Annotated in this window: 47 protein-coding genes, 2 tRNA genes, 1 pseudogene and 1 other annotated feature (1 of these 51 running past the window's edge); of the genes and pseudogenes, 31 read left to right on the forward strand and 19 right to left on the reverse strand. The window is 41.2% G+C overall.

Translation table 11 applies throughout. The features are described 5' to 3' along the window. Positions 1–197, forward strand: a pseudogene (locus tag G610_RS0107745) (transposase); the annotation flags it as partial. A gap of 566 nt (positions 198–763) precedes the next feature. Here the strand turns inward: G610_RS0107745 and G610_RS0107750 are convergent. Further along, positions 764–836: transfer RNA gene (locus G610_RS0107750), tRNA-Gly, on the reverse strand. Positions 837–1,281: 445 nt separating this feature from the next. Here G610_RS0107750 and G610_RS23470 point away from each other — a divergent pair. After that, the gene (locus G610_RS23470; RefSeq protein WP_051197837.1) at positions 1,282–2,598 is read left to right on the forward strand and encodes a tyrosine-protein phosphatase; all 1,317 of its coding nucleotides are present in this window, start codon (positions 1,282–1,284) and stop codon (positions 2,596–2,598) included. Positions 2,599–2,660: 62 nt separating this feature from the next. Continuing rightward, complete coding sequence (locus G610_RS0107765; protein WP_026524343.1) at positions 2,661–3,407, forward strand: aminoglycoside adenylyltransferase domain-containing protein; 747 nt, start codon at positions 2,661–2,663, stop codon at positions 3,405–3,407. An 11-nt stretch (positions 3,408–3,418) separates the two neighbouring features. On the opposite strand, the gene G610_RS0107770 is transcribed toward G610_RS0107765, so the two are convergent. Together G610_RS0107770 and G610_RS20190 are read right to left on the reverse strand one after the other, a co-directional pair. Next, a complete protein-coding gene (locus G610_RS0107770; protein ID WP_026496355.1) occupies positions 3,419–3,982 on the reverse strand; it encodes a histidine phosphatase family protein in 564 nt (187 codons plus the stop codon). Position 3,983: 1 nt separating this feature from the next. Beyond that, a complete protein-coding gene (locus tag G610_RS20190) occupies positions 3,984–4,709 on the reverse strand; it encodes a class I SAM-dependent methyltransferase (RefSeq protein ID WP_051197838.1) in 726 nt (241 codons plus the stop codon). 400 nt (positions 4,710–5,109) lie between these two features. On the opposite strand from G610_RS20190, the gene cls reads away from it, so the two are divergent. The 3 genes from cls (at position 5,110) to G610_RS22100 (ending at position 8,425) form a co-directional block, all read left to right on the forward strand. After that, a complete protein-coding gene (gene cls / locus G610_RS0107785) occupies positions 5,110–6,645 on the forward strand; it encodes a cardiolipin synthase (RefSeq protein WP_026524344.1) in 1,536 nt (511 codons plus the stop codon). Between the two features lie 513 nt (positions 6,646–7,158). Then, the gene (locus G610_RS0107790) at positions 7,159–7,404 is read left to right on the forward strand and encodes a hypothetical protein (protein ID WP_026524345.1); all 246 of its coding nucleotides are present in this window, start codon (positions 7,159–7,161) and stop codon (positions 7,402–7,404) included. Positions 7,405–7,525: 121 nt separating this feature from the next. Then, a complete protein-coding gene (locus tag G610_RS22100; protein WP_026524346.1) occupies positions 7,526–8,425 on the forward strand; it encodes a leucine-rich repeat domain-containing protein in 900 nt (299 codons plus the stop codon). A 325-nt stretch (positions 8,426–8,750) separates the two neighbouring features. On the opposite strand, the gene G610_RS0107810 is transcribed toward G610_RS22100, so the two are convergent. Beyond that, positions 8,751–9,590: a hypothetical protein gene (locus G610_RS0107810; protein ID WP_026524347.1), complete on the reverse strand. Its 840-nt coding sequence runs from the start codon at positions 9,588–9,590 to the stop codon at positions 8,751–8,753. A 607-nt stretch (positions 9,591–10,197) separates the two neighbouring features. Here G610_RS0107810 and G610_RS0107815 point away from each other — a divergent pair. The 6 genes from G610_RS0107815 to G610_RS22105 all read left to right on the forward strand — a co-directional run bounded on the left by G610_RS0107815 (position 10,198) and on the right by G610_RS22105 (position 14,800). Further along, complete coding sequence (locus G610_RS0107815) at positions 10,198–10,611, forward strand: hypothetical protein (protein WP_026524348.1); 414 nt, start codon at positions 10,198–10,200, stop codon at positions 10,609–10,611. A 109-nt stretch (positions 10,612–10,720) separates the two neighbouring features. Next, a complete protein-coding gene (locus G610_RS0107820) occupies positions 10,721–11,143 on the forward strand; it encodes a hypothetical protein (RefSeq protein WP_155830988.1) in 423 nt (140 codons plus the stop codon). A 42-nt stretch (positions 11,144–11,185) separates the two neighbouring features. Beyond that, positions 11,186–11,587, forward strand: a complete 402-nt coding sequence (locus tag G610_RS0107825; protein WP_155830989.1) for a hypothetical protein — start codon at positions 11,186–11,188, stop codon at positions 11,585–11,587. 2 nt (positions 11,588–11,589) lie between these two features. Further along, the gene (locus tag G610_RS0107830) at positions 11,590–12,069 is read left to right on the forward strand and encodes a hypothetical protein (protein WP_026524351.1); all 480 of its coding nucleotides are present in this window, start codon (positions 11,590–11,592) and stop codon (positions 12,067–12,069) included. A 199-nt stretch (positions 12,070–12,268) separates the two neighbouring features. After that, a complete protein-coding gene (locus tag G610_RS0107835) occupies positions 12,269–13,417 on the forward strand; it encodes a hypothetical protein (protein WP_026524352.1) in 1,149 nt (382 codons plus the stop codon). A 207-nt stretch (positions 13,418–13,624) separates the two neighbouring features. Next, complete coding sequence (locus tag G610_RS22105; protein WP_196809823.1) at positions 13,625–14,800, forward strand: site-specific integrase; 1,176 nt, start codon at positions 13,625–13,627, stop codon at positions 14,798–14,800. A gap of 108 nt (positions 14,801–14,908) precedes the next feature. On the opposite strand, the gene G610_RS0107845 is transcribed toward G610_RS22105, so the two are convergent. After that, positions 14,909–14,981, reverse strand: a tRNA-Gly gene (locus G610_RS0107845). 116 nt (positions 14,982–15,097) lie between these two features. Here G610_RS0107845 and G610_RS0107850 point away from each other — a divergent pair. Then, complete coding sequence (locus tag G610_RS0107850; RefSeq protein WP_026524353.1) at positions 15,098–15,994, forward strand: TIGR01212 family radical SAM protein; 897 nt, start codon at positions 15,098–15,100, stop codon at positions 15,992–15,994. A gap of 11 nt (positions 15,995–16,005) precedes the next feature. On the opposite strand, the gene G610_RS0107855 is transcribed toward G610_RS0107850, so the two are convergent. After that, positions 16,006–16,833 carry a TrmH family RNA methyltransferase gene (locus G610_RS0107855; RefSeq protein ID WP_026524354.1) on the reverse strand — a complete coding sequence of 276 codons (828 nt, stop codon included), beginning with the start codon at positions 16,831–16,833 and terminating at the stop codon, positions 16,006–16,008. A gap of 88 nt (positions 16,834–16,921) precedes the next feature. Here G610_RS0107855 and G610_RS0107860 point away from each other — a divergent pair, with 88 nt between their 5' ends. From G610_RS0107860 to surE, 8 genes are all read left to right on the forward strand, one after another. Further along, positions 16,922–17,848: a phosphatase PAP2 family protein gene (locus G610_RS0107860; protein WP_026524355.1), complete on the forward strand. Its 927-nt coding sequence runs from the start codon at positions 16,922–16,924 to the stop codon at positions 17,846–17,848. Further along, a complete protein-coding gene (locus tag G610_RS0107865) occupies positions 17,841–19,364 on the forward strand; it encodes a hypothetical protein (protein WP_026524356.1) in 1,524 nt (507 codons plus the stop codon). The genes G610_RS0107860 and G610_RS0107865 overlap by 8 nt, the downstream gene beginning before the upstream one ends. A 91-nt stretch (positions 19,365–19,455) precedes the next feature. Beyond that, entirely contained in the window at positions 19,456–20,754 is a 1,299-nt protein-coding gene (locus G610_RS20205; protein WP_196809824.1) for an MBOAT family O-acyltransferase, read from the forward strand. Positions 20,755–20,812: 58 nt separating this feature from the next. After that, positions 20,813–21,835 carry a hypothetical protein gene (locus tag G610_RS0107875; RefSeq protein ID WP_026524357.1) on the forward strand — a complete coding sequence of 341 codons (1,023 nt, stop codon included), beginning with the start codon at positions 20,813–20,815 and terminating at the stop codon, positions 21,833–21,835. Positions 21,836–21,865: 30 nt separating this feature from the next. Further along, complete coding sequence (locus tag G610_RS0107880; RefSeq protein ID WP_026524358.1) at positions 21,866–23,356, forward strand: glucosyltransferase domain-containing protein; 1,491 nt, start codon at positions 21,866–21,868, stop codon at positions 23,354–23,356. Between the two features lie 99 nt (positions 23,357–23,455). Then, positions 23,456–23,687: a binding site (T-box leader), on the forward strand. Positions 23,688–23,725: 38 nt separating this feature from the next. Continuing rightward, entirely contained in the window at positions 23,726–26,917 is a 3,192-nt protein-coding gene (gene ileS / locus G610_RS0107885) for an isoleucine--tRNA ligase (RefSeq protein WP_026524359.1), read from the forward strand. Between the two features lie 189 nt (positions 26,918–27,106). Further along, complete coding sequence (locus tag G610_RS0107890; protein WP_026524360.1) at positions 27,107–29,095, forward strand: hypothetical protein; 1,989 nt, start codon at positions 27,107–27,109, stop codon at positions 29,093–29,095. A gap of 26 nt (positions 29,096–29,121) precedes the next feature. Next, complete coding sequence (gene surE / locus G610_RS0107895; protein ID WP_026524361.1) at positions 29,122–29,841, forward strand: 5'/3'-nucleotidase SurE; 720 nt, start codon at positions 29,122–29,124, stop codon at positions 29,839–29,841. 82 nt (positions 29,842–29,923) lie between these two features. Here the strand turns inward: surE and deoC are convergent, their stop codons facing one another. The 9 genes from deoC to G610_RS0107940 form a co-directional block, all read right to left on the reverse strand. After that, entirely contained in the window at positions 29,924–30,583 is a 660-nt protein-coding gene (deoC, locus tag G610_RS0107900) for a deoxyribose-phosphate aldolase (protein ID WP_026496346.1), read from the reverse strand. A 58-nt stretch (positions 30,584–30,641) separates the two neighbouring features. After that, on the reverse strand, positions 30,642–31,628 hold the full coding sequence (gene add / locus G610_RS0107905; protein ID WP_026524362.1) for an adenosine deaminase: 987 nt from the start codon (positions 31,626–31,628) through the stop codon (positions 30,642–30,644). A 24-nt stretch (positions 31,629–31,652) separates the two neighbouring features. After that, on the reverse strand, positions 31,653–32,084 hold the full coding sequence (locus G610_RS0107910) for a cytidine deaminase (protein ID WP_026524363.1): 432 nt from the start codon (positions 32,082–32,084) through the stop codon (positions 31,653–31,655). Between the two features lie 85 nt (positions 32,085–32,169). Then, positions 32,170–33,102: an ABC transporter permease gene (locus G610_RS0107915; protein WP_026524364.1), complete on the reverse strand. Its 933-nt coding sequence runs from the start codon at positions 33,100–33,102 to the stop codon at positions 32,170–32,172. Beyond that, positions 33,102–34,172, reverse strand: a complete 1,071-nt coding sequence (locus tag G610_RS0107920; RefSeq protein ID WP_026524365.1) for an ABC transporter permease — start codon at positions 34,170–34,172, stop codon at positions 33,102–33,104. The genes G610_RS0107915 and G610_RS0107920 overlap by 1 nt, the downstream gene beginning before the upstream one ends. Then, entirely contained in the window at positions 34,165–35,691 is a 1,527-nt protein-coding gene (locus tag G610_RS0107925) for an ABC transporter ATP-binding protein (protein WP_035797249.1), read from the reverse strand. The genes G610_RS0107920 and G610_RS0107925 overlap by 8 nt, the downstream gene beginning before the upstream one ends. Before the next feature lie 34 nt (positions 35,692–35,725). Further along, positions 35,726–36,565 carry a YjjW family glycine radical enzyme activase gene (locus tag G610_RS0107930; protein ID WP_026524367.1) on the reverse strand — a complete coding sequence of 280 codons (840 nt, stop codon included), beginning with the start codon at positions 36,563–36,565 and terminating at the stop codon, positions 35,726–35,728. Positions 36,566–36,567: 2 nt separating this feature from the next. Beyond that, positions 36,568–38,112 (reverse strand): YjjI family glycine radical enzyme, encoded by a 1,545-nt coding sequence (locus tag G610_RS0107935; protein WP_035797230.1) that lies wholly within the window; start codon positions 38,110–38,112, stop codon positions 36,568–36,570. A 192-nt stretch (positions 38,113–38,304) separates the two neighbouring features. Then, the gene (locus G610_RS0107940) at positions 38,305–39,480 is read right to left on the reverse strand and encodes a BMP family lipoprotein (protein ID WP_330368106.1); all 1,176 of its coding nucleotides are present in this window, start codon (positions 39,478–39,480) and stop codon (positions 38,305–38,307) included. Positions 39,481–39,669: 189 nt separating this feature from the next. Here G610_RS0107940 and G610_RS0107945 point away from each other — a divergent pair, with 189 nt between their 5' ends. The 7 genes from G610_RS0107945 to G610_RS0107975 all read left to right on the forward strand — a co-directional run bounded on the left by G610_RS0107945 (position 39,670) and on the right by G610_RS0107975 (position 51,478). Beyond that, positions 39,670–42,150: a glycogen/starch/alpha-glucan phosphorylase gene (locus G610_RS0107945; protein WP_026524370.1), complete on the forward strand. Its 2,481-nt coding sequence runs from the start codon at positions 39,670–39,672 to the stop codon at positions 42,148–42,150. A gap of 146 nt (positions 42,151–42,296) precedes the next feature. After that, complete coding sequence (locus tag G610_RS0107950) at positions 42,297–44,609, forward strand: hydratase (RefSeq protein ID WP_026524371.1); 2,313 nt, start codon at positions 42,297–42,299, stop codon at positions 44,607–44,609. Positions 44,610–44,615: 6 nt separating this feature from the next. After that, positions 44,616–46,154, forward strand: a complete 1,539-nt coding sequence (locus G610_RS0107955; protein ID WP_026524372.1) for a glycoside hydrolase family 9 protein — start codon at positions 44,616–44,618, stop codon at positions 46,152–46,154. A gap of 5 nt (positions 46,155–46,159) precedes the next feature. Further along, a complete protein-coding gene (locus G610_RS0107960) occupies positions 46,160–46,948 on the forward strand; it encodes an alpha/beta fold hydrolase (protein ID WP_026524373.1) in 789 nt (262 codons plus the stop codon). A 12-nt stretch (positions 46,949–46,960) separates the two neighbouring features. After that, complete coding sequence (locus tag G610_RS0107965; protein ID WP_026524374.1) at positions 46,961–48,544, forward strand: UDP-N-acetylmuramoyl-tripeptide--D-alanyl-D-alanine ligase; 1,584 nt, start codon at positions 46,961–46,963, stop codon at positions 48,542–48,544. Positions 48,545–48,561: 17 nt separating this feature from the next. Next, positions 48,562–50,199, forward strand: coding sequence for a DUF6020 family protein (locus tag G610_RS0107970; RefSeq protein ID WP_026524375.1), 1,638 nt, complete (start codon positions 48,562–48,564; stop codon positions 50,197–50,199). A gap of 70 nt (positions 50,200–50,269) precedes the next feature. After that, the gene (locus G610_RS0107975) at positions 50,270–51,478 is read left to right on the forward strand and encodes a D-alanine--D-alanine ligase family protein (protein ID WP_026524376.1); all 1,209 of its coding nucleotides are present in this window, start codon (positions 50,270–50,272) and stop codon (positions 51,476–51,478) included. 19 nt (positions 51,479–51,497) lie between these two features. On the opposite strand, the gene G610_RS0107980 is transcribed toward G610_RS0107975, so the two are convergent. Beyond that, positions 51,498–52,169 (reverse strand): lysophospholipid acyltransferase family protein, encoded by a 672-nt coding sequence (locus tag G610_RS0107980; protein WP_330368107.1) that lies wholly within the window; start codon positions 52,167–52,169, stop codon positions 51,498–51,500. Between the two features lie 150 nt (positions 52,170–52,319). Here G610_RS0107980 and G610_RS0107985 point away from each other — a divergent pair, with 150 nt between their 5' ends. The 3 genes from G610_RS0107985 (at position 52,320) to G610_RS0107995 (ending at position 55,523) form a co-directional block, all read left to right on the forward strand. Further along, the gene (locus tag G610_RS0107985) at positions 52,320–53,672 is read left to right on the forward strand and encodes a dihydroorotase (RefSeq protein WP_026524378.1); all 1,353 of its coding nucleotides are present in this window, start codon (positions 52,320–52,322) and stop codon (positions 53,670–53,672) included. Positions 53,673–53,702: 30 nt separating this feature from the next. Continuing rightward, a complete protein-coding gene (locus G610_RS0107990; protein WP_026524379.1) occupies positions 53,703–54,500 on the forward strand; it encodes a dihydroorotate dehydrogenase electron transfer subunit in 798 nt (265 codons plus the stop codon). A gap of 117 nt (positions 54,501–54,617) precedes the next feature. Continuing rightward, a complete protein-coding gene (locus tag G610_RS0107995) occupies positions 54,618–55,523 on the forward strand; it encodes a dihydroorotate dehydrogenase (protein WP_026524380.1) in 906 nt (301 codons plus the stop codon). A 22-nt stretch (positions 55,524–55,545) separates the two neighbouring features. On the opposite strand, the gene G610_RS0108000 is transcribed toward G610_RS0107995, so the two are convergent. The 3 genes from G610_RS0108000 to G610_RS0108010 all read right to left on the reverse strand — a co-directional run. Further along, entirely contained in the window at positions 55,546–55,971 is a 426-nt protein-coding gene (locus G610_RS0108000) for a DUF1934 domain-containing protein (RefSeq protein ID WP_026524381.1), read from the reverse strand. An 11-nt stretch (positions 55,972–55,982) separates the two neighbouring features. Next, positions 55,983–56,843 carry a 4-(cytidine 5'-diphospho)-2-C-methyl-D-erythritol kinase gene (gene ispE, locus G610_RS0108005; RefSeq protein ID WP_035792343.1) on the reverse strand — a complete coding sequence of 287 codons (861 nt, stop codon included), beginning with the start codon at positions 56,841–56,843 and terminating at the stop codon, positions 55,983–55,985. Between the two features lie 382 nt (positions 56,844–57,225). Further along, positions 57,226–57,671, reverse strand: partial view of a hypothetical protein gene (locus tag G610_RS0108010; protein WP_026524383.1) — the 3' portion only. The gene runs 25 nt beyond the window's last position; only the last 446 of its 471 coding nucleotides appear in the window; its start codon lies off the right edge, out of view; it ends in the stop codon at positions 57,226–57,228.

Here is a 57,671-nt window from a genome sequence, read left to right on the forward strand (position 1 = left end):
AGAGCGTAATGACAGTAATGGCACTCCCTGAGCGTATGAGACGTTTCTATAGAACTACAAACTATCTGGAACGGCTCAACAAGGAAATAAAACGCAGGTCAAATGTGATCGGTGTATTTCCAAATGTACAATCCATTATCAGAATCATGGGAAGTGTCTTACTTGAGCAAAATGACATGTATATGGCTCAGAATAAGATATCACTCACCAGAAAAGACTTTGATGAGCTGAACAACTCGTCAGCGAAACTGATAGAGATTGCAAAGGAACAGCAACGACTTTTAGCGGCCTGACAATTGGATACCTAAAGGTAATTTACACACAATAAAGGACTTGACCTTTATTTCCTGTAGCATTCACTCACATGTACTTATTAAGCACAGAAAAAGTATATAATAGACCATAATATTTCTATCTTATATACCTGTCTCACTCAGTGGTTAAAAAAAAGGTATATAAATTCTATGTATTTTTACATCTTATATACCTGTCTCACAAAGCACGTATAAAAACATGAATCATACGTGTCCTTTGTATAGGTAGTAGTTCAAAGTTCGAGATTTCTTTTTACAACAACACAAATGTAAAATGGGAAAGAAATGAAGGTAAATTAAACCATTCGCTATGCAAGCGATAGACGGATCGGTGCACATCCGGGGACCTCGGCTTTGCGACGATCGGAGCGAAGCGGAGATGCGAACACGCGGAGCGGGTTCGAGTTATATGCGCGAAAAAAGGAAGATCTTTCGATCTTCCTTCTTAGAGCGATAGACGGGGCTCGAACCCGCGGTCTCCACCTTGGCAAGGTGGCGCTTTACCAACTAAGCTACTATCGCATATATGTAAAGTCGCTTTCGCGACAGCAAAATAAATGATACAGTAAGAAACTTTTTCTGTCAATACTTTTTTGTGATTTTTTATCAAAACGAAAAAACAATAAAAAATATTCTATAACTCAATTTTTTTGGTTGCAATTATTTCGGTCTATACTATAGTATTCTAAAGAATATCTGCATTTTTCCCTGATGAAAACGGAACGATGTATTCAGGATGCGGACTAAGAAATGATAGAAAAGCCCTTGGCCTTCCATCTGACGCGCTCCTTTTCCCTTATACTGCAGCGAAATTTAGTGATGGTTTTGACAATCCATGTTTTACAATCAGACTCGCATATAGCACAGACGGTGGTAATACCCTGATCAGCTTTTTCAAAAAAGTTTAGTGTAAGAATTATTGCACATTATCCGCTTTTACTATACTAACCCGGAAGGAATTACAAAAATGGCATCTAGTATTATGCACCTTGCAGTTACATACGAACTGATAAAGCGTTTTGATTTTTCAGATACAGACAGGCTTAAATTCGGCGCCATCCTGCCTGATGCAGGCCAGGGAAAAGCAGGACATTTAAACAAATTCATTTGGGGACGAAATAAGAAGTCTTACGATTTTGAATTTTTCAGAAGTAAGTTTGGAGAATTGATGAAAACCGATGACCTGTACCTTGGATATTATCTTCACCTGGTACAGGATATCTGTTACAGACATTTTGTTTACGATAAGTACAAATGGAATCCCATGATTCCGGGCAATGTTGAGAGGCTTCATAAGGACTACTCCATAATAAATCACTATGTCGCAGAAAAATACAACATAAAAAACGACATCGAAGCTCCTACCGGTTTTGAGAGTGAGGATATAAACAGTATCTGCACCTTTGATGCGGACTGGCTTGTTAAGTCCATGGCGGGGTATTTTGAGAAGGTAGAGGACGAGGACATTTTCTTTTTTACAAAAGAAATGGCTGACGAGTTCATTAGCGAGGCAGTGGAAGTTTGTGCAAAGGAGCTGGACGCCCTTAAAAACGGCGGTAAGCTGATCGAGAGCTACGATAATGCCTGGGATAATAGGGTATATTCTCTTTTGGAGACCACATTAAATACAAGAGATCTTGGGGGCTACCGGATAGACGGAACAGATAACTATACAAAGTACGGCCGCCTTATTAGGAGCGACGTAGCAAATTATCCATCAGAAAAAGATATCGAATTTTTAAAAAGTAAAGGCATAACTACGATAATTGACACCAGGTCTTCAGGCGAGAAGGAAAAGAAGCCCCATGGCCTTGCGGATTTAGATGGCTTTGATTATTATGACATTCCCATTCCTGAGGGCAGCGGAATACCGGAGAGTGTAGAATCAGTGCCTGACAGCTATTACAAGATAGCTCACTCTGCAAAAATCGCAGAGGTATTCAAAACAATGGCTTCAGCAAAGTATGGAGTTATGTTTAACTGCACCGCAGGAAAAGACAGAACGGGAGTGGTATCGGCGATGATATTGTGGCTTTGCGGAATCAGAAAAAGCGATATTATTTATGATTACATGAGGACAAAGGAAAACAATATACCGCGTTTTGAGCTGATCCATCAGAATTTCCCCGAGCTTGATATGAACATTGTTATTCCTAATGGAAACAATATGATCAGACTTTTTGAAATGCTTGAAGACAGGTACGGCACGCCGGAGAAATACTTTGAAGCCATAGGCGTCAGTGCTGATATACAGAATAGAATAAAAGAAAAGCTTTGTATTTGATATGCATAATGGGAGAACGGTCCATGCATCGAAAAATACATCATGCTATGGAATAGGTTGTTATGGAAAAAGTTTTAAATGAATTTGTTGAACAGACTAAAGAGATTTTAGGGGATAATCTTGTAGGTATATACCTGCATGGCTCCTACGTTATGGGATGCTTTAATCTCCAAAAGAGTGACCTCGATCTGATTATTGTTGTTAATGAAAAAATGGATGATGCTTCAAAGCGTGAAGTCATGGATATGGTAGTTTCTCTAAATGAAAAAGGACCTGCCAAAGGTATAGAAATGAGCGTAGTGACTAAAGCTGTATGTAAGCCATTTGTATATCCTACGCCCTTTGAACTTCATTTTTCTGTAATGCATCTTGGATGGTACAGAGACAATCCGGAAGATTATATTCAGAAAATGAATGGTACAGACGTAGACCTGGCCGCGCATTTCACCATCATTGGAAAAAGAGGAAAATGCTTATGCGGACAGCCCATTGCAGAAGTATTTGGAGAAGTTCCCCAAAAGGATTATGTGGATGCCATATGGGATGACATCGCTGAAGCCCCTGAGGATATTGGGACCAATACCATGTACATCACATTGAATCTGGCAAGGGTACTGGCGTATAAGAAAGAGCAGCTTGTTTTGTCCAAAAAGGAAGGCGGAGAGTGGGCAATAAAGAACCTTCCTCAGGACTATCAGCCGCTGATAAGAGATGCTCTTCGCGAGTACTCAGATGGCTCAGATGTCACTTATGACTTGAGCGCCGCAAAAGTGTACGCAAAATACATGATTGATCAGATTTCAAATTGAAGGTTGATCGATCACATCAGATTGTATTTGTTTATGGTGATACACTTTTTATCATTAAATACAAATTCCACAATCCAGGGCATGACTAATCTTATCTTTTCAAAATCCTCATGTCCAAATGAATTGTCGTAATAGTTGATGATCGTACTGAGGGCAGTTCCGTGGCTGCCCACCACGATATTTTTACCTTTATATTTCTCAAGCACGGTATCTAAAGCAGCAATATTTCTATCCTGTACTTCCCTAAGGCATTCCCCGTCTGAGAGTTTATAATCAAAATCACTCCATTGCCTTTTGGTAAATTCTGCAAAATCCTCAATCCAACAGCTATCAACCCTTCTTTCCCTGAAAGCATCTATCGTCTCGATGGAAAGGCCTTTTTTCTCTGCAAAATCAGCAACTGTATCTACTGCACGTTTAAAGGGGCTGGACAGTACAACATCTATATTTTTATCGGACAAAAATGTAGTAACAAGCTTCCTGTCTTCCATTCCTTTTGGTGTTAATTCTCTATTGTAGTCATCGTGATTATCATAGTTTGGCTCAGCGTGTCGTACAAAATATACTCTTGTCATTTTAAAATCTCCTTGCTTTTACAATGAACATCAGCTCTGTGATGTCTTCTCTCTGACACTCCATATATCCGTCGATTATAAATCCGCTTTTTATAAGGCCGCCAAGATATTCTTCCATGGTGTGACCATATTCAATCCAATCGGAATCATCAAAATCCTTTGAGCACCAGGGCATCTTGTGGACAGCCTTGTAGTATCCGCCATTTTCGTCATCAACCCAGTCGCAGACGTAGTTGATAGGGTTTGGAGCCATAATGATAAACTCGCCGCTTTTCTTTATGACTCTGCGAACTTCGTCAAAGACAACCTTAAGGTTTGGAATATACATAAGAGAGGGCGGATTTATCACAAGATCAAAGGTATCATCAGAGAAACAGGAAAGATCACACATATTTCCTTTAACTATCTCGATTGACAAATCTTCTGATTTTGCTATCTCTCGGTCTTTGTCCAGCATCTTATCGGAAATGTCGATGACCGTTACATTGGCCCTGGCACAGGCAAGGAGCGGAGCCTGCAAACCGCCTGCACCTGCAAGGCAAAGAACATTCTTGCCTTTAATGTTCGCCAGCCACTCCTTAGGAACTTCTTTTTCCCAGAAATGAAGCACCAGATCACCAGTCCTTGCAGCGTCCAATTCTTCTCTGGTTGCACTTGCTGTCCAGTCCGCGTTGTTTGTTACCAGATTATCTATGTTCTTCTCAATTTGTTCAAATATTGTTTCCATTTTCTATTTTATTCTCCATCAATAGGGGTAATAAAAAGGCTTTTGCATATCACTTAACCATATATTTTTCTTCATTAACTATCTCAAAAGGTTCTCTGTTGAAATTGAAGCAACTTACACAATTATCCGCAGCCAACATGTTTTCAAGTCTCTTTTTGGTCAATGGAAATGTCACCATATCCAATGCCTCGGACTTATTGACCCATTTAACATGCAAGCTTTCGTCACTCCCAACATTTTTAGGTTTTCAAACTCATGTAAGTCCCCTTCTTTTCAGCATGTTTATATTATACTTGATGGAAACTGCAGGAAAAAGGCGCAATCTTCAAGAAAAACAAAAAACGTAAAATAGTAAATTATGATGATATAATATAGACAACTTTGCAGAAAGGAGAATCAGATGAAAAAAATTTTAGGACGACTTCTTCTTGTTGTTCCTGCCATAGCACTGCAGGTATTTTGGTATGTACTTCTTTTTGGAGGACTGGATACAGTTGTAGGTGGGCATCTTGGCAATGTCATACAGATCCTGTTTACTGTTTTGGCAGTCATATTTGTGCTGGTTCTGATTTCGAGGCGGGATGAGAGTTCATATAAGATACTCTGGATTGTGGTCATACTGGGCTTCCCCATTCTTGGAGCCATATTATATGCCTTCCTTGGAAACAAGAGCACAGGGAGAAGCCTTAAGAGAAAAATGGAGAAGGCTCCAAATAAAGTGACGGTACAGGAATTTGTTGATGAAAAAGATTTATCGGATGAGCTGAAGAAAGAAGACCTGAGGCTTGGGCAGTCCGTTAAGAGAATCTATGAGACAACAGGTTTTCCGCTTCTGACAAATGATACATCCAAGTATTATCCCTTCGGCGAGGATATGTTCGCTGATATGTGCGAGGATCTTAAAAAGGCAGAAAAATATATCTTCATTGAGTATTTCATCATACAGCGCGGAGTTTTCTGGGATACACTTACTGACATTCTTGCTGACAGAGCGGCAGCAGGAGTCGATGTCAGAGTCATGTATGACGACCTTGGAAGTATTGCGACCTATTCTTTAGTAGACATACGTGATTTACAGCAAAAGGGAATCAAGTGCATACCCTTCAATCCGCTTTTCTTTGTAACAACACAGCTAAATAACCGTGATCACAGAAAAATCATGGTAATTGATGGCAGGGTCGCATACAGTGGTGGCGTCAATCTGGCAGATGAGTATGTTAACGAGAAGGAATTGTTTGGAAAATGGAAGGATATCGGTTTTAGAATCACCGGTGCCGGGGTAAAGAGCTATACCTTCATGTTTGTGGAATTCTGGAATTCATTCTCAAAAGACCTGATAAATAAAGAGGAAATCGGATCTTTTGACGCTTCAGATTCTGTGAAAGACGATAATGGATTCATTCTTCCTTATTATGATTCGCCTATGAGAGAAGAGCATACAAGTAACGTCTTTTATACAGAGGTATTATCCCTGGCTACGGAATATGTATGGTTCTACACGCCATATCTGATGCTGGGCGATGCGCTTTTTGATGCATTCATTAGAGCTGCTGAAAGAGGCATCGACGTCAGGATCATCATGCCGGGAATTCCTGATAAGAAGGCGGTTTATCGCTTGTCCAGAAGTTATTACAGAGACCTGTTAAAGGCTGGGGTTAAGATATACGAATACACACCGGGCTTCGTCCATGCAAAGGCTATGATAGCTGATGGCAAGGTTGCAACCATCGGCACGGTAAATCTTGATTATCGCAGCCTGTTCCTGCATTTTGAGTGTAATTCATTGTTCTACAAAGCAGATATAATTGAATCGCTGAAAAAGGACTATGAGACAAGTCTTGAAAGCTGCACTCAGAGAACTCTTGAGAACATAAATAATGGAATTTTTTACAGATTTATCGATTGTTGTCTGCGTGTGCTTGCTCCTTTGTTGTGATTATAGAAGAGAGAAGTTGGTGGTCCTTTCAATATATGCGATAGACGGGTCGCACGAGTCCGGGGTCGCTGCACATCCGGGGGATGTGCGCTCAGCGACGACCGAAGTGGAAAGTAGACGCGGAGCGGAGACACGAATCCCGCACCGCGGATAAGTGAACCATTTCAATGCAAGCGATAGACGGGTCGCACGAGGTCCGGGGGACCTCGGCTTTGCGACGACCGGAGCGAAGCGGAGATACGAATCCCGCACCGCGGGTGAGCGGCCCCTCTGCCGCTCACTAAAACAAAAAGCACATCCTTTACGGATGTGCTTTTCGTTTTACTAGAGCGATAGACGGGGCTCGAACCCATTCCAAATAATCGCTCAATCACGCGAAGAAAGGAGACTCCGCGCATCCTCGCATCCACAGGGTAATCATATAGGTAATCAATCTATACTAAATTAGCCGATAAGCTAAAGGGTTTTAAAATTCTCAGCAACCAATAATCTTTGTTCAGAAAAGAGGTAACCATGAATAACTATAAGATAACTGCATTAGATATACTTGTCAAAAATTCCTTAAGCGATGTAAAGGATACCTTCACAGAAGATGAAATAGCCAAGGCAATAAAAGCGCTGGTAATCGTAAGAATAATTGGAATCGTAATCTTCACTGTTTTTTCCATTCTAATTCTGTGCGCACTCTACTCTGTATCAGACGAGCTTTCACATTTCATCTACCATTACTATGGTGGCTTCTGTGAGTATTACAGATGATTTATTAAAAGACTATAAAATGAACAATTGCGATTTGATTTGATGTAATATCTATGTAGTGATTATTAAATAAACGTATAATCATAATAAATTTGATTTTTCAATAAAAGGAGTAAAGGTTATGATTAAATCAATGATTAAGAGAGTAGCAACAATCGCCCTTGCAGGTGCAATGCTAATAGGCAGTTTATCAGTGAATAATCTTCAGGTCGAGGCTAAAGAACATAATACAGGTAAATTATGGTACTCAAGCAGAGAAGATTACTGGAATATTTGGGATGCTACAGGATATACAGAAGGTAGACCTGCAGAGTTCTGGGTTGGAGACTTTGGATATAAGAAGCTTAGCAATAACACTGCAGCAGTCACATTGTTTATGGGATATGAGAATACAGCTCTTAACATTCCAGCTACAGTAACTTATGAAGGTGTTACATATACAGTTACAAGAATTGGTCGTGAAGATGAAAGTATATATCTAGGTGATACTACATTTCCCAATTACCACAACTCATTCACAGGCTTAGTGATTCCAAGCACTGTAACAGAAATAGGCGAGGGGGCATTTAGTGGAATGAACATCAGTGGAAAAATCACAATCCCTGATACAGTTACAAAGCTTGGTAAAGGAGCATTCGCAGCTAATGAGACAGTAAATGAAATTGTAATAGGCTCAGGCATAACAAAAATACCTAAGATGTGTTTTTCAGGAAACACTAATGTTACTAAAGTAACAATTGGTAAAAATGTAAAGACAATAAGTGAAGAAGCATTTGCAGGTTGTAAGCTTAAGAATGTAGTAATAAAGTCAAAGAAGCTTAAGAAAATTGGTAATAATGCATTTAGTTGTCATAAATGGGTTAAGAAAAATGAATTCACCGTTAGTGTTGGCATAAGCCGAAAAATCACAGTTAAAGTACCTAAGTCAAAGCTTAATGAGTACAAGAAGCTTGTTACAAAGTCTTGGAAGAAAACTGATGCATTTACAAAAGACAATAAGTACACATTCAAAAAGATGTAACATTAAGATAACAGCCCTATCCAATAAGGATAGGGCTTATTTTTCTGCTTAGAAATATTTTTAATAAATTCTAAGGAGATAATTTTATGAGACTTGCACTACAATCACCAAACACAAAAATATTGCCCCACGCGCGGATAGGCGTAGGCGTTCTTGTCGCAGGCGGTGGAGCGAACGCGGAGACGCCGAGCACAGGACGCCGTTAAGCGCCGAGCGCAATGGGCAATTTTACGCAAATAGGAGGCTGAGGTTTACTATTACCCTCAGCCTCTTCCCATTGTCCCATCATTATCCCAAGCCACTATTTACAAAGCTTCTGTTGGGATTATTCCAAATCCCTTTTCCCATCTCTGTGCTTTTTCTGATACTTACTAATATCAATCACAGGAACAGAGTTATTGGGATGTGTCCTATTCCATTCGAGCTGTAATTTATGAAATGCTCTCAGCTTGCTTTCAGACACCGTTGCTGGAACTTTCCCAATCAGCCTAGCTATCTCTTTCTGATCATACCCTTCCAACATCAGCTTAATAACACTCTTCTGAGCATCAGACAGATTTTTGATTTCAGAAAAGAAAAATCTGCGTATTTCTTGTTTTGTAGATTTTGCTTCCTGCTGGTCAGCTTGCTCAATTCTGTAAGTGAGATAATCTTTGTGATATCCTGCTTCGAATTCTTCTTTGACTATACCATTGTCACGTCTGAAGAATTCATAGTTGTTGTTGACGACCTCCTTTGATTTCTGTTGACTGGAGATATTGTTCTCTACCCTATTCTCTAAGAGCATAAGAACAACATCATACGAATTCATGTGACCATAGTCGGATAACAGCGATTTCATCGATATTTCTTTTTGCGTTGACAAATTCGGAAATGTCATTTTTCCGTTAAACAGATCAATGACTGCACTGTTTCGTCTTTTGGTTTTTTGATTGACGAATCTATACGTGATGTACCCTTCGTCATATACAGTGACTGTACCTGAATAGTCAAGTACAGATAGCTGGTCTGACAGGACCTTAGTACAAGATGCTTGTAGCTGATTGCACCCAATATGCTTTAATTTCACAGGGTGCAATGATTTGGCAAACTCAGCCAAAGTAATCTGGCACTGCTCCAAGTCAGTAAGCTGGTTAATTGTGACTCCTTTAACATTGATGCTCATATGTATACCTCCTTTTTTTACGCATCAGGAGGAAACACAGAGGATGCTATGAGATATGGAATGCCTATAGGGCTATTGATAACGCCATTAAGTCACTTTTAATGTCATGATCTGTTTGGCATATATTGCGATAACTGTTATGAATGCCATGCGTACAAATGTAACGTCTATCCCACTTATTTCTCTGTATTTCCTTTTTGTTTTTAATTACAAAAGGAGATAAAAAAGAGTCCTTGGAACACGTATCTGAGGTACAAATAAAGAACTCATCGTTAATAGATGAGTAGGTATTTAAAAATGACGTCTAGGCAGTCATTTGTGCACTATTTCTAAAATGGAGTGGGAATTCACGAAAAACTTTGTGAAAAGAACACAAAAGGCATTTGCTCCCGAATTGGAACGTAGAAAATGTAATTCTTTATATGAATAAAATATTTGAGATCCTTTTGTTGATTGATGAAAATATCCCGAATTTATCTGTTGTAAATATGAACTATTAGAGGGAGACAGATTATCTTGTTTCAAAAAATGAAATAGTCCCGAATTTGTTTCCCTCAAATCTATAAAAGTAGGAACACAGAAATATATATGGAAGGGAGATGATATTATGTCAACTGTGAATCCTAGAAATGTAAAGCTGTCACAGACAGCAGCCCTTGGCTCAAAGTCAAGAAACGTAACTGCAAACGGAGTAGCAACACGTTTTAAACGTGACCCTGCAACAAACCAGCCTACTCAAGAGATTGAGGGCTATGCGGTCAACGTCCTCTCCGCCCGTGGAGAGGTACAAACAGTGAAGCTACCCAAGACTACCGAAGATCAGATAGAGCAGATAAAAACTGCGCTATCCGAAGATAAGGTGGTTCAAGTCACTCTGGATGGCTTTGTAGGCAAGTTCTACGCAATGCTTGATCGTCAAACTGGACGCCTGATTCAAGGAATCAGCGCTACGGCTACAGATATCAAAATAGTATCTGTAGAAGATCTCGTTGAAGATTTTGACGATGAAGTCATCATGTAACTGTAAACAAACGGGCGGTCAATCAGACCGCCCACCTATGAAAGGAAAAGTTATGGAACATTGTTTTAGATACTCATATGGAAAAGAATGTAAAGAAGACCGTGACTTGATGGCAGAATTAGCATATTTTGATGGGCTAAGTCCCTCAAATGCTGATTCAAAGAATATAAATACGACACTTCCCTGTGTATCGTTAGAAACTCAGGCAAATGTGCTCTCAAAGGATGGCACAGAATGGCTCCATGCAGTAGAAGCTGATCGGGATGGTGAGAATATCAAAATCCGTATTATCACCAAAGATAACCGAGGTGTTAATGTTGTTATTCCTAATGCAAGGGACAGGATTCTCTATAACAAATATAGGGACCTTAGATTCCTCATACGGAACAATGATTTTATATATGTCACCTTCCCAGAACTGATGGTTATGGCGATTAAAAACGTGAGAGGGTTATATTTACTCGCCCATGACTTTAAGGTTAAAAATCCAGATGATGAACCTGATAGGCCTCAGCCAACAATATTTATTTAAAATGAGGGGCTATTATGCCCCTCAAAAATGAAAGGAATCATTATGGAAGAACATAAACTAAAATGGGAAATCATAGATTTCTCTCCTTATAATCCTACTCATAATACATGGTTAGCAATATCTTCATTTAGTGTTGTTGTCGATGAAGTTACTGGATTACCAAAGGACTTTGTCTTAGTCACTGCAATTGACAAATATCTTGCTAACTGTGATATATGTGAATTTCCTCTATTTATTGAAGCAGACAAAGTGTTTCACACTCCTGCTCATACAAAACTGTTGGAGGAATTCCGCAAAGGGCAACCTTTTGTATTGGTAAATCCAATACAGCTTCGTGTATGTCGCCAATTTGTTTACGACAAAGGCTGTTATAACTACATAGGTACAGCAGAAGGATTTACAGTTATCGAGACCCAATGGCTTGGGCATGGAAAGGAGCATTAACAATGGAAAAAAACAAATATCTACACAGTGTAATAACAAAGATTTCTCAGGCGTATCAGTATGTTAAGCAAGAGATATCAGAATCTGCGCAAATGAAACAGCAAGCTGTGTTAAACCAAGTCGCAGCTAATAATATTTTAGCGATTCGATATGATCTTTATGAAGGATTAAGGAACAGTTATTATCCGAACCTTAAACCCATAGAGACTTTCAACTCCATTCGCTGTAACGGGTGGGGGTTGAAGCAGAATACAGTAGTCTATATGTATACCTTGGCAAAAATAAACACCGAGGTACTACCGAGCCCGGTATTGCAACTGATCATGTCTAATATGAATAAAGACATAGCAGCTGCATTAGTTACACTTAATAGTCTATATGGATATGAGTATGTTCGTGCATTTTATCCATATTTATTCCAAGGACTATATATCGTATCTATCAGAGACTTGGGTATCGATGTTGAAATCAGTGTTGTCTAGCAAATAAGCCTTGCATCTAATGGTGCAGGGCTTGTTCTTGTTATCTTACTTTTTAATTCAGAATTTATATTTTTTTACTTTATTCCCTAATTACCCCCGTGAAAACACATTCTTATATAGAGAAGCCGATTAGATCGGCATAGCTGATAATTATGCAGTTCTGCCAATTGTAGAACTGTAGTATGGAGGATAACAAATAATGGTCGATCTCACAAAACACAGATCTGATGAACTGGCTCAAAACTCTTCATTAGAAAAGAACAAATCATCTTCATATGATAAACAAAGCAAGGTTTTCTTTCTGACCTTGAATAATCCACAAAAGCATGGTTACACCCATGATTTTATTATTGACACAATACACACCAAATTTCGTCATTTTACTTATTGGTGCATGTGCGATGAAATCGGAGAAAGTGGCGGAAATTACCATACACATATCTATATACTGCTGGGAAAGAAAAAGCGCTGGTCTTCTGTGCAGAGGGCTTTTCTACACTCTCATATAGAAGAAAAAGTTATGGGATCGCCGCAAGAATGTCGTGCTTATATTCGTAAAGAAGGTGAACGTCACAAGGAAAAGAAGGAAACGAATCTTTCTGAAACGTTTTATGAGGAAGGTACTATACCAACCTTTAAACTATCGAACGATAGAGTAGAAATGCTCATACAGATTGAGGATATGATAAATCAAGGTATGCGTCCTGAACAAATAATGCAACAAAGTGTAGTATTCCGCCAGTTTGAAACTATCATCCGTAAAAGTTTCTTTGCGAAGCGTTTAAAAGAGACACCACCATTGCGTCAGATAAAGATAGTATGGCATCTTGGCGCGAGTGGGAGCGGCAAATCTTTTTCATATACGCAGCTATGCGAACAGTATGGCGAAGACGAAGTGTTTTTTGCATCTGATTATAGCAACAATTGTACAGCTTTGTTTGATGGATATGAGGCACAAAAAGTTGTCTTCTTGGATGAGGTTAAGACCGATAGTTTCAAGTATGGCTATTTATTACAGATTCTACAGGGATATAAAACACAAATCCATGCACGTTACTGCAACATCCAGAGCTTATGGACAGAAATACACGCTACCAGTATTTATGCACCTGATGAAATCTACGATGAAATGGTTGCTGTTCCTAATCGGACTATTGACAGTAAAACCCAACTTCTTCGCAGGATTACGGATTATTGCTATCACTGGAAAGATGAAGAAGGTTACCATTCATTTCAAATACCTTCATCAGAATATAAGTCTTATAAAGATTTAAAGGAACGTGCTGAAGGAAAAGCTGATGATTTTAAAGATGCAGATGAATCAGATGACGTACCATTTAAAGATTAAAACTACAACTATTATTTCAAAATAAAAAGGAGATGCGAGCATTTTAGACAGAGGACACCAAGCCTAGATATGCGCTGAATGTTGGTCGCAAAAATTACGCTTATGTCCTATCGAATAAACAATCATGAAACAAATTCATCAATATTCAGCTCAGAGTTCGCAAGTGGTATACTATCTCTTGAGGATGCGCGGAATTTGTATGAATCTATGGAAAAAGAAATTATTCTTAGGAATTACAAATTCCCATACAAACCGTCGACGGACGGATATTACCATATTAATATTGCTGGGCGAACAGAAGGGAGGGGACAGTTTAAAGCCAAGAGTTTGGAACGCTTAAAAGAAAAAGTTTATGCTTATGAAAAAGGCATTAACGGCCATGCACGTAAACGATTTAAGGAAGTATTTGAAATGGTCCAGGAAAGAAAGTTATCAATGACGAAGGATAATGAAAAACGTCTTTCAGTATCAAATACTGTAAATAAAAATAAGCAGGATTATAAAAGATTTTTTCAAGGCACTGATTTTGAACAACTATTTGTTGATACCATTAGACCGAAGGATATTGAGGAAATATACCAATATAATTTGTCTAGGTATAACCTTAGAAAAAAAGCCGCGTTAGCAATGAGAGGAATTATTAAGAATGTAATGCTGTTGGCGCTTAGACAAGAATGGATTGAGAAAAATCCTTATCTTTCCGCTGATTTCGGACAGTTTAAGGACATGATAGAGCCTGACAGTATTACAGAAGAACGTGGTTATACTGAACAGGAACTGGAAAAAATACATGCATTCATTGCAGAAAAGCAGAAAAAGAAACCAGATTATTTTCCTGCTTATGCATTGGAGTTACAGATTATGTGTGGATTAAGGCGTGGAGAGGTACCACCACTTATGTGGGAAGACTTTCATGATGGATATATGGATATTCACCGTGAACAGATAACTGTACAAAAGACAGCTAAAGAACCTGAACATGATGCTATTGTCTCACATACAAAAACATGGAAAGATCGCCATTATCCTATTACGACAGATGTATCCGAATTTCTTAAAAGGCTACGCATGATTCATAAAGCATATGGAATCAAGAGTGAATATTTGTTTCCTGCTCCTACTGAAACAAAAGTCATTTCAAACAATACTGTATATAACTTCTATCGAAGAATGTGTGAAAAGTTAGGGATTGTTGTTCGTTCAGATATTGTCCGTGGAACTCATGCTTTCAGGAGAAATGCGATTACCCAGGTAATCAATCAAAGCAATGGAAATATTCTAATGGCATCCAAATTATTTGGTAATACGCCAGCGGTCATTAATCAAAACTACTATACAGGTCTTGATCTAGAAAAAGCAAAAGAAGTCTTAGAGGCATTTTAGTCAAATGATATTCCCTTGAATATAGTTATCAATAGGGTAATCAAAAAAGCCTTGTGGGTAATCAATAGAAAAAAGAAAAACCCCAGATAAAATCTGAGGTTTAACTAGAGCGATAGACGGGGCTCGAACCCGCGGTCTCCACCTTGGCAAGGTGGCGCTTTACCAACTAAGCTACTATCGCAAACGATTTATTTAATTAACAACGCAAGACATATATTACACGAAGCATATATATATTGTCAACAGGAAATTTGATATTATTATGAAGTGAATTTTTATTGAAAAGGACCTACCAACATGCCCCAGAGACTTTCTGATTATCTGAAAAAAGAATATGGAGAAAAGATATATAGGCTCTCCCTTTCCTCCGGCTGTACCTGCCCTAACAGGGATGGCAGTATTATTCTTCCTGATGGGACGCCTCTTACAGGTGGCTGTACATTTTGTTCTGAAGGAGGATCAGGGGAATTTGCAGCAGAGGTTGCATCTGTTGATGTTCAGATTGAGGAAGCCAAAAAGCGTATCAGAAGTAAGACAGATGCCAAAAGATTTATCGCATATTTTCAGTCCTATACCAACACCTATGGGGACCTTAAAAGACTAAAGGCTTTATATAAAGAAACCATAGAAAGAGATGACGTGGTGATCCTAGCAATAGGCACAAGGCCTGACTGCATCGGCGAGGATGTCCTCTCGATGCTTAAAGAACTTAGAGCAATTAAGCCTGTATGGATAGAGCTTGGACTTCAGACGATTCATGAAGACAGCGCAAGACATTTTCACAGGGGCTATGATTTATCAGTATTTGAAGAAGCCTACGGAAATCTGAAGGGCATCGGAATAGAGGTCATTGTTCATGTGATTTTCGGCCTCCCAGGGGAATCAAAGGAGGATATGCTTGAAACTGTCCGCTATCTCTCTAACCTTTCTCCTGAGCTTGACGGGATAAAGCTTCAGAATCTCCAGATTCTTAAAGGAACTCAGATGTATGAGGAATATAAAAAAGAGCCCTTCCATATTTTATCTTTGGAAGAGCACGTGGAGCTTTTAGCAGAGAGCATAAATATGCTCCCCGAGAAAACCGTTATCCACAGAATGACAGGAGATGGGCCAAGAGCACTCCTTGTTGAACCGCTGTGGAGCCTTGATAAGAAAAATGTATTAAATACAATAAACAGGATTGTGAAATTCTAAACTCTAAAACATCAGTGAGATATAGCCCAGAAAGCCACCGCGCTGGCTGCTGCAACGTTTAATGAATCCACATCATGGGACATGGGAATCTTTACGCAAAAGTCGCAGGCATCAATTGTCTCCTGCATCAGACCATCACCCTCAGCGCCAAGGTAAATTGCCAGTTTCTCATTGGATCTGATCTTCGGATCATCGATAGAATAGGAATTATCCCTGAGTGCCATGGCAACTGTGGAAAAGCCAAGGGATTTAAGAAGTCCCACAGTATCGCCCTCAGGTAAAAAGGTCCAGGGCATAAGGAAAATATTGCCCATACTTACCCGGATTGCACGTCTGTATAGCGGATCTGTGCACCCATGCGAAAAAAGTACTGCATCGATATTGAGTGCAGCGGCGCTTCGTATGATTGCCCCTGCATTTGTGGGATTTGTCACATTTTCAAGAACAGCAATTTTCTTTGCGTCATTGCAGATGCTCTCTACTGAAGGGAGCTCTTTTCTTTTCATGGCACAAAGGACACCTCTTGTCAGGTGGAAGCCTGTGATACCTGTCAGTACCTCATCAGATGCGGTGTAAACAGGAACTTCAAAGGAAAGAGCAGATATCTTATCCAATAGTAAAGATGCTTCGCCCTTTTCCTGACGGAGCTGCTTATCTTCTATAAGAAGCGATATGGGCTCATAGCCTGCCGCCAGAGCTCTTTCAATAACCTTTGGGCTCTCTGCTATGAAAATACCGGGCTCCGGTTCGTTTATGTGATACAGCTGAACTTCAGATTGTTCTTTATAAACATAAAGTTCAGGTGCTTCATAATTGTCTATGGTGATGAGTGTTTTCATAAAATATCTCCATGTAGGAATAGTACACGAAAAGTATAACATGAGTATGATACAATAGGTTTATAGGATTTTCTAAGGGGGTATTTTTATGGGTAATACATTCTATTTTGCTTTTGAGCCCGCTCTAATGACATGGCTTCAGGGGGTTCTGGGAGAGACAGGAGCAAAAATAGTATCGCAGTTTTCAGCACTTGGCGAAGAATATGCCCTTATACTTATACTTGGCTTTTTGTATTGGTGCTATGACAAAAAGTTTGGAATTTATATTGGAACAAACGTAGCGGTGGGCATTACCCTTAATCCGCTGATTAAAAATATCTTTTTAAGAATAAGACCTTATATGGCGCATCCTGAGATTAAGTGTTTCAGGCCCGTGGAGCCGGATGCAGATCTGTATGATGTGGTGGCCCAGGGGTACTCTTTTCCAAGTGGTCATTCCATGAATTCAGCTATTGCCTACGGTACTCTCGGAAGATATACAAAGAAGAGAGTTTTTGAAGTCCTTGCCTTTGTGCTTCCGCTTCTTGTTGGTATTTCAAGAGTCTCTGTTGGTGTACACTATCCCACAGACGTGCTTACAGGCTGGTTATGCGGAGCTTTGGTTGTTTTCGCTGTTCCTTTTATAATGGATAAATTCGGCGAAGAGAACAGATGGAAGGTCAACCTGGTTTTCTTTCTTATAGCCAGTATTGGAATATTCTATTGTAAAACAGAGGATTATTTCTCCGGGCTTGGAATCATGGGCGGCTTCTTCCTTGGAATAGAGATTGAAAAAAGATTTGTGGATTTCAAAAGTACCACAAAGCCTGTTCATTGCATTGCCAGATTGCTTGGCGGCGGGGCACTTTATTTTGTACTTAACAGGCTTTTGAAAATGCCATTTTCCACAGAATTTTTGACATCAGGCACAACAGCGGCTTACCTTGTCAGATCAGCTCGTTATTTCATTGTGCTTACATTTTTGATTGGTATTTATCCGTATGTTTTTCGTTTTGGGGCAGGCAAAAATGAATAATACTTTTTCGAAAGTACTCGATGTTTTATTAAAAATAATGTTCGTGACAGGCTTCCTGATATTTTTTTGTGCGAACGTCTTTCATTATACAGCCAGGATGGATGGCGATGTCGCAGGAGAAGCGATACTTGCAAAAGAAATATCGGACAATAATTTGAGAACGCCGGATAGCTGGTTTATCAGCACGGAGGAGAGGGTAATATATCCGGCTAACCTTGGGGCGATAATATATCATTTTTCGGGGAATCTTAACGTTTCTATGGGGCTTGCATGTTCAGTGTGTGGGCTTCTCATCATCATTTCAATGATTGCGTTATACAGGAAGGTCGGAATGAGTAGTATTGCTGCGTGGTGTGCTGCTTTTATTCCTTTTGTCCTAACGCTCAATGTCCATGACGCATTAGAAATGTATATTTTATATGCCGGATATTATTTTCCGGTTCTTTTCGCATTTTACATTTATGGAATCTTTCATGCTGATTTTATTGAGGGAAGAATCCCTGTGTTTAATCTGATTATTTCCGTGGTACTGTCCATTGTGCAGGGAATGCAGGGAATGCGCGGACTTCTGATGGTCTTTTTACCATATACCTGTGTAGAGATTCTTAGAACGCTTATTATCCTGATCAAAAAGAAAAAGTGCCAGTTAAAGGAATTATTCCCACTGTTTTGGTGCTGTTTTCTGGTAGTAATTTCGTACATCTCAGGTAAATTCTTATCAGAGGGAGTATCCAGTACTTCAAGAAATTTAAGAAACGGCCCTGCCAAACTTGTGAATGAGGTTATTCCCTCTATATTTGATCTTTTTGATACAAATGGAAACCTGGTGTATCTGTTGGTTGTTGTGGCAGTTTGTCTGATAGCTGTTTGCTTTTCTGTTTATGTATTTATAAAAAAGATGCCACAGAAGTCTGCATTTTTCTGGGCAAGTCATTGGATGTCATTGTTTGCAATGGTTACAGCCATGGCTTTTACAACCTTTGATGTTTCATCAAGGTATTCTGTATTCCTGTTTTTTGCAGTAGGAATGTCAGTTGGAATTACGCTTGATAATATGGAATCCCAAATGGTACTGCGAAATATTTTTCTTGCGATAATAATTTCGTGTACTGTGTTTTCATCATCAAGCGTGTATATGAACCTGATAAAGAACGACAATTCTAAAGACTCTGTGTACGTTAAAATCGTGGACTGGATGGTAGAAAATAATGTTCATAGAGGATATTCCACTATGGATTATGCAGGGATTATAACCCTGGCAGGTAATGGGAAGACCGAAGTTTGTCAGATAGATATGACGAACCTTTGCGCTATAAAATGGCTAAGCAGTGCAGACTGGTATCCGCCAAATTCTGATGCCGGAGAGAGAGTTGCTATTATCACAACGGACAATACGGATGAGAGTTTCCTTAAATACATTGATGAGAATAATCTTTCTGGCATTATTGAAACCAGTACGGATATGCAGAAATTCCATTGCTATATTCTTCAGGAGAATCCTGTGAGGTTAGATTAATATGCTTGTATACACAAAGCTTTTTGGGGCCTTCTTTATATGTTTATGTATATTATTATGTCTGGTCTCATATTTGATAAAAAATGATATTTTGAGGAATACCTTTTCAAGGCTTATTCTTCTGTCCGGCAGCGTTGCTTTCTTTTTGTATTCCGGAAAAAGCTTTATCTGGTTCTATCTGTACCTGATAATTATCACCTATATTGGCGGACTGTGTATATCCAAAACAAAGAGATCCTTCTGGATATTTACCCTGCTTTTATTTGCGCCGCTTTTGGCATATAAGCTTTTAAGCTGGAGTAGCAGCGATATTATTCAGCCGCTTGGCATTTCATTTATCACATTGCAGAGCTATACATATTTTTACGCTCTTTATAAAAATGAGATGGAGTGTGAGAAGGGCATAGTTCAGGTGGCTCTTTTTGTGTCATTTTTTCCATGCCTTTCCAGCGGGCCGATAATGGATGCTGGAATTCTTTTGCCACAGTTTAAAAAAATCAGATCCTTTGATTATGAAAGAGTTACAGATGGTATAAGACTATACGGCTGGGGACTTCTGAAAAAGCTGGTGCTGGCGGATAATTTAGCGTTATATATAAGCGGCGTAAAAGAAAATGCTCAAAGTGCTGAGCATGCAGGAACAGCACTGCTTATCACGGCGCTGTTATATTCATTTCAGCTGTATTTTGATTTTTCAGGATATTCAGACATTGTAGTTGGATGCGGCAAAGTGATGGGCTTTGATCTGACCCGTAATTTTAACCATCCATATCTGTCAAAAACAGTGGCTGAATTTTGGAACAGGTGGCATATTTCACTTAGTGGATGGCTAAAGAAATACATATACATTCCTCTTGGCGGTAGTCGTGTAAATGTGGTAAGAATCTACGTTAATACCATGAGCGTGTTTTTGATGAGCGGCTTTTGGCATGGAAACGGTGTGACATTTCTGGTATGGGGAATACTGCACGGCCTGTTTGTCTGCATTGACAGGGCACTAAAGAAAAAAGGCTATAAAGGAAACGTCTTTATCACATACATGGCAGTATCCTTTGCCTGGATATTCTTTGCGGCTCCAAGCGTAAGCTCCGCAGTTAACACGATTATTTCCTTTGCAGGAATTCCAAATGAGATAAAGCTACTTGCTCTTGGCGAAATTGGCAGTCTTAGCAGTTTGCTTTTGATTCCGGAAAACTGCAATGTTTTACTGATACTTTCAGGCCTTTTTATTTTTGGAGTAATCAGCCACATCACATATAAAAAGGATGGAAATGAGATAGTAAAGAGTCTTAATCCTATCATCAGATGGTGTTGCTACTATGCACTGATCATGGCGATTTTGCTGTTCTCGTGCACGGAACAGGTTAATTTTATTTATAATCAGTTCTGAATATGTATAGAGCTTGAAATATGACAGAGAAAATAGTTTCCAAAGGAGGAGAGTTGGGATGAAAAAGCTTTTTCTAAAGCTTTGCTTATGTCTCATTCCGGTCTTTTTGTATCTGGGTCTTTCATACTATATAGATGTATTTAATGTATTTCATTACCGGAATATCAGAATTACAGAGGCTGCGAAAAATGATAATTACATAAAGACCAGGTATGTGATAGAGAATCCCACAAGGTTTAATGCCTTTATTTTGGGATCATCAAGAGTCGGGAATCTTCCACCTGACGGACTTTTGCAGGAATTGGATGACGTTTCCTTAAGCTGGTATAACATGACCTACCCTATGGGATGCCCGAGGGATAATTTAGAGACAGTTAAGACATTTTTGGCCTCCGGCGTGGATGTAAAAATGGTTATTGTGGGAATAGATGAAATATCCATGTACAATACCTATTCATCCAATTCAGGCGAAATGATTGAGAAACAATATCAGGAGTATGCGAAAAATCCTGCAAGATTCTTCTATGACTATTTATTAGTAAGACCGCAGATGTCCGTGTTTAAGGATGTCCTGACTCAGGATGATGAGGACAGGGACAATGTCAGATTGTTTTATGAATATGGCGTAGAAAAAAGGAATCTTTCAATTGAAGAACCCACAGAAGAAAGGAAGATGGAATCATCTCTTGGATGCGGTGCATTTAATGGAGATGAGGAGTTTGAAGGTATTTGTGCCTTAAGAGACTTGGCAAGCCTTTGCGAACAAAATGGTATTGAACTTAGAGTTTTTACCTCTCCAATTTTGCAGACGACTTATACAGAGGCAGTATCAAAAGGATACTTTGATTTTCTAAGAGCTGTTTCCCGGGAAATAGAATATTACAATTTTTCCGGGCTAAATAAATACACTACAGACATGAAGTATTATTTTGATGCTTCTCACTATAAGCCCTATATCGGAATGATTATTGAGGATAGTATTTTTAGTGACGAGAAAAAGGAGTACCATGAATTTGGCGGCTATATTACAAATGAAAATATAGATTCGCTGCTTATGTATTTGGAAGATCAGATGAAATGACAGATATAAAGCAAAGAGGATAATAGTGTTATGAATAATAAGCGAAATTATCGGACCGACATTGTAACATCATATTTATTGACATTTATTCTTGTTGTTATTGCGTATCAGGGCTTTTATCGATTTGGATTTGAGTCTGACACCATGACTCATTATCTGAATCCTCTTATAAATATAGAATCAAAGCTCGCATATACAAGATATATTTCATACCTGGTGGAAATCGGCCTTTATAAATTGGGTTTTATTCTGCCGGAGCATTACAGATTATCTTACATTTTCTTTTTGTTTTTCACAGCTACAACTGCCTTTATATATCAGCAGGCTATTATAGGCAGGATCAGAGAACAGAGAGTGGAGATGGATCTTTCATGGGAATATCTTGGAAGATTTATTCTTTCGCTGCCCCTTATCAGTACTTTATACTCGGAATATTTCATGTTCCCCGAGTGCTTTGCCTTTAGCATAGGCGTTTTGTTTTCTGCAATAGCTGTCTATATGTATTCCAGAAAAAAATATTTTGGTGCCGTAGTTTTCCTTCTGATGGCTGTGTTTACTTATCAGGTAACGGTGATGCTAAGCGCTATTTACGCCCTTTTATTTGTTGTCATCGATGAGGGCTACGCCCTTACTGCCAGAATGTTCAAACGAGGTCTTTTTACATCGCTTTGCTGCATAATGGCAGGAATTATTAATCTTATAACATCAAGAGTGGTATACCGTTTACGTATAATTACAGACCTGCCCAAGACTCTTAGGCATGAATCATTATATGAAAGACTTGCTCATATTCTGTATATACTAAAAGCATTCTTCTTTAGCGGAAACGGACTTTTGCCGGTGCGGTTTGCTAATCTTCTGGTAATAATCATAGCAATAGCGCTGATGGTCATTTGCAACATATATGAAAAGCCGGAGATATTGACTTTCTTATTTGCAGGATTCATTATGTTTTGCCTGGCTATTGTAATTCCGCTTATTCAGGCAGATACGCCAAGAGTTATCTTTGTGCTGTACGCAGCTCTTGGATGCTTTGTTTTCCTATCATTTGCTCAGCTTGATGGAAAAGCTGTCGCGGTAATGCAGGGAGTAATATTGTGTACTGTACTGTTACAGATTTTTTCCAATCAGCAGATAGCAGTTAATCATTACATCTCAAATGCTGAGGATATCGCATGTGCAAGAGCTGTACTTAGCGCAATAGATGAGTATGAAAAGACCACAGGTACAACTATACAGGAAATAGCAGCCTGCGAGGACAGTGTATCCCTCAACTATTTCGATGATGTTTATTACACGGTGGGTCAGATAAATGAGAGAGTAATGCACAATGTCCCCTACAGTCTTCTAGAGTATGTAAATAAGCTGGATACCGGAACCACAGACCTTAGATTCAGGAAAAGCAAAATGGACGGGATTGATGTCAGGGAGGCTTATTTTGCAGGAAAAGAGTGGGACAGCTTCAATGTGTACGAGCAGCTGATTATGGATGGAAATACGGCTTATTGGTGCATATATTGATATCTTCTGATGTTTTTTAGGAGAAAGCCTGCAATAGTGAACGAAAAATAATATCTTGACTTTTTTTAATGTCATGAATAAAATTATGGATAACTGAATAGAAAAGCTGTGACGAAGACAGTACATTGTTTTGAAAGCTTCAGAGAGCCTGCGGGTGGTGCGAGCAGGTGCGAGTATGAACTTTGGAAAATCACTTCTGAGCTGCGTAACCGAACTATCTAAATCAGTAAGTTACGACGGAATCTCCCCGTTATGGAGAATCATATAAAACCGTAAATTCGGGGAGTATGCGTAAACAGGTGGTATAGCGAGTTTGACCCTCGTCCTTTTTACAGGACGGGGGTTTTTTAGTTTTGAAAGGAGTTTCAGATGTATAAGAAGGTTGACACTGATATGAATTTTGTCGCCCGCGAGAAGAAGATTGAGCAGTTCTGGAAAGATCAGGACATCTTCCAGAAGAGCGTAGATACACGCAGCCAGGGCGAGATGTATATGTTCTATGATGGACCGCCGACTGCAAACGGTAAGCCCCACATCGGACACGTACTTACACGTGCGATCAAGGATATGATTCCGAGATACCGCACAATGAAGGGTTATACTGTTCCCCGTAAGGCAGGCTGGGATACTCACGGTCTTCCTGTAGAGCTTGAGGTTGAGAAGCTCCTTGGCCTTGACGGAAAAGAGCAGATTGAAGAATACGGTATGGAGCCTTTCATCAAGAAGTGTAAGGAATCCGTATGGAAATATAAGGGAATGTGGGAGGATTTCTCCGGCACAGTTGGTTTCTGGGCTGATATGGATCACCCCTACATCACCTATGATGATAACTTTATCGAGTCTGAGTGGTGGGCTCTTAACGAGATCTGGAAAAAGGGTCTTCTTTACAAGGGCTTCAAGGTAGTTCCTTACTGCCCTCGCTGTGGCACACCTCTTTCTTCACACGAGGTTGCTCAGGGCTATAAGACTCTTAAAGAGCGCACAGCTGTTGTTCGTTTCAAGGTTAAGGATGAGGATGCATACTTCCTTGCATGGACCACAACACCCTGGACACTTCCTTCAAATATCGGCCTCTGCGTGAACCCTGATGAGAAGTACATCAAGGTTAAGGCAGCAGATGGCTACACATATTATCTTGCAGAAGCTCTTGCAGATACAGTACTCGGCAGTTTAGCGAAGGAAGAGGGCGAGAAGGCTTACGAAGTTCTTGAGACTTATGTAGGTACAGACCTTGAATATAAAGAATATGAGCCTCTTTATCAGTGCGCTGCTGATGAGACAGAGAGACAGCACAAGAAGGCATTCTTCATCTATTGCGATAACTACGTAACAATGTCAGATGGTACAGGTATCGTACATATCGCTCCTGCATTCGGTGAAGATGACGCCCGTGTTGGTAGAAAATATGATGCTCCTCTTGTACAGATGGTTGACGGCGAAGGAAAGCTTAAGCCCGAGACACCTTTTGCAGGCTACAGATGTAAGCCCACTCAGAAGGAAATGGATGAGGGCGCTATCAGTGCAGATCCCGAGGTACTTAAGGACCTTGATAAGAGAAGCCTTCTTTTCTCAGCACCTAAGATGGAGCATGATTATCCTCACTGCTGGAGATGCGGTACACCTCTTTTGTACTATGCACGTTCTTCATGGTTCATCAAGGTTACAGCAGTTAAGGATGACCTTATCAGAAATAACCAGGAGATCAACTGGATTCCTGAGTCAATCGGTAAGGGACGTTTTGGTGACTGGCTTGAGAACATTCAGGACTGGGGTATCTCCCGTGACAGATATTGGGGAACACCTCTTAATATCTGGGAGTGCGATGACTGTGGACATCAGCTTTCAGTAGGATCAAGAAAAGAGCTTGCTGAGCTTTCAGGAGATCCTTCTGCTGAGACAACAGAGCTTCACAGACCTTATATAGATAAGTTTGAGATCACATGTCCTAAGTGTGGCAAGAAGATGCACAGAGTTAAGGAAGTTATCGACTGCTGGTTCGATTCAGGAGCAATGCCTTTCGCACAGCTTCACTATCCTTTTGAGAACAAGGAGCTCTTCGAGAAGCAGTTCCCTGCTCAGTTCATCTCTGAGGCTGTAGACCAGACAAGAGGATGGTTCTACTCACTTCACGCTGAGGCTACTCTTCTTTTCAACAAGCCTGCATTCAAGAATGTTATCGTTCTTGGTCTTGTACAGGATGAGAACGGACAGAAGATGAGTAAGTCCAAGGGTAATGCGGTTGATCCTTTCGAAGCACTTGAGAAGTACGGTGCAGATGCTATCAGATGGTATTTCTATACCAACTCTGCTCCCTGGCTTCCTTCAAGATTTGCAGGTAAGACAGTTCAGGAAGGACAGAGAAAGTTCCTTGGAACACTTTGGAACACCTACGCATTCTTTGTACTTTATGCAAATATCGACGGCTTTGATGCTTCAAAATACAGTCTTGAGAAGGATAAGCTTACAGTTATGGATAAGTGGATCCTCTCCAAGATGAACACCATGATAGGTGAAGTTGATAAGAACCTTGAGAATTACAGAATACCTGAAGCTGGTAAGGCTCTTGATGCATTTGTAGATGACCTTTCCAACTGGTATGTAAGAAGATGCCGTGAGCGTTTCTGGGCTAAGGGAATGGAGCAGGATAAGATCTCTGCATACATGACTCTTTACACAGCTCTTGTAAACGTATGTAAGGCAGCAGCTCCAATGGTTCCCTTCATGACAGAGGAGATCTATCAGAACCTTGTAAGAACAGGTGATAGCACAGCTCCTGAATCAATCCATCTCTGCGATTTCCCTGCAGTAGATGAGAGCTTCATCGACAAGGATCTTGAGGAGAACATGGATGAGGTTCTTCAGATCGTAGTTCTTGGACGTGCTTGCCGTAATGCAGCTGCTATCAAGAACCGTCAGCCTATCGGACAGATGTATGTTAAGGCTGAGAAGTCTGTATCAGAGTTCTATCAGGAGATCATCGAGGACGAGCTGAATGTTAAGAAGGTTGTCTTTGCTGATGATGTAAGAGACTTCACAACCTACACCTTCAAGCCTCAGCTTAAGACAGTAGGACCTAAGTATGGTAAGGTTCTTGGCGGAATCAAAGAGCACCTTAGCTCACTTGATGGAAACAACGCTATGGATGAGCTTAAGGCTAACGGAGCACTTAAGTTCGAGGTAAACGGCACAGCTGTTGAGCTTACTGAGGAAGACCTTCTTATCGACATGGCTCAGAAGGAAGGCTTTGAGAGCACAGAGGATCATGGAATCACTGTTGTTCTTGATACAAACCTTTCAGACGAGCTTCTCAACGAAGGCTTCATGTATGAGGTTATCAGTAAGGTTCAGACCATGCGTAAGGATTCCGGCTTCGAGGTTATGGATCACATCAAGCTGTCTGTAAATGGCAATGAGAAGATTGCTTCAATTGTTAAGGAAAATGCTGATTCAATCTCAACCAAGGTTCTTGCTACAGAGATCGTATATGACAGCAATGTGGCAAATTCCAAGGAATGGGATATCAACGGCGAGACAGTAACAATCGGTGTTGAGAGAGTATAAATCGTAATACTTGACGAAGTTTTCAGTGTCTATTAGAGTAGTTTTGACACAGAAAACGAGAACAGAGCTTTATTCATAAGCGCCTTTCTCTTTTTGAGGAAGGCGCTTATTTTATATTGTGCTATGAAGTAAAATATAGATATGCATAGGATGAAAATCCAAATCGGCTCTGTTGAACGGGAGTTATATATGAATGAATCCAAGGTAATGTCAGGATACTCGATTATTTCATTATTATTTTTGATAGTAGTCGCATCCTTTCATGATATTAAATATGTGGCCGCAGCCTTTGCGGTATTAATATATGCAGTCTGCTATATAAGAAATTCTATGAAGGCTTATGATAAGAGGCTTTTAATTCCGGGAGTCGTCATAGTCGCACTTGCGGGAATACATTTTGTGAGTCTTTGGTCTAATCTTGTATTTCTTCAGAAAATCTCAGCAAAAATCCATATCACAGCCGGAGTATTAACTTCCATTGTGGCAGTAATATGCGGAGTTCTCGCCATAAATGGGGTAGTGCTTTTGCTTCACATGATACGGGACAGCTTTAAGGGCGGATTGGAAAAAATAAAGGAATCCGCCAAAGAGCTAAAGAAAAGGGACAACCGCAGGATCATTTTGATGTGCATGGTTTTCGCTATCAGTATGATCACGGTGATAGCTATCAAGAAGAATTATCACGTTGATGAGATGCTAAGCTATGGCCTTTCCAATCATACAGAGGGATTTATGATGACCCTTGATGAGGGCGTAAAATATGTTCCTTCAGATACTCAGTTTATAAAATATCTCGGAGTAAGCACTGACCATAGATTTGATTATGAGAATGTATTTATAAATCAGGAAAATGATGTTCATCCGCCTCTTTATTACAGCATTCTTCATACGATAAGCTCGCTGTTTCCGGGAAGCTTTAGCAGATGGTATGCAGGCATTATAAATATTGTTTTTGGACTGCTATCCCTTATTATGCTGGATAGTCTTTTGAGAAAATTTCTCGATGACAAAAGGGTTATGGCGGTAATACTATGTGCTTTTGTAATTTCAGCAGGAATCCTTAATGCCATTGCGTACTTCAGAATGTATATTGTGGCGATGTTTATATGTCTTCTTCTTTTAAACGAGATCGTGGATGGAGACAGAAGTAAGAGTAACGATTACCATTTCTATGGGAAACTTTCTCTTACACTGCTTTGCGGAGCGCTTACCCATTATTATGTAACAATATATGCAGCGCTTCTTTTCACCACCTTTGGAATAATATTGCTGGTAAAAAGACGATTCACGGATGTTCTTGGAATTATTTTATCCGCTTCCGCAGCGTCATTATCTGCAATAGCCATTTTCCCTGCAATGCTTACCCACATGTTTGGTGGATATAGAGGAAAAGAAGCCTTGGAGAGTATAGCATCCTCCGGAGAAGGAATGCTTTCGAATTTTAAGAGGCTCCTTTCAGTAATCAACGGAGACTTCCTTGGTAATCTTGGCGTTGTAGTTCTTGTTTTGGGAGTTTTGGCAGGAGTTATTTTTATCATCAGAAGCAGAGCAGGAAAGGCGCAGCAGGAGCAGAGTGTAATGCAGACTGAGGGTATTACACTTTCAGGATATGTTTTGCTGATTGTTCCAACAGCACTCTACTTTTTTGCCATACTTAAAATAGCCCAGGAGAGTAAGCCAAGCCCCAGATATTTCTATCCAATATACGGTATAAGCTTTGCTGTTTTATTTTTACTGATATATAAGACTGCAGGTGTTTTGGGTGGCAAGTGGAAATTGCAGATTTTTGCAGCCTCTGCCATAATTATTTCTATAAGCGGAATAGTGACTTCAAATTGGTCATGTTTATATTTTAATACAACGGAGCTTATAGAGTTTTCAAAAGATAATAGTGATCTTGACTGCCTTGTGGTCTATGACACTAAATGGAAAATCCCTCCGGCCTACGAGGAGATTAAGAATTTTAAAAGTGTTACATTTGTCAGAAACGATCACTTGGATACAGTTAAGGATATAGAGATCAGCACAGAAGACAGGCTTGCGCTGATAGTAGTTGGTAAGCCTGATGATAGTTATATTCAGACGGTGATTGATGCGCTTAAGGTGATAAACAGTCAGACCTTGATTGGAACAGCAAGTAATGAAGTAAAACATTCGCTGTATTACCTTGAGAATTAGAAACTGCAATATTTGGGAGGATGTGGATGAGAAAAATACTTATTACAAATGATGATGGAATAGATTCTGAGGGTATCATAAGGCTTGCTAAGGCTGCTCTTGAGTTTGGCGAAGTATGGGTGATTGCCCCTGATTCCCAGAGGAGCGCTGCTTCCCACAGTATTACCTTAAGGCACGGCATTGATATCTATCCCCATGATTTCCCTGTTGAAGGTGTAAAAGCATTTTCCTGCAGCGGAACTCCCGGAGACTGCGTCAGAGCAGGAAGCCTTAGTGTAATGGATGAAAGACCTGATGTAGTCCTTTCAGGTATAAATTTTGGCTACAATGTGGCATCTGATATCCAGTATTCTGCCACCGCAGGAGCTGCATTTGAGGCTGCTTTCCAGGGCTATCATGCAATTGCATTATCAGAAGGCTTTAATGGGACTCACGAGGTCACAGATCACTATTTAAGGGACATGCTTATGGATGCCCTTGAGGTGGATCTTGATTTTGGAGAAATCCTGAATATCAACTTCCCTGATTGTCCATTATCTGAATGTAAGGGCGTAGCTAAGGGTGTTAAAGTATCCCGCAGAGCTTTTTATATAGACAGATACAAGGTCATAGAGGAGCTTGAAAATGGCGGCAAAAGATATATGGTAGATGGAATCTATCACGCTCATCCGGAGGAAGGAACAGACTACGGCGCTGTGCTTGATAATATGATCGCCTTTGGAAAAGTAAATAATATCGGATCATAAATAAAAAGCCATACCTCAGTTCACTATGAGCTAAGAGGTATGGCTTTAATTATTCTATATAGCTGTATTTAGCCTTTGGTAATTAAAGGAGATTCTCATCCTTAACGATCTTTACAACGCGGCTTGTACCGAGTCTGTCAGCACCAAGCTCCATGAATTTCTCAGCATCAGCGATGCTTCCGATTCCGCCTGCAGCCTTCATCTTTACGTCAGGACCGATGTGCTTTGCGAAAAGCTCGATATCAGCAAAGGTAGCACCTGCTGTTGAGAAGCCTGTGGAAGTCTTGATGTAGTCAGCCTTAGCTTCTGTAACAAGCTCGCACATCTTGATCTTCTCTTCATCTGTAAGAAGGCAGGTCTCGATGATAACCTTAAGAATGTTGTTTCCGCAAGCAGCCTTGATCTCTTTGATCTCATTGAGAACATAGTCATAGTTCTTAGCTCTGAGCTCACCGATATTGATTACCATATCGATCTCATCAGCACCGTTAGCAAGGGCATCCTTTGTCTCGAATACCTTTGTAGCTGTAGTCATGTTTCCGTTAGGGAAACCGATAACTGTGCAAAGCTGTACCTTATCGCCAACGTACTCCTTAGCACGAGCGATGTAGCAGGGAGGAATGCAGATAGATGCTGTGTTGTATTTAATAGCATCATCAGCGATCTCTTTGATCTGATCCCAAGTAGCTTCCTGCTTTAAAAGTGTGTGGTCGCAGTGATTCAAAATTGTCTTAATATCCATTTTTTATTCCTTTCAATAATTGATTATATATGTGTACCGTTAATGGAAAATGTTGTTTTTATATAGCCCACTTTTTAAGGAGCTTATCCTTTACATCATCAGAAGTAAATGCCATATCTACGGAATCTTCATAGATTCTGCGGACAATATCTTCATTTAATCCAAATGCTTTATCAAGCTTTTCATACTCTTCAGTACAGGTGATATTGCTTACTGTTCTGTTATCTGTGTTTAATGATACAGGAATTCCGCACTCCATGAACTTAAGAATAGGGCAGTCCTCGATATGAGGATAAGCCTTTGTCTGTATATTGCTCGTAGGGCAGATCTCAGTTCCGATTTTGTTACTTCCGCAGAACTTCATGAGGTCAGGATCCTTAATCATTGCTATTCCGTGACCGATACGTTTTGCACCGAGGTCGATGGCACCTGTGATATTTGATACAATACCTGTTTCGCCGCCATGTATTGTGTAAGGAAGTCCAATTTCCTTGGCATATTTGAAGAGGTCAGCGTACATGGAGATAGGATAGGCAGCTTCATCACCTGCTATATCGCAGGCTACAACACCGCTTCCAAGCATCTCTCTTCCAATCTTAACGACGCTCTTATTAAGATCTTCATCAAGGCCTCTCATGGTGCAGAGGATGATGCCTGTCTCTATATCAAAGTCCTTTCTTGCACGGCTAAGACCCTTTTCTACAGACTCGATAATGTCTCTAAAGGACATTCCCTTAGATGTAGAAAAAGCAGGAGCAAAGCGAACCTCCAGATATTTTACGTTTTCTGTGGCAGCATTTTTTGCAAGAGCATAGGATGACTCTTCTATACCCTCAGCATCCTGAAGACAGTGATTTGGAAGATCGAATCTCTTAAGGTATTCTGCAAGGCTCTCACAGGAATCAGGTACCTGCATAAGATCGGCAAGCTCGTCAAACTCATAGCTTTCACCCCGCTCTGCAAGGAGCTTCTGCGATGTTAAAAGATCAAGAGAACCATCCAGATGACAATGTAATTCAATTTTTGGTAATGCTTTAAAATCCATTTTTTACCTCGCTGTATTTCAGTATTAATAGTTTTCAAGAAAACTCATATTCCTGGGACCAAAGCCAAGAGGAAGAAGTTCAGAAAGCTTGTGAACCTCAGTCTCTTCAGGGTTATCTGTACCAAGAACCACATCGAAGGTCGTAGCATCAACAAATTCGTTTATTACCTGTCTGCAAACTCCGCATGGAGCACAGATAGGAAGATGCTCTGCATTGTCAGGACCTCCCACGATGGCAATAGCTTTGAATTTTCTTTCGCCTTCACTTACAGCCTTGAATATAGCTGTTCTCTCAGCGCAGTTGCTGGGAGTGTAGGCTGCATTCTCTACGTTGCAGCCGGTGTATACTTTATCATCTTCTGTCAAAAGAGCAGCCCCTACAGCGTGATGCGAGTAGGGGGTGTAGGCAAATTTTCTTGCCTCCAGCGCCTTTTCGACTAATTCATTATATGTCATATAATCATTTCCTTATTTCTTTAGAATAATTACCGTGCCAGAAGCCGGGAAAGCTTGTGGCACGGATAAAAATGTTCTATATAGATTAGCGTGATTTGATGTAAGGCTTACCGTTTGCTGCGGGAGCATTAGCTTTTCCTACAAAGAGGATAAGAGCGATGATGGTTACCACATAAGGGATCATTGAGATCAGGTTGGGTGAAACAACATTTCCCTGGCTGGCAAGAGCCTTGATTCCGTTACATACACCAAATATAAGGCATCCCTTGAGGGCACCCTCAGGAGAGAACTTACCGAAGATAACAGCAGCGATAGCAATAAAGCCCTGTCCTACGATAACTGTAGGTCTAAACTGTGATACAGTTGCCAGTGTTACGAAGGCTCCGCCAAGACCTGCAAGGAATCCTGAAAGGATAACACAGATATATCTTACAAGATATACGTTGATACCAAGGGATTCGCAGGCTTCCGGATGTTCTCCGCAGGCACGAAGGTGTGCGCCGAATCTTGTTTTGTAGAATACGAACCAGCAGATTCCTGCAACTACAAATACGAGATATGCCATTGAATAAACGTTAAGTACGTTACTTCCAAAGCTTCCTGCTGCAAACATGTTGTTGAACATCTTAGGCAGCTTAGATGCTGAATCGATAGCCGGTGTATCAGATGAGTTGTACAGGATCTTGCAGGCAAATACAGCAAGACCGGGGCCAATGAAGTTAATGGCTGTACCTGCGATAGTCTGATCTGCGTGATAGGAGATACATACTATTGCATGGATGAGTCCAAACAGTGCGCCGGCAAGTCCGCCTACAAGGAAAGCGATGATACCATTATGAGTAGTAAGAGCAGTGATAGCACCAACAACAGCACCTACTGTCATCATTCCTTCAATACCGATGTTTACAACGCCGCATCGCTCTGAGAAGCATGATCCAAGAGCTGCAAAAAGAAGCGGAGGTGTAGCTATAAGTGTTGCATTTATTAATAATCCGAGATTCTGAATAAGTATATTCATTATTTTGCCTCCTTCTTCTTAGAAAGATTTAAGAGCAATGCCTTAAATACATGAGCAATAGCTATGAAAATAACTACACAACCCATTATGATGTTGATGATTTCTGAAGGAGCATTTATAAGTGTAAGCTTTGATCCGCCGTATTTCATGGCGCCATAGAAGATACCCGAGAAGATAACTCCGATGGGGTTTGAACCGCCGATAAGAGCAACTGTGATACCTTCAAATCCGTAGCCTTCCTGGCTGGCAAACTGTGCAAGACGTCCGCCCATACCCATGGTCTGAACAGCACCGCCAAGACCTGCAAGCGCACCGGAGATACCAAGTGCTGTAAGGATTGATTTATCGGAATCAATACCTGCGTACTGAGCTGCGAACTTGTTGAAACCAACGGCTTTAAGCTTGTAACCAAGAGTTGTCTTTTCAATGATTATCCATACGACAACTGCGAGAACGATAGCAATGATGATACCTGCATTTGCTGCGGAGCATCCTGTAAGAGCGATTATGCTCTTAGGGAAAAGAAGTCTTGCAGATTCATGCAGATCCTTTGTTGCTTCACCGCCGCCTACCTTGTGAAGAATTTCTGTGTTAACTGCGTAGTTTGAAAGGTAATAAGCGATCCAGTTAAACATGATGAAGGAAAGGACTTCGTGGATACCCTTTTTAACCTTCATGATTCCGCAGATAAGTGACCAGATACAACCTGCAGCAGCTGCAGCTATAAGGCAAAGCGGAATGTGGATTACAGCAGGAAGATCAAGGAGTATTCCTATTACTGTTGCTGCAAGAGATCCAACAACAAACTGACCCTCAGCACCGATGTTAAATACACCTGTACGGAATGAGAAAGCAACTGACAATCCTGTAAGGATAATGGGGCTTGCATAGGTCAGTGTCCAGAACCAATACTTAGGCTTACTTACAACGCTTGAGAGAAGCTTTGAATATGCTTCAATAGGGCTTATGTTAGCGATTGCAAGGAAAATGGCACCGATTATAAAACCGATTATGATGGCAATGATAGTGTAAAGTACATTGCTGTGTAATATACCTTTTTTCTTATTCATGCTTTTTTCCTCCTGCCATCAAGAATCCAAGTTCCTTCTCATCTGCTTCCTTACCATCGACGCTACCGGTGATCTTACCATCAAAGATAACTTCGATTCTGTCAGAAAGACTCATAATCTCATCAAGCTCGAATGAAACAAGCAGGATAGCTCGTCCCTTATTTCTCTGCTCAACGATGTATTTGTGTACAAACTCTATAGCGCCGACATCAAGTCCTCTTGTAGGATTTACTGCTATCAGCAGCTCTTTGTCGTTTGTAACCTCTCTGGCAATGATAACCTTCTGCTGGTTACCGCCGGAGAGTGTACCTGCGGGCTTCTCTTCAGAACCGCGAGGTCTGATATCAAACTTATCCATAAGTCTGGTAGCCTGTTCGCGAATTGCTTTTCTGTTCAGGATACCCTTGCTGGAATAAGGCTCTTCTTCAAAATGCTGAAGGATCATGTTGTCCTCGATGGAGAAATCAAGAACAAGACCGTGCTTTTGTCTGTCAGCCGGGATACTGGAAATACCCATCTCGAATACTTCCTTGGGTGACTTGTTGTAAGCATCCTTTCCAAGCATTGTGATCTGTCCGGATTCAGCCTTTTTAAGGCCTGTGAGGATCTCAACAAGCTCTGTCTGACCATTACCGTCGACACCTGCAAGACCAACTATTTCGCCTTCTTTTACGTTGATTGAAAGGCCCTTAAGAATCTCAACGCCTCTGTAATCCTTGGCATGGAGGTCTTTAACTTCAAGAGCAACAGCTCCGGGCTCCTGTTCCTTTTTCTCAACGCGGAAATTAACTTCACGGCCAACCATCATGGCTGCAAGGTCATTCTCACTTACATCACCGACTTTAACGGTATCAATGTATTTACCCTGTCTGATAATAGTACAGTTATCAGAGCAGGCCTTTATCTCTTTGAGCTTGTGAGTGATCAGGATAACACTCTTACCATCAGCGGTAAGGTTCTGAATGATCTCCATAAGCTCATCAATTTCCTGAGGAGTAAGAGATGCTGTGGGCTCGTCAAGAATAAGTGTATCTGCACCTCTGTAAAGAACCTTAAGAATTTCTACTCTCTGCTGCATACCAACAGAAATATCTTCAATCTTGGCATTAGGATCGACCTTCATGCCGTAGCGCTCAGATATCTCTACAACCTTCTGGTTTGCAAGCTTCTTGTCGATGACGATACCCTTTTGGGGCTCAACGCCAAGAATAATATTTTCTGTAACGGTAAAGGGCTGAACCAGCATGAAGTGCTGATGCACCATACCGATGCCAAGATCGATGGCATGACGGGGACTGGAAATCTCTGTTTCCTTTCCGTTAACATAAATTGAGCCGCTTGTGGGCTTATAGAGTCCGTAAAGGACATTCATAAGCGTACTTTTTCCGGCTCCGTTTTCCCCCAGAATAGCGTGAACTTCCCCCTTGTGTACCTTCAGATTGATGTGATCGTTAGCTGTAAAATCACCGAACTTCTTGACAATTTCCTTCATTTCGATGACTACAGTATTTGGGTCCATATGGCTTGCCTTTTCCAATCCTAGTACCTCCTTCTTAAATGATTATTATGTCTTCATAACCCATGCCGGACAGCATGTTTTTATATTTTGACAGCTCTTCCTGCGTAGGAACCCGCATGTCTGAATATTCTTTTCTTACGCCCATAGGCCTGTAAGCGATTATCTTAAATCTAAATTGGTGGAGCTTATAGAGGGGATGAAGAAATTCCCCTGTCTGTCTGACACTCTCTTCACAGTTGTATAAATCAGGCGCAATAACACATCTTACTTCAAAAAGCTTGCCGGTTTCACCAAGGAATCTGGCATTTTCAAGAACCATATCGTTGGGAGCGCCTGTAACGTGTTGATGCTCATCAGGTGAAAATGCCTTGATATCGAGCATTACGCCATCTGCAACCTCCATAAGTTCAGGATACTCTGAAAAGGGTATGGTCCCGTTGCTGTCAATAAGAGTTCCGAGGCCTTCCTTTTTGGCAAGAGTAAATAATTCCCTGATAAATTCGGGCTGAAGCATACACTCACCGCCTGAAACAGTTATACCTCTGATAAAAGGAAGCTGTTTTTTCACAACTTCAAATACCGCATCCGGAGTCATACTGACAGCCTTTGGGGTGCTATCGTGGGGACATGTTTTGATGCAGGTATCACAGGATACGCATTTAGATGCATCAAATATGACCTTCCCCGAATCCATGGAAAGTGCTCCTGCGGGGCATTTTGAAACACACTCTCCGCAGGATATACATACCTTTCTGGTCTCGGGGTTGTGGCAATATTTGCAATTGATATTGCAACCCTGGAGAAAGACGGCAGTGCGGTTACCCGGGCCGTCAACGCTGCTGAAAGGTATTATTTTGGTAACAAGAGCTTCCATTATTATCTGACCTTTCGCTCTAAAATGTGACCATTTTTAGAAGCGCCAAGACCGAGAGCGGTTGTGTCCTGAATTACAGCATGTCCGCTGTCGAGCTTGATCATCTCAGAGCGCTTAACAAGATAGCCTGTTACTCTGATTACGTCGCTGTCGCTTGAATAGAATGACATATAGCGAAGATCCTTGGCAAAAGCACCCTTGATGATATCCATTACGTACTCAGGGTTGCGATGTACTGTAAGATCTATAGGGAATATGTCACCTGTACCTGAAGGGAAGTACTTGTGGAACTTAGAGAGAACATTAAGCTGATCAATAAGCTCCTCAGGCTCTTCGCCTATCGGAATACGTGTACCCGGTGTGATGCCTATATCCTCGGCCAGGCCTACCTGTGCGTGAAGGAGGAAATGACCGTCTGTTGCTTCACAATAAGGGTTAGTGTGATTGTTGTTAAAATCATTTATGATCTCCATGATCTCTACGCCAAGCTGGTTAGCTGCGTCGTCATGGCCGTATCTGCCTGTTTTACCTTCCTTTTCAAGAAGGAGATTAACAGCATCTGCAAGACCTACAAGACCAAACATCGCTGTAAACTTATCTCTGCTGATAAAGCCTTCCTGAGCAAGGAAATTATTCTCAAAGAATCCGCTTTCCTCGACCTCAAATTTGATTCTGGCATCCATGTATTTAGCCATGATGTCCATTACATAGGGAAGCTTATTGGTCTTAAAGTCTTCGATTGAAGATGCTTTCTTAGCAATATTTCCAAGTACAAGACGGCAAAGTGTGTAGGATCCGCCGCCAAGTAAAAGTCCGTTGTAGCAGCTGGCAATTACATACTTCTCTGAAAGCTCGCTTGTAAACATCTTGTGATTAGCAAAGCTGGGCTTAGCGCAGGTAAGCGCACACTCAACAGCTTCCTTGAGATATTCATCGGTACTTACTGCTGCGTCATATTTAAGTGAAAGATTAGGAACAGCGTCCTCTAAAACCTTCTCTGCTTCGAAGATATAATGTGCTGTCTTTGAAGGCTTGGGTCCAATGTCTGCATGAGCAAAGGAATCAAGAACTGTTCTGTCCACATTAAGAAGAAACATCTTTATAAGCTTAGCAGCTGTTTCTTCAGGAACTGTATCAATAAAGGGCTCGAGAAGATCATCGAGCTGACCGAGATATACGGGATAATTGGTTACGCTGGGCACATGCTTGTAAAAGATAAGAAGAGTATTAAGTGCCTCGAAAAGATCCTTAGGTGCATCAAGATTAAGATATTTGCAGCCCTCTTTCATAAGCTTTGAATAATCAGGTGTGATATAGCGGGGACGAAGAGGTGCGTGACCCTCTGAAAGATCACATATACATTTCTCATCGCCGGGAACATTTAATAATTCATCAAGTCCCTCAGGTAAATCCAGTACTTCTAAAAGAGAATCTGCCTTGTTGGCAAGACAGGTAACTTTCTGCTCGTGAGTAAGTTCTGCACTCTTTATAATATCAAGGATTTCTCCTCTTGTTTGTTCAACGCGTTCCATGGAAATAGGTCTCATGTTGCCTCCTTTATTTCCTTAAAAATACAAATTTATAGCTATTCAGGACCGGGTAAATGGATTTCAAAAATCAACCTGATTCTGAATAATTACAAATTCTCAAAAATACCGAACCAAGGCATAATCCCCCGGTTCGGTATCCTCATAATTATTATATCACTTTACGTGCCATAGGCAACGATTCGATAGTTATTAGTCTAACTCGTAAACGTCGCCGTAAGTAGCCTCGAACTCAGACTGAGATGAAGGAACCTTGATCTCGCCGCTGATGATCTTAGCCTTAACGTCTTCTACCTTTGAGATAACATCATCTGAAAGAAGAGTTGTTGTAGGAGCGATGTCTACACCACCAACTGAAAGGTCGTAAACAACTTCGCCACCCTTGATTGTACCCTCAAGGAGACCCTTAACTGAATCATAAACAGATACGTCAACTCTCTTCATAGCTGAAGTGATAACTGTATCAGGTGCAAGGTAGTTCTGGTCAGAGTCAACACCGATAGCATAGATGCCGTCGCCAGCTTCCTGACAAGCCTCGATAACACCAAGACCTGTGCTTCCTGCTGCGTGGAAGATAACGTCTGCGCCGTTTGTGATCATCTGTGTAGCATCTGTCTTACCAATAGCTGAATCAGCAAAGCTGTTTGCGTTCATCTGCTGGATTGTGCAATCAGGGTTAGCATCGAGAACACCTGCTGCGTAACCATAACCAAAGAGGTGCATTGTCTCAGATGACATACCAAGAACGAAACCAACGTTGTTTGACTTTGTTGTAAGACCTGCAACATAACCTACAAGGTAAGAAGCCTGCTCCTGCTTGAAGGTAAGGCATGTAACGTTGTCAAGATCAGCGTTTGAAGAATCATCAATGATTGCAAACTTAACATCAGGATTAGCTGTAGCAGCTTCTCTTGTTGCATCTGCGAGCATGTAACCTACGCAGATAATAAGGTTGTAATCTTCGTCGATGAAAGTCTCAATGTTGCTAGCGTAATCAGAGTCTGTGCTTGACTCAAGGTAGCTAACCTCAACACCGAACTCCTTCTGAGCCTGCTGAAGGCCTTCCCATGCTGACTGGTTGAATGACTGGTCGTTAACACCACCAACGTCTGTTACAAGACCGATCTTGTAGCCTGATCCGTCAAGAGCTGCATCTTCTGTAGTCTCTTCTGCAGCTTCCTCTGTCTCTTCTGTTGTCTCTTCTGCAGCAACTTCCTCAGTTGCCTCTTCTGTTGTAGCTTCTTCAACTACTTCGCTTGCTGCTTCTGAAGCAGCTGTCTCAGCTGTGTTGTCTGATGATGAACCACCACAAGCAACAAGGCTGAATGTGAGTGATGCTGTAAGCATCATAGCAAGTAACTTTTTCATAATGCTTTTTCTCCCTTTCTATAAAGCTATTACTTGGTCTATTGCGTAACTTATCACGCAATCCATTTCATTATAATAGTTTTATCGCATTTTAACAAGCTGAAACTATTATTCATAAAATGTCGTCTAAAGGTGGACGAATTGTGGTACAATTATTCTATACATACTTCTATTATGAGGAGGAAGTTCATGAAGAAAAAAACGCTATCTTTTGATAAGGAACTATTTAAGCGAAGTGTCTTATATAATGTAAAGACTCTTTACAGAAAGACTATCGAAGAAGCTACGTCACAGGAAATTTTCCAGGCGTCTGCCTATGCCATCAAGGATGCGATAGTCGATCACTGGATGTCCACACAGAAGGCAGCCAACGAGCAGGATCCCAAGATTGTTTATTATATGTCCATGGAATTTCTTATGGGCCGCGCTCTTGGAAACAACCTGATCAATTTACAGGCATATAAGCCCGTTAAGGAAGCTCTTGATGAGCTGGGGGTTGATATCAATGTGATTGAGGATCAGGAACCGGATCCGGCGCTTGGTAACGGTGGTCTTGGAAGACTTGCAGCATGCTTCCTTGATTCCCTGGCATCCCTTGGATATATGGCCTATGGCTGTGGTATTCGCTATAAATATGGAATGTTTAAGCAGAAAATTAAGGATGGCTATCAGGTAGAAGTACCGGATAACTGGCTTGAAAACGGCAATCCTTTCGAGCTTAGACGTCCTGAGTATGCCAAGGAAGTAAAATTTGGCGGTTATGTTAATGCCTTTGTTGATGACAGAGGACGTACGATGTTCCGCCAGGAGGGTTATCAGTCAGTTCGTGCAATTCCCTATGACCTTCCGATTGTAGGCTATGGTAACGGAGTAGTTGATACCCTTAGAATATGGGATGCAGAGCCCATCACCTGCTTTGAGCTTGATTCTTTTGATAAGGGTGATTATCAGAAGGCTGTTGAACAGGAAAATCTTGCCAGTCAGCTTTGCGAAGTACTTTACCCTAACGATAATCACATTGCAGGAAAAGAGCTCAGACTTAAGCAGCAGTATTTCTTCATCTCTGCTTCTGTTCAGACAGCTCTTAAGAGATATCTACGTCACCATGAGGATATCAGCAGATTTTATGAAAAAGCTGTTTTCCAGCTTAATGATACACACCCCACAGTTGCGGTTGCAGAGCTTATGAGACTTCTTATGGATGAGTATTATCTGCCATGGGATACTGCGTGGGATGTAACCATGAAAACCTGCTGCTACACTAACCACACAATTATGGCAGAGGCTCTTGAGAAGTGGCCCATCGATCTTTTCCAGAGACTGCTTCCCAGAATTTATCAGATTGTTGATGAGATCAACAGAAGATTCGTTGATCAGATCATGCGTCAGTACTCGAACCTTCCAAGCATTGATGTGCAGGATAAGATTCGCAGCATGGCGATCCTTTATGACAATCAGGTTAAAATGGCTCATCTTGCCATCGTTGGCGGTCATTCTGTTAACGGTGTTGCAAGACTGCATACAGAGATCCTTAAAAAGAGAGAACTTAAGGACTTCTATGAGATGTATCCCGAGAAATTTAATAATAAGACAAATGGTATCACACAGAGACGTTTCCTCATGCATGCCAATCCGTTACTTGCAGACTGGGTAACAGCTCATGTTGGTGAAAGCTGGATTACAGATCTTTCTGTTATTGCAGGTCTTAAGGATATTGCGGGAGATAAAAAGGCTCAAAAGGAGTTCATGGATATCAAGCTTGCCAACAAGAAGCGTCTTGCAGCTTATATCAAGGAGCATAACGGTATCGATGTTGATCCCAAGTCAATCTTCGATTGCCAGGTAAAACGACTCCATGAGTACAAGAGACAGTTCCTCAACATCCTGCATGTTATTTATATGTATGATCTTTTAAAGGCTCATCCCGATATGGAGTACACACCCAAGACATACATCTTTGGTGCAAAGGCTGCAGCAGGCTACCAGACAGCGAAGCTTACAATCAAGCTTATCAATTCTGTAGCTGATGTTGTAAATAACGACCCTTCAATAAATGGCAAGATCAAGGTTGTTTTCATAGAGGATTACAAGGTTTCAAATGCAGAGCTTATCTTTGCTGCAGCTGATATCTCAGAGCAGATTTCCACAGCAAGTAAGGAAGCATCCGGAACCGGTAATATGAAGATGATGTTAAACGGAGCCATCACTCTTGGAACTCTTGATGGAGCAAACGTTGAAATGCTTGAGGAAGTAGGAAAAGATAACATGTTTATCTTTGGATTGACTTCTGATGAAGTAATCTCCTATGAGAAAAACGGTGGATATAATCCCGGAGATATCTACAACAAGGATCCTAATGTAAAGAGAACCTTAGATCGCCTGGTAGATGGAACCTTCTCAAACGACAGAGAACTGTTCAGACCACTGTTTAATTCTCTTCTTAATACTATTAATTCAAACAAGGCTGACCAGTACTTCATATTGAAGGATTTCGAATCCTATATAGAGGCTCAGAGAAATATTTCAGAGACCTACAGAGATACGAAAAAGTGGGCTAAGATGGCAATTCTTAACACTGCATCCTGCGGAAAGTTCTCATCAGACAGAACCATACAGGAGTATGTGGATGAGATTTGGCATATCGACAAACTGGATATGAGTAAAGTCTGAAAAAATCTGATACACAAGGCTGTGCACCGATGGTTTTCGGTGTACAGCTTCCTTTTTTTATACACAAATATGCAAGATTAAAGTATAATACCTTGGAGAAAGTGAATAATAATAGAGAATAGTTACTAGAGAAAGGTGGGACGGGAATGATTAAGACTTATGACAGCGGTGCATATCTGATAAATGGAACAGAGCTTATACCTGATAATGCAGATGCAGCCGCAGCGATTGCAGCAAAGACAGGCAAAGAGACAGATAAAGCTACAGCTAAAAAGAATACCATTGCTTATGGAATCCTTGAGAAGCATAACACCTCAGGCAGTATGGACAAGCTTGAGATCAAGTTCGATAAGCTTACCAGCCATGATATTACTTATGTTGGTATTATTCAGACAGCCAGAGCTTCAGGTCTCGAGAAGTTCCCGATTCCTTATGTTCTTACCAACTGCCACAACTCGCTTTGTGCGGTAGGTGGAACAATAAATGAAGATGACCATATGTATGGTCTTACAGCTGCTCAGAAGTACGGCGGAATCTATGTGCCTCCTCATCAGGCGGTTATTCACCAGTTTGCAAGAGAAATGCTTGCTACCTGTGGTGGCATGATCCTTGGTTCGGATTCTCACACCAGATACGGTGCCCTTGGTACCATGGCCATGGGTGAGGGCGGACCTGAGCTTGTTAAGCAGCTCCTTAATCAGACCTATGATATAAAAATGCCCGGTGTAGTGGCAATATATCTTAAGGGCGAGCCTATGCACGGCGTTGGTCCTCAGGACGTTGCGCTGGCCATCATTGGTAAGGTATTTGGTGACGGCTATGTTAAAAATAAAGTAATGGAGTTCGTAGGCCCCGGTGTTGCATCACTTTCAGCTGATTTCCGTATCGGAATCGACGTAATGACCACTGAGACCACATGTCTTTCTTCAATCTGGCAGACAGATGATGAGGTTAAGAACTTCTATGATACTCATGGCAGAGTCGGCGAGTACAAAGAATTAAAGCCCGGAGATGTGGCATATTATGATGGCGTTGTTGAGGTTGACTTAAGTACGATCAAGCCCATGATCGCAATGCCTTTCCATCCCAGCAATACCTACGAGATCGACGAGGTCAATGCAAACCTTTCAGATATCATCGCTGATGTTGAAAAGCGTGCAAAGGTAAGCTTTGGTGATAAGATCGAATATTCTCTTAAAGAAAAGATAAAAGACGGCAAATTCATGGTAGATCAGGGTGTAATCGCAGGCTGTGCAGGCGGTGGCTTCGAGAATATCTGCGCTGCAGCAGACATTCTTGATGGCAGATTTACAGGTAACGACAGATTTACCTTAAGCGTATATCCTGCATCAACACCTATTTTCATGGAGATCGTTAAAAACGGCGTAGCTGCCAAAATTCTTGAGACAGGCGCAATCCTTAAGACTGCATTCTGCGGTCCCTGCTTTGGTGCCGGAGATACACCTGCAAATAACGCCTTCAGTATACGTCATTCAACCAGAAACTTCCCCAACAGAGAAGGTTCCAAGGTTCAGAGCGGACAGATTGCATCAGTTGCACTTATGGATGCAAGGTCAATCGCAGCAACAGCAGCTAATCAGGGCGTACTTACACCTGCAACTGCTTTTGACGGTAAGTTCAACAAGTATACATATCACTTTGATAAGGAAATATATGCAAACCGAGTATTCGATTCAAAGGGCGTTGCTGATGACAGCGTAGAGCTTCAGTTTGGTCCCAACATCAAGGATTGGCCCAAGATGACAGAGCTCACAGAGAACGTGCTTCTCAAAGTCGTTTCAGAGATTCATGATCCTGTTACCACAACAGATGAGCTTATTCCTTCAGGTGAGACCAGCTCCTACAGATCCAATCCTCAGGGACTTGCTGAGTTTACTCTTTCAAGAAAAGATCCTGAGTATGTAGGCAGAGCAAAGGCTATATATGCTGAGGAATTAAAGAGACGTGAGGATGCTTCCTTTGATGGAATGACTCCTGAGACAGCAGCTGTAATTAAGGCAGTATTGGAAAAATATCCCGATGTTTCCGCAGCAAATACCGGAATCGGATCAACAATTTTCGCTGTTAAGCCCGGTGACGGATCAGCAAGAGAGCAGGCTGCATCATGCCAGAAGGTGCTTGGCGGATGGGCTAACATTGCCAACGAGTATGCTACAAAGCGTTATCGTTCAAACCTTATCAACTGGGGTATGCTGCCGCTTCTTATAAAGGAGGGCGATCTTCCCTTCAAGAACCTTGATTATGTATTCCTTCCGGGAATCAGAAAGGCTGTAGAGGATAAGGCTGATACTATCAAGGCTGTGGCTGTTTCAGACGGAAAGCTTACAGAGTTCACAATGACTCTTGGCGATCTTACTGATAACGAGAGAGAGATTATCCTTGACGGATGTCTTATTAATTACAATCGCGCAGGAAAAAATAATTCGCGCAGGATGTGAAATAGTATGAAGAAACAGATTGCGCTTTTCATGGCGCTAATGATGGGGGCTTCTGTCTGCGGATGCGGGCAGAAAGCACCTGTAATTGAAAATGTAGTAAAGACAGAGCAGGTTGACATTCAAAGCACACCTGCTCCAAATATTGTTTATGATGTTCCACCGGAGATTCCAGGTGCGCTTGTTGATCAGAACGGATACAGGACTGGGGCGGAGAAGGCTGTAGTATTTAAGGGTGAGGAACTCCCTGATGTTTTCTATGTCTACAATCTTGATACCAATGATCTCGAGTATACCGGTCAAATGCGGAGCGTAGGCAGTTCAGGAGATGAAAATATCAAGGTTGGATATTTTTCTGATCTTATAACTGACGGTAATTATTATATTTACACCGATATAATCGGAAGCTCCTTTAGCTTCAGAATTCAGAACGATCTGTATGATGAAATTTTTAACAGTGCATGTAAGACCTATTACATGAACAGATGCGGATCAAATCTTTCGGAGGAGTTTGCAGGCAGTGATGCCCATCTTGCCTGCCATACGGCAGAGGCTCATTTGCAGGAGGATCCGTCAAGGGCTATTGATGTTACAGGTGGATGGCACCTTAATTCCCAGGCTGACAGGGATGTGGTTCAGGGCTGTAAGATCGCACAGAATTTGCTTCTTGCTTATGAGATGAATCCTAAGGCTATTACGGATGATACCGGTATTCCCGAGAGCGGAAATGGTGTACCGGATCTTCTCGATGAGATAAGATATGAGATAGAGTGGCTTATGAAGATGCAGGATGAAAGGACAGGCGGTGTCTATGGTTCTGCGCTTACCGTAAGAGATGAGAGTAAGGATCTTATGCAGGCAGAAGTGGAGGTTACACCTATCACCATGGAAGCCACCATCTGCTTTGCCACACTTCTTGCAGATTTTAGTTACCAGTATCAGAGCTTTGACTCTGATTTTGCAACAGCCTGCCTTAAATGCGCCGACAAAGCATACAGCGTATTTGCAGGTAATGAGAACATTAAAGAAAACACAGCAGGTTTTCATGCTGCAGCGCAGCTTTACAGAGCTACAGGCTCATCAAGCTACGAGCAGGTTTTGACCTCCTATTTTGAAAGAAATGATTTTGACAGCCTTTTCAAAGAGGATGAGGAAGTGTTCCTTGGAGGAGTGACCTACATATCTACAAGCCAGAAGGTGAATGTGGATGTGTGCGACAGGATAATGAAGCTCCTTATGAAAAAGGCATCGGCAATAGCGAGTGCGTCAAAGAACAGTGCGTATCTGGTTTCAGACGAGGATCATGCCACACTTTTGGATGATATGAGAACCATAACAATTACGGACCATATCATATATAATTATGAATATACGACTATCATTGAGAATCATGCTCATTACCTTATGGGCAGGAACCCGGAAGCAGTTAACTACATAACTGATGACACCGAGAGGACTTACCTTGATACAGATGCAGGTATGGGTATTATGAATCAGCCGCTTCTCAATGCAAAATTCATATTCATGCTTAGTGTTATTAAGGAATAAGATTTATGAACACTGAAATAAACGGATTAAAAATAAATTATCGCGATGAGGGACAGGGACCACTCCTTGTGATGCTTCATGGCTGGGGCTCCAATGTGGATCTTTTTGACGGCGTTATCAAATTTGCCGCTAAGAAATACCACGTAGTGGGAATGGATATGCCGGGCTTTGGAAAAAGTGATGAGCCATCTGAGCCTTGGGAAGTAGCAGATTTTGTGGATTTTGTAATTGCTTTTGTAAAAAAGCTCTACCCTGATGAGAAGGAAGTGATTTTCCTTGGACATTCAATGGGCGGAAGAGTAATTATCAAAATGATCGGAACAAAGTCAGAGGATGAGCTTGGCTTTAAGATTCCAAAGGTAATTCTTACGGACAGCGCAGGAATTAAGCCTATTCCTTCAGGAAAACAGAGCAGTAAGACTAAGCGTTATAAATTTTATAAGAGCATTCTTGTTAATACCGGCATTGCCAAGGCTTTCCCTAACACCCTTGAGAGCCTGCAGAAAAAATTTGGCTCTGCGGATTATGCTGCAGCATCGCCTGTTATGAGAGCGAGTCTTGTAAAGGTTGTTAATGAGGATCTGCAGGAGTACATGCCTTCACTAAAAATGCCTGTTCTTCTTATCTGGGGCGACCAGGATACGGCGACACCTTTATCAGACGGACAGCAGATGGAAAAACTTATGCCGGAAGCAGGACTTGCAGTTATTCAGGGGGCAGGACATTATTCCTTCCTTGATAATCAGTACCTTTTCAACAAGATACTCGGAAGCTTTTTAAATGTGGATTTTTAAAAGGAAAATAGAATGGATACATTTATTTTTGTAGTATTTACTATCGCATATATAGCTGTAACCGTACTGGGACTTAGATATTACTCCCACATGTTGCAGCTTTCTTCCTATCAGTTTCAGGGATATTTCAGATTCCTTAGATCCAAACCGCAAAGATATGGTCTGCATGTGGGATTTTTGGTGGTGACTATCCTTGCAGGAATAGCTGATGCAAAGGCAGGGAACGTCCTTAGAATTCTTTCACTGGCATTTCTTGTCTTCATGATCCTTCAGTATCTTCCAAAGCCGGCTAAAAAGAAATTTGTGGTAACTAAGAGAGTTCAGAGACTTTTTGTAACATATGCGGTTGTTTTCCTTATTTTTGTGGTGGCAGCAGCCATACTTTATAAGGTTGGAAACAGAGCGGCAGCTTACTGCATCATCGCAGTTTACATGGGACTTCTTCCTCTGGTAATTGCTCTTTGCAATCTTATAAATAAGCCCATTGAGAAAAAAGTAAATGACTGGTTCATCCATGATGCACAGAGGATTCTTGCTGAGCATCCTGGTCTTAGGATCATAGGTATCACAGGAAGCTATGGTAAGACCAGCGTAAAGTATTATCTGTGGACGCTGCTTTCTGAGGGATTTAGAGTACTTATGACACCTGAGAGCTTCAATACTCCCATGGGTGTTGTAAGAACTATCAGAGAAAACCTTACTCCCATGCATGAGATTTTTATATGTGAGATGGGAGCAAGGCACGTACATGACATAAAGGAAATAACAGATATTGTTCATCCTGATGATGGAATACTGACTTCCATCGGACCTCAGCACCTTGAGACCTTCCATTCCATCGAGAACATCATAGATACCAAGTACGAGCTTTTTGATGCGGTTCAGGAAAAGAGCAGCAAGGGTCTGAAATTTGCAAATGGTGATAATGAGATCATAACTGCCAATATGAGGCATGAAAATGTCATTACCTATGGTGTGTCGGAGGGCTGCGATTACAGAGCTACAGATGTTAAATACAGTGCTGATGGTGCTACGTTTACAGTTACAGCGCCAAATGGGGACAGCGCCGAATTTAGCATGAAGCTTCTTGGTGAACACAATGTAACCAATGTGGTTGGTGCTATAGCCATGGCGCATACCTTGGGAATTCCCTTCTCCAAGCTTAAGATGGGAGTTCGAAGGATAACACCTGCACCTCACAGACAGGAGCTCATTAAGCACGGTAATGTATCAATAATCGACGATGCGTATAATTCAAATCCGATGGGTGCTAAAATGGCACTTAATACACTTTCAAAATTTGAGGATTATACCAGAATCCTTGTAACTCCGGGCATGGTGGAGCTTGGTGATAAGGAAGCAGAGTATAATCGCGAGTTTGGAAGACAGGCTGCAAAGGCAGCGGATTATATCATCCTGGTGGGTATAGATCACACAAGACCTATAAAGGAAGGTGCTCTGGAAGCAGGATTTTCGGAGGACAGACTATTTTCAAAGGAGACACTAAAGGAAGCCACCGATCTTATGTATGAGATCGATGCGGGGAGGCAGAAGGTCATTCTTTTGGAGAATGATCTTCCGGATAATTACACTTGAGAAAAGAGGTTGGGGAGATGCTAAGGGGTGAAAAAAAAATAGACTTCATGGATTTATGCTTTTCGTTTTGTATGTCTTTGATAACCGTATTAAATGTTAATGCCGTAGAAGACCATTTCTTTTTGACAGGCTATGTGCTTGTCAAGGATATGCTGTGTTTTGCGGCATTTTTCTTATTGTTCTTTGCATCTACTATTACTTTAAAATATCTTGGCTCAAAATATAAGCCGAGACCCATTCAAAAGCCGGCCGGGAAAAAGGTGGTTATGTCTGCGCTTCTTATGTGGTGCGCCCATCTTCCTTATCTTCTTATTCTTGCTCCCGGAGTATTAAATTACGACACTATCAATCAGGTGAGGGATGTTTTTGATGGTGTATCCCCTGTGCCCTTTGGCTTTGTGGAGGGACAGGAGACGATCAATGCCTTTATGAATGCGCATCATCCTGTGGTTATAGCGTTTTTGTTTGCTGCATTTATTAAACTCGGCGTCATACTTGGAGATCCGGGAAAAGGACTTTTTATCTATTGCCTTTTACAGTCCCTTGTAGCCTGCTTTGTTTTTTCAGGAATTCTTACAGATCTTGAAAATAACGCAAAGGATGCAGTTAAACAATTTGTGGTAAAGGTAGTAAGGCTGTTCTTTATATTTTCACCCTTCATTTCTTATTACACAATCTGTATGCTGAAAAATACCGTGCATAGTCTTCTGTTTTTGATTCTTTTGTATGGCTATTACAAATATCTTGAAGGCGGAGAGGTATCCTCCAAAAAAGGTATTATTTTCATGATCACATCTTCTCTTCTTATGTGCTTTACCCAGAATACCGGGGCTTATGTGGTGGTTTTATCAAGCCTTTTGCATCTGGTTTTCAGAAAAAAGAACAGAATGGTTTTTCTTATGAACATATGTCTGTGCATTGTTGTTTGGTTCATTATAGTTCCTAAGGTCATTTATCCCGCAGCTAATATCTATCCCGGCGGAAAGCAGGAGATGCTTGGGACCTGCTTCCAGCAGACCGCAAGACTTGTAAGAGATAGGGAGGATGAGCTTACAGATGGCGATAAGCAGATCATCGGCAGGGTTTTGGACTATGAAAAAATAAAAAGCGATTATGCCTTTGATGCAACTGACCCTGTAAAAGCCACCTTTAATATTCATGCGACAAAGGAAGACATGAAGGCCTATTATAAGTTCTGGATAAAGAAGGGCATACAGCATCCAATAATATACTTAAGGGCAATACTTCCTATTTGCGGTAACTTTTTTGCTCCGGTATCCTCCGTACAGATTTTTGACAAAATACCAATGTCAGAGGGGATTTTTGAAAATGTAAAACAGGTAAATCCTTCTAAACTATGGATGGGACTGGATGACTGGTACTATGAACTGAGAGATATGCCGGGCATAAGCATACTTTTTCAGGTGGTGCTTTACAGCTTTTGGATTCCTGCGTATCTGCTCTATTATAATGTCATAAAGAGATGGCATAAAAATGACGGAGAAAGAAAACCGGTAAATGGAATTCTTGTACCTATTTTCATTTTTATTCTGATGCTGATAGTAAGTCCTGTTAATTACAGCAGATATGCGCTGCCTCTTATATTTTCGTCACCTGTTTGTTTGTGCATGCTTATGCCTGCAAAAAATAAATGAGGTTGAAATTTTTTCTGATGAGGCTATACTTTTAGGGAACCCTAGTTAATTTTTGAAAGGAAGTGTTTTTTTGAAACTTAAATTAGCAGTTTTATTTGGTGGTAAAAGTACAGAGCATGAGATTTCTATTATCTCTGCTATCCAGGCTATCGGATATATTAACAGAGATAAGTATGAGGTTATCCCGGTTTATATAACCAAGGATAATGATTTTTATATTGGTGAAGACATAGATAAGATCAAGGAATATACACATATTCCTGAGCTTCTTAAAAAGAGCACAAGAGTAGTATTCATCAAGGATGGTAATAAGGTAAATCTTGTTCGTTATCCTATGAAGAAATTCGGTAATAATGTTATTAATTCTGTTGATATCGCATTCCCTATTGTTCACGGAACTAACGTGGAAGACGGAGTGCTTACAGGATACCTTCAGACTCTTGGTCTTCCAGTAGTTGGATGCGACGTGCTTTCATCAGCAGTTGGCATGAATAAATATGTAATGAAGACAGTTCTTAAGGACAATGGTATTTCTGTTCTTGACTGCAAGTGCTATACATGGGTTGATTACGAGGATGCTGAGGCACTGGTTAAGAAGATTGAGGATGCTTTCAAATATCCTGTTATCGTTAAGCCCATCAACCTTGGATCAAGTATCGGTATCTCCAAGGCTGGTAATACACAGGAGCTTAAGGAAGCCCTTGAGCTTGCTTTTGAGTTCTCCAAAAAGATTCTTGTTGAGCCCGCAATTGTGAAGCTTAAGGAGATTAACTGTTCAGTTCTCGGTGATTATGAGAATGCAGAGGCTTCTGAGTGCGAAGAGCCTATTAACTCAGATGAGATTCTTTCATTTGAGGATAAGTATATTGGCGGCGGCTCAAAGGGCGGCGCTAAAGGCGGTGCAAAGACCGGCGGTTCCAAGGGAATGGCATCTCTTAAGAGAAAAATTCCTGCAGAAATCACAGATGAGCAGAGAAGCGAGATCCGTAAAATGGCTGTAGATGCGTTTAAGTGTCTTGGCTGCAGCGGTGTATCCAGAATTGATTTCATGCTTGATGAGGAAACAGGTAAGATTTATCTTAACGAGATCAATACTATTCCCGGATCACTTTCATTTTATCTGTGGGAGCCTCTTGGAAAGAAATATACCCAGCTTCTTGACGATATGATCGATATCGCAATTAAGCAGGACAGAGAGAATAACAAGATCGTATTCTCGTTTGAAACAAACGTGCTTGAAGGTGTTAACCTTGGCGGCGCGAAAACAGCGAAATTGTAATATAAAACAAGGTGAATGATTACTCATCCACCTTGTTTTTTTCATAAGTTTCTTTAATTATGTTGTAGCAATAGGTTTCGATATTCTTTTTATCCTCGGGCTCTAACTGATCCATGTAGATCGGCTTTCCGTACTCAAGGATTACATGAGCTTTCTTGATGAAAGGCGCGTGATCTTCGAATATCGCATTTGAGTTGTTGATGGTCATCGGTACAATGGGACAACCGGTTTTCTGAGCAATTTTAAAGCTTCCTTTGTGGAAGGGGAGCATTTCATCTGAAGCGTTTCTTGTTCCTTCAGGATAGATGGTCATTGAAATGCCTTTTTTTACATTATCGATGGCTGTCAGGATGACCTGCAGGCCCTGTCTGATATCATCTCTGTCAAGGAAGAGGCAGTCCATGAAGACCATCCAGGTTGACAGGATCGGAACCTTTTTGATTTCTTTCTTAGCAATATAACCTGTGATTCTGGGTACTCTTGCATAGCTAAGAACGATGTCGAAGTAGCTTCGGTGATTACCAACATAGAGAACCGGAATATCCTTTGGTACGTTCTCTTCGCCGATCACAGTAAGCTTAACTCCTGAGAGGAATGCTACGATTTTAAAAGCTCTGCTTACAATGGCAAGAGACATGGTCTTTTGAGCCATGGGATTGAACTTACCGACAATCCAGAGAATTAACTGCATTACCAGGCTTAAAATAAAAAATACAAATAAAAATAAACCTACAAAAATTAGCCTTAACATACTTACTTATTCACTCCAATTATGTATTATATATATGCTGATATTTCAGCTATACCACGTTAGTATAACACAAAGAAAGGATACTGATAAATGCTGCTTATAAAAAACGGTAGACTGATAGATCCCTGGTCCGGAACAAATGATTTCAGGGATATTCTTGTAGACGGAGAGAGAATCGTAAAGATTGGTTTTTGCGGAACCTTACATGATTTGGCTGTTGAAGCAGCATCCGTGAAAAGTGAGAATCTTGAAGAGATAGACGCTGCAGGTCTTGTTGTTGCGCCAGGTCTTGTGGATGCTCATGTTCATTTCAGAGATCCCGGTTTTACAGATAAGGAAGATATTTTGACAGGAGCAGATGCAGCAAAGGCAGGCGGCTTTACATCAGTAGTCATGATGGGCAATACGAATCCCCATATGGATAATCCTGAGACCATCAGGTATGCTCTTGAAAAAGGCGAATCCACAGGAATAAGAGTTTTTACCTGTGCCAATATTACAAAGGATATGGCAGGGTCAGAGCTTACAGATATGGAAGGTCTTTTGAGGGAAGGAATCGTTCTTTTTACAGATGACGGAAAGCCCATAACTGATCCGGATGTCATGGAAAAAGCCTGCATGGAAGCGGCAAGGCTTGGCAGGGTGCTGAGTCTTCATGAAGAGGATCCTTCATATATAACAGACAATGGAATAAATGCAGGTGATATAGCAGAGAGTCTTGGTATCAAGGGATCGCCAAGGGATGCAGAAATATCCATGGTTAAGCGCGACATTGAAATCGCTGGAAAAACAGGAGCAGAGATAACTGTCCAGCACATTAGTACAAAAGAAGCCGTCGAGCTTATAAGAGAAGCAAGAAAAACAAACCCTCGCATACACGCAGAAGCTACGCCTCATCACTTCACCCTTACAGACAGTGCGGTACTTAAACATGGCACCATGGCTAAGATGAATCCGCCCCTTAGAAAAGAAGAGGACAGGATAGCAATAATTAAAGGAATCGCAGACGGTACAATAGAGACTATTGCAACGGATCATGCTCCTCATACAGCGACGGAGAAGGCAGCAGAATTAACCAAAGCCCCCAGCGGCATAATAGGACTTGAAACCTCCCTTGGACTTGGCATAAGAGAGCTGGTACAGAAGGGATATATGAATCTTATGACACTTATTTCGAGAATGACCTGTCAGCCTGCGGAGGTTTACAGAATCAGAACCCTCATAAGAGATGAGAGCGCAGGTGAAAATGTCTATGACGAGCTTCCTGTTGGAAGGTGCTTTGAGGGCGGTCCCGCGGACTTTGTTATTTTTGGAGAAAACGAGACCTATACAGTTGGAACAAAATTTGCATCAAAAGCCTGCAACACACCTTTTATTGGTGAAGAGGTTCCCGGCAAAATTCACTATACGATATGCAGCGGCAAAGTAGTATTTTCAGCATGATGATATAAACATAAAGTAGGAGAGAAAACTATGTCTAAAAAGAAGAAAATCGGAGCAGAGGTTATTTCGCAAAGGCTCCTTGCGGAAGGAATCATGGATTTAAGGCTTAGAACAAGTCTTGCAGAGGATGCAAAACCGGGGCAGTTTATCGGTGTGTATCCCCAAAATAAGTCCACACTTCTTCCAAGGCCCATCAGTATCTGCGGATATGACAGAGAGAATAAGGAACTGCGTATTGTGTACAGGATAGCCGGCAGCGGCACTGCGGAATTTGCTCTGTATCAGGAGGGGGATAATACTGATATCCTTGGAGTTTTAGGTAACGGTTTTCCTCTTGATAAGGCAGCAGGAAAAAGAGTAGTTATAATCGGTGGAGGCATTGGAGTTCCGCCGCTTCTTGGCCTTGCAAAGGAGCTTTCAGAGAATGCTGCTTCAAAACCAGAGTCTGTAACCATGGTTATGGGATATAGGAATGCTGATACTTTTCTTACAGATGAATTTGAGAATTATGGAAAGCTTCTGATTGCTACAGAGGATGGAAGTATCGGTACCAAAGGAAATGTAATTGATGCCTGCAAAGAAAATGGTGTAGAAGCTGATGTCATTTATGCCTGCGGCCCTATGCCCATGCTTCGCGGCGTGGCTGCTTATGCAAAAGAAATCGGTGCGAAGGCATATATAAGCCTTGAGGAGCGTATGGCCTGCGGCGTAGGTGCATGTCTTGGATGTATATGCAAGACCAAAGAGGTGGACGATCATTCACATGTTAAGAACGCCCGCATCTGTACCGATGGTCCTGTTTTTGATGCAGATGATCTTGAGCTTTGATAATCAGTTACTTGGAGAGCTGGGGACCGTTATCGCACGTCCTTTGGGCGATTACGGTCCACGTATCCGAACGGACTTAGTTAGATAAAAAAATCGTTTTAGAGGTGGTGAGAATATATGAATACATCAGTTAATATAGCGGGAGTAACCTTTAAGAATCCTGTAATGACAGCTTCCGGTACATTCGGATCCGGAATGGAATATGCGGAATTTGTTGATCTTAACAGACTTGGGGCTGTTGTGACCAAGGGTGTTGCCAATGTGCCGTGGCCGGGAAACCCCACACCGAGAGTTGCAGAGGTTTACGGAGGAATGCTTAATGCAATCGGTCTTCAGAATCCCGGAGTGGATGTGATGATTGAAAGAGACCTTCCTTTTCTTAAGGACTTTGATACAAAGGTTATCGTTAATGTTTGCGGAAAAAGTACTCAGGACTACGTGGACGTGGTAGAAAGACTTGCTGATCAGGACAGCGTTCACATGCTTGAGATCAATGTTTCATGCCCCAATGTAAAGGAGGGTGGTATTGCTTTCGGACAGAATCCCGATGCACTTTTCGAGATTACAAAGGAGATAAAAAAGCACGCTAAACAGCCCATCATAATGAAGCTTAGCCCCAATGTTACAAGCATTGCAGAGATGGCAAGAGCAGCAGAGGCAGCAGGCAGCGATGCAATCTCTCTTATTAATACGATTACCGGAATGAAGATTGATATTTACAAAAAGACCTTTGCAATTGCCAATAAGACAGGTGGTCTTTCAGGTCCTGCAATTAAGCCTGTAGCGGTTCGTATGGTATACGAGGCATCGCATGCAGTAAAGATACCGGTTATTGGTATGGGCGGAATCGCAACAGCTGAGGATGCAATAGAATTCATGCTTGCAGGAGCAACAGGAGTTGCTGTTGGCGCAATGAACTTCCATAACCCTTATGCAACAATAGAGGTTATTGAGGGAATAGAGCGCTATATGTCAGGGCAGGGAATTGAGAATATTAATGAAATTATCGGAGCTGTAGAATAAGCTCCGATAAAATGAATTCGTATTATTCTGTAAAAGTGAAGGACACTCTCACTTTTGAGTCAGAGATTTTTTCTCCGTCAGCCTTTAGTTCATACTGGAGGTGGACGGAGATTTTTTTAGGTGTTTCTTCAATCATCAGGTGTCTTGTGATGGCTGTGAGCTTCATGATGCCGTACTGTGTCTGATAGTCGGTCTCGCAGGTCTCGCCAAGACCAAAGTGCAGCTCAGAGTTCACAGAGCCTGTCTGGGACATGGTGATCTTACCGTTACCGATAATAAGGGTGTGATGATTCCTTATATGCAGCTTGTCATCATCGGCAGGATCATAGTACTGAATCAGGGTACTGTTTCCGTCGGTGATGCAGGAAGCGGTACATTCAGTTTTTACTATTTCAGGCTTTCCATCGCCGTGATCGTGTGCGCCGATTATCTTAATTATTCCATTCATAGGCATTACCTTTATACAGGCTTTGTGATGTACAGTTCCGGTGCAATTCCTCTGCTTCTAAGCTCATTTACTGCATGCTCAGCGTAGACAAGATTCTTATTTTCAAAGATTCCAAATACTGTAGGGCCGCTTCCGCTCATTCTGGCTCCCATGGCACCATTAGCAAGAAGAATCTGTCTGATATCTTCGATTACAGTGTATTTTGAAGCGGTTACTGGCTCTAAAACATTACCAAGTCTGTCTGTGATGCCTGCAAGGTCGCGCTTTTCGATAGCTTCCATCATACCGTCTATATCAGGATGGTTCTCGATGGGCTTGGAATCAAGGGTTGTATAAGCCCATGCAGTTGAGACATCGATAGAAGGCTTAGCAATAACTATGTGGCAGGAAGGCATATCTCTAAGGAATGTCAGCTTTTCACCGATTCCCTCTGAGAGTGCTGTACCACCGCAGATGCAGTAAGGAATATCTGCACCAAGAGGAGTTGCCAGCTGGCATAATTCTTCCTGGCTAAGACCAAGATTCCAAAGCTCGTTAAGCGCATGGTAAGTAGCTGCTCCGTCGGTACTTCCGCCTGCAAGACCTGCAGCCATGGGAATGTGCTTTTTAAGGCTTACGGTAACACCCTTCTCTATGCCATATTTTTCTTTTAGCTGAGCAGCAACCTTCCAAATAAGATTGGTTTTATCTGTGGGGATTCTGGGGTTAGCTGTCATGATGATAATCTGTCCGTCATCGCGATTTTCAAAGGACAGTTCGTCATGCAGGTCAATGCTCTGCATGATCATCTTTACAATATGGTAGCCATCATCTCGTCTTCCCAGGACATCCAGCCCTAAGTTTATTTTTGCGTATGCTTTTCTTGTTATCATTGAATTTCCCTTCCGGATAAGAATAAGTAAAACACTTACTATTAATATGATGTAGGTGTCAAAAGTAAATTTTGACACCATATGATATACGAATTGCTCCGTTTCTTCGAAACTCTCGCAATTCTACAAATATTCGGAAACCGCTAATTTACTGCGTAAATTGCTAATTCCTCATATTTGTTCGGGTCATAAAGTAAAAATGCTTAACATGCAAGCATGTACGCATTTTTGACTTTTGACACCTATATCATTAATATAATAAAAAATGCTGATTTACACAATGAATTTGCGTAGGGCACGAAAGGATTCAGCATCCAGATCCCTAAACGCAGAACATAAAAAAGCTGCGAAGGATTTCCTTCGCAGCAGCTTCATAACTAAATTATAAAGGCTTTGCTCCTGCCTTCTCCTTTGCCTTAGCAACGAGATTCTTCCAGAAGCCCTTCTTTTCTTCGGGAGCAGCGTTGCTTCCACGAATACCCTTAACAGAAAGTACATAGATTCCGCTTACTTCTGCCTTAACTTCCTTTTTAACAGGAACAGAGTCAAAAATCTTCTCATCACATACGAGATTCATGATCTGGGGACCAACCTTAACCTTAAGGATCGGAAGCTTGGAACGACGAAGAAGCTTGGGAGTGTTCTCCATAACGGCTGCAGGAAGTCCTGCTTCGTTGATTCGCATTCTCTTTTTGTCGATGATCAGCATGGAAATACTCTGCTTTACAGCTTCCATCTGAGCCTGCTGTTCTTCCTGACGCTTCTGTGCTCTCTTGCCAAGGATTGTAAGGGCTACAAGAGCTATGATCAAAATAACTAAAATGACTA

This window comes from Butyrivibrio sp. MB2005 (genome assembly GCF_000424285.1).
GTDB lineage: Bacteria > Bacillota > Clostridia > Lachnospirales > Lachnospiraceae > Butyrivibrio.

Excerpts from the sequence above, each read along its gene's own strand:
- G610_RS23470 (WP_051197837.1), top strand. The coding sequence starts at position 1,282 with ATGGCATCTAGTATTATGCACCTTGCAGTTACATACGAACTGATAAAG.
- G610_RS0107765 (WP_026524343.1), top strand. The coding sequence starts at position 2,661 with ATGGAAAAAGTTTTAAATGAATTTGTTGAACAGACTAAAGAGATTTTA.
- G610_RS0107770 (WP_026496355.1), bottom strand. The coding sequence starts at position 3,982 with ATGACAAGAGTATATTTTGTACGACACGCTGAGCCAAACTATGATAAT.
- G610_RS20190 (WP_051197838.1), bottom strand. The coding sequence starts at position 4,709 with ATGGAAACAATATTTGAACAAATTGAGAAGAACATAGATAATCTGGTA.
- cls (WP_026524344.1), top strand. The coding sequence starts at position 5,110 with ATGAAAAAAATTTTAGGACGACTTCTTCTTGTTGTTCCTGCCATAGCA.
- G610_RS0107790 (WP_026524345.1), top strand. The coding sequence starts at position 7,159 with ATGAATAACTATAAGATAACTGCATTAGATATACTTGTCAAAAATTCC.
- G610_RS22100 (WP_026524346.1), top strand. The coding sequence starts at position 7,526 with ATGATTAAATCAATGATTAAGAGAGTAGCAACAATCGCCCTTGCAGGT.
- G610_RS0107810 (WP_026524347.1), bottom strand. The coding sequence starts at position 9,590 with ATGAGCATCAATGTTAAAGGAGTCACAATTAACCAGCTTACTGACTTG.
- G610_RS0107815 (WP_026524348.1), top strand. The coding sequence starts at position 10,198 with ATGTCAACTGTGAATCCTAGAAATGTAAAGCTGTCACAGACAGCAGCC.
- G610_RS0107820 (WP_155830988.1), top strand. The coding sequence starts at position 10,721 with ATGGCAGAATTAGCATATTTTGATGGGCTAAGTCCCTCAAATGCTGAT.
- G610_RS0107825 (WP_155830989.1), top strand. The coding sequence starts at position 11,186 with ATGGAAGAACATAAACTAAAATGGGAAATCATAGATTTCTCTCCTTAT.
- G610_RS0107830 (WP_026524351.1), top strand. The coding sequence starts at position 11,590 with ATGGAAAAAAACAAATATCTACACAGTGTAATAACAAAGATTTCTCAG.
- G610_RS0107835 (WP_026524352.1), top strand. The coding sequence starts at position 12,269 with ATGGTCGATCTCACAAAACACAGATCTGATGAACTGGCTCAAAACTCT.
- G610_RS22105 (WP_196809823.1), top strand. The coding sequence starts at position 13,625 with ATGGAAAAAGAAATTATTCTTAGGAATTACAAATTCCCATACAAACCG.
- G610_RS0107850 (WP_026524353.1), top strand. The coding sequence starts at position 15,098 with ATGCCCCAGAGACTTTCTGATTATCTGAAAAAAGAATATGGAGAAAAG.
- G610_RS0107855 (WP_026524354.1), bottom strand. The coding sequence starts at position 16,833 with ATGAAAACACTCATCACCATAGACAATTATGAAGCACCTGAACTTTAT.
- G610_RS0107860 (WP_026524355.1), top strand. The coding sequence starts at position 16,922 with ATGGGTAATACATTCTATTTTGCTTTTGAGCCCGCTCTAATGACATGG.
- G610_RS0107865 (WP_026524356.1), top strand. The coding sequence starts at position 17,841 with ATGAATAATACTTTTTCGAAAGTACTCGATGTTTTATTAAAAATAATG.
- G610_RS0107875 (WP_026524357.1), top strand. The coding sequence starts at position 20,813 with ATGAAAAAGCTTTTTCTAAAGCTTTGCTTATGTCTCATTCCGGTCTTT.
- G610_RS0107880 (WP_026524358.1), top strand. The coding sequence starts at position 21,866 with ATGAATAATAAGCGAAATTATCGGACCGACATTGTAACATCATATTTA.
- ileS (WP_026524359.1), top strand. The coding sequence starts at position 23,726 with ATGTATAAGAAGGTTGACACTGATATGAATTTTGTCGCCCGCGAGAAG.
- G610_RS0107890 (WP_026524360.1), top strand. The coding sequence starts at position 27,107 with ATGAATGAATCCAAGGTAATGTCAGGATACTCGATTATTTCATTATTA.
- surE (WP_026524361.1), top strand. The coding sequence starts at position 29,122 with ATGAGAAAAATACTTATTACAAATGATGATGGAATAGATTCTGAGGGT.
- deoC (WP_026496346.1), bottom strand. The coding sequence starts at position 30,583 with ATGGATATTAAGACAATTTTGAATCACTGCGACCACACACTTTTAAAG.
- add (WP_026524362.1), bottom strand. The coding sequence starts at position 31,628 with ATGGATTTTAAAGCATTACCAAAAATTGAATTACATTGTCATCTGGAT.
- G610_RS0107910 (WP_026524363.1), bottom strand. The coding sequence starts at position 32,084 with ATGACATATAATGAATTAGTCGAAAAGGCGCTGGAGGCAAGAAAATTT.
- G610_RS0107915 (WP_026524364.1), bottom strand. The coding sequence starts at position 33,102 with ATGAATATACTTATTCAGAATCTCGGATTATTAATAAATGCAACACTT.
- G610_RS0107920 (WP_026524365.1), bottom strand. The coding sequence starts at position 34,172 with ATGAATAAGAAAAAAGGTATATTACACAGCAATGTACTTTACACTATC.
- G610_RS0107925 (WP_035797249.1), bottom strand. The coding sequence starts at position 35,691 with ATGGACCCAAATACTGTAGTCATCGAAATGAAGGAAATTGTCAAGAAG.
- G610_RS0107930 (WP_026524367.1), bottom strand. The coding sequence starts at position 36,565 with ATGGAAGCTCTTGTTACCAAAATAATACCTTTCAGCAGCGTTGACGGC.
- G610_RS0107935 (WP_035797230.1), bottom strand. The coding sequence starts at position 38,112 with ATGAGACCTATTTCCATGGAACGCGTTGAACAAACAAGAGGAGAAATC.
- G610_RS0107940 (WP_330368106.1), bottom strand. The coding sequence starts at position 39,480 with ATGAAAAAGTTACTTGCTATGATGCTTACAGCATCACTCACATTCAGC.
- G610_RS0107945 (WP_026524370.1), top strand. The coding sequence starts at position 39,670 with ATGAAGAAAAAAACGCTATCTTTTGATAAGGAACTATTTAAGCGAAGT.
- G610_RS0107950 (WP_026524371.1), top strand. The coding sequence starts at position 42,297 with ATGATTAAGACTTATGACAGCGGTGCATATCTGATAAATGGAACAGAG.
- G610_RS0107955 (WP_026524372.1), top strand. The coding sequence starts at position 44,616 with ATGAAGAAACAGATTGCGCTTTTCATGGCGCTAATGATGGGGGCTTCT.
- G610_RS0107960 (WP_026524373.1), top strand. The coding sequence starts at position 46,160 with ATGAACACTGAAATAAACGGATTAAAAATAAATTATCGCGATGAGGGA.
- G610_RS0107965 (WP_026524374.1), top strand. The coding sequence starts at position 46,961 with ATGGATACATTTATTTTTGTAGTATTTACTATCGCATATATAGCTGTA.
- G610_RS0107970 (WP_026524375.1), top strand. The coding sequence starts at position 48,562 with ATGCTAAGGGGTGAAAAAAAAATAGACTTCATGGATTTATGCTTTTCG.
- G610_RS0107980 (WP_330368107.1), bottom strand. The coding sequence starts at position 52,169 with ATGCAGTTAATTCTCTGGATTGTCGGTAAGTTCAATCCCATGGCTCAA.
- G610_RS0107985 (WP_026524378.1), top strand. The coding sequence starts at position 52,320 with ATGCTGCTTATAAAAAACGGTAGACTGATAGATCCCTGGTCCGGAACA.
- G610_RS0107990 (WP_026524379.1), top strand. The coding sequence starts at position 53,703 with ATGTCTAAAAAGAAGAAAATCGGAGCAGAGGTTATTTCGCAAAGGCTC.
- G610_RS0107995 (WP_026524380.1), top strand. The coding sequence starts at position 54,618 with ATGAATACATCAGTTAATATAGCGGGAGTAACCTTTAAGAATCCTGTA.
- G610_RS0108000 (WP_026524381.1), bottom strand. The coding sequence starts at position 55,971 with ATGAATGGAATAATTAAGATAATCGGCGCACACGATCACGGCGATGGA.
- ispE (WP_035792343.1), bottom strand. The coding sequence starts at position 56,843 with ATGATAACAAGAAAAGCATACGCAAAAATAAACTTAGGGCTGGATGTC.